Below are 47,656 nucleotides of genomic sequence, written 5' to 3' on the forward strand. Positions count from 1 at the left end.
GTGTGAACGTCAATGTGCAGACCCAGGGCAACCTGACCAACCGCCAGACCCTCGCCGCGCGGGACAACATCAGCCTGACCGCCGGCGGCCAGTTGACCAACAGCGGCATCATCGAAGCCGGGGTCAACGCGGACAACAGCCGCAACGCGGCAGGCAACGTCGCCATCAGGGCGCACAACATCGACAACACTGGCAAAAGCGTGATTGCCAGTCGCAACCTGACGGTCAACGCAACACAGACCGTGAGCAACCAGGGCGGCACGTTGAGTTCGCAGAACACGCGGGTCACGGCCACCACGCTTGATAACCAGAACAAGGGCCAGGTCCTCGGCAGTGCCACCGTGCAACTGAACGCCTCCCGGGTTCTCAACACTCAAGGCGTGATTACCAGTGCGAACGGCAATCTGACGGCGAATATCGGCGATCTGAACAACCACGATGGCGAGGTTTCCAGCGCGGGCAACACCAGCATCACCGCCAACACACTGGACAACAGCGCCGGCCTGGTGACGGGTGACGTCGCGCTGAACATCGGTTTGATCGGTGCGTTGAATAACCAGAATGGTGTGCTGGGCTCCGGCAAGAGTGTCAGCATCACCGCCGCCAGCCTGGATAACAGCCACGAAGGCAGTCTGGTCAGCGACGGCAGTCTGACGGCGCGCATCAGCGGCCTGTTCGATAACCGGAATGGTGACCTGAGTGCCAAAGGCGCGGTGGATCTGCAAAGCGCCAGCCTGGACAACCGCAACGGCAGCGTGGTGGGCAAGGATCGACTGACCCTGCGCAGTGATTCGCTGGATAACCGTAACGGCAAAGTTCGCGCAACCCGTGATCTGCAACTGACGGTCGGGACGCTCGACAATCGCCTGGGGCTGCTCGACGGCCGGGCGACGGTCACCTTCAAAGGAGCGCAACTCGACAACCGTGGTGGTTTGCTCAGCGCGGCAGGCCCGGTGAGCCTTGAGGCCACGAGTGTCGACAACAGCGCCGGGCGCATTTCCAGCGAGAGTGATCTGACGGCCAGCGTCGCGCAGTTCACCAACCAGCACGGTGAGCTGGTCGCCGAGGGTGCGCTGACGCTCACAGGCCAGGGCCTCGATAACCGTGGCGCCGGTCTGGTAGGTGCAACAAAAGCGCTGAAACTGACCGTGGATGATATCGACAACCGTGGCGGTGAAATCTCCACCACAGCCGATGTCAGCCTTTCAGGCCAAAGCCTGAACAACAGCGATGGCGGCAAGATTCTGGCCGGGACCGAACTGGGCCTGACTGTGGCACGCATCATCAACCAGACCAAAGGGCTGTTGTTCAGCACAGGCGCCACGACGCTGGCCGGTCAAAGCCTGGACAACAGCGGTGGCAGCCTGGTCACCCAGCAAGGTCTGGATATTCGACTCGATAATGCCCTGAGCAACATCGAAGGCTTGATCAGCAGTGAGGGTACGCTGACGCTTCACTCGGCCAGTCTGGACAGTACCCGCGGCAAGCTGTCGAGTGCTGGCGCACTGACGCTGACCACGACAGGCATCCTGAAAAACCTGGGCGGTTCGATCACCACCGACAGTGGGCTGACACTCACCAGCCTGAGTCTGGACAACAGTCAGCACGGCCTGATCAGCAGCAAGAACGCGACCACCGTAACCACTGGGGCATTTGACAATACCTCGGGTGGACGGCTGATCAGCGGCGATACGCTGGACATCCAGGCCACCCAGGTGAGCAACGGGACAGGCAGCCGGATCGCCAGCGAAAAAGCGTTGACGGCCACCGTCACCGGGTTCGATCAACAGGGCGGTCAACTATTCAGCAAGACCTCCCTGACCCTGGACTTGAATCAGGGCCAATTGAACAACCGCAACGGCCTGATCAATGCGCCATTGCTGGTGTTGAAAAACCTCAAGGATGTCGACAATCAGGGCGGTGAAATCTCCAGCGCCCAGGCGTTCACACTGGCCGCCCGAAACCTTGATAACAGCCAGAACGGCAAGTTGATCAGCAATCAGGGACTGACCCTGCGCATCGAACAGCTGCTGGCCAGCGTCCAAGGCCTGATCTCCGGACAGACCATCGATATCCATAGCGCTCGCCTGGACAACAGCGGTGGCCTGATCACCAGTCGTGGCGGCCTGCGGGTCGCGGTAGACGGTCAACTGGCCAACCAGGGCGGCACGCTGATCGCCGACGATGAGTTGAACCTCAGCGCCGACAGCGTGGACAACCGCGATGGTCACATCGCCGGTAAAGCCGATGTCATCGCCAATGTCGCAACACTCGATAACCAGCGCGGTGAGCTGGTAGCAACCGGTGGCTTGAAACTCACCGGTACCAGCCTCGATAACCGCAACGGCGGCCTCGTCGGTGCGAATGGTGCGCTGCAACTGCAGGTCGATTCCGTCGACAACCGTGGCGGCGAGATGTCCAGCCAGGCAGACGTGACGCTGTCCGGCAGCCGTCTGGACAATAGCGACGGCGGCAACGTGGTGGCGCAAGGCGCATTGAGCCTGACCGTAGATGAAGTGCTCAACCGTGCAAAAGGCCTGCTGTCGGGCAAGACCGGCCTGACGCTGACCGGACGCAGCCTTGACAGCAACGCAGGTTCGCTCGTGAGTCGGAGCAATCTCAGACTCGACCTTACGGGCGACGTGGACAACAGTCAGGGCCTGATCAGTGCTGAAGGTTCTCTGGGTGTCACTGCGGCGAGTCTGACCAACAACCTTGGCAGTCTGTCCGCCGCCGGTCCGTTGACGTTGACCACCACGGGAGTGGTGCTGAACCGGGGAGGCCAGATCGTCACCGACGGCGACCTGAGCCTCACCAGTGCTAGCCTCGACAACAGCAATGGCGGCAGCATCAGCGCCAAGGGACCGGTGCGGGTGCAGACCGGTGCACTCGATAACAGCCACAACGGCAAATTGAACAGTGGCAACACGCTGGACCTGAAAGCGACCCGACTGACCAATCAGGACGGCGGGCGCATTGCCAGCACCGCTGCCCTGACGGCGAGCGTCACCGGTCTGGATCAACAGGGTGGCCAACTGTTCAGTAATGCGTCGCTGGAGCTGGACCTCAATCACGGCCAACTGAACAACCAGAACGGCCTGATCGGCGCACCGTTGCTGGTGCTCAAGAATCTGCAGGACGTCAACAACGACGGGGGTGAAATTTCCAGCGCCCAGGCTTTCAGCGTGACGGCGCGCAGCCTCGATAACAGCAACGGCAAATTGCTCAGCAATCAGGCCGTGACTCTGCGCATCGACCAGGCCCTTGCCAACGTCAAAGGTCTGATTGCCGCTGCGGCGCTGGATGTCAAAGCGGCCAGCCTGGACAACAGCGGCGGCACACTGACCAGTCGCGCTGATCTGGATCTGAACCTCGATGGATTGCTCACCAATCAGAACCTGGGGCTGATCAATGCCACGACGGGGCTGACCATCAACAGCCGTGGCCTGAACAACCAGAACGGTTCGCTGTCGGGCAGTGCCATCGCGATCGATCTGGGCGCGGCCACTGCCGATCTGAATAACGATGGCGGTCTGATCACCACGCAGGGCCCGCTGAGCATCCAGCATCTGCGTGACCTGACTAACCGTGGCGGCAAGATTGCCAGCAGCCAGAGCGTCGACCTGAAGACCCGCACGCTGGACAACAGTGGCGGCAAGCTGATCAGCAACAATCTGCTGAGCCTCGACACGGCGGCACTGGTCAACCAGAACGGTCTGGTTTCCGGGCTGCAAGGCCTGACGGTCAATGCCGACAGTCTCGACAACCGTAACAACGGCACGCTTTCCAGCAGTGAAGGCGACCTCGGCGTCGTCTTGAGCGGGGATTTGCTCAACAGTGACGCGGGGGCGCTGGTCACCCAGAAGAACCTCAGCATCAGTGCTGCGAATCTGGATAACAGCAACAGTGGCGTGCTCTCCAGCGCTGGCGCGCAGACGCTGACCGTCAGCGGCCTGCTGAACAACGCCACGGGTGGCTTGATCGCCAGCGGGACGACCCTGGCGATGCAAGCCATGACCCTGGGCAATGCCGGCGGTAGCGTCAACGCCAAACAGGCTCTGAGCTTCACTGGCACGACGCTGGACAACAGCGGCGGCAGCCTCGTTGGCAACGCTGCCGTGAACCTGGATCTGCTCGGCGCACTGATCAACACCAATGGCAAACTCGCCAGTGGCGGCGCGTTACTGCTGCAACGCTCCACACAGATCAACAACCAGGGCGGCCAATTGGTCAGTCAGGGTCTGATGACCTTGTTGAGCGGTGGCCTGGACAACCGCAATCGCGGCACTGTCGCGGCGAATGACCTGTTGACGATCACCACGCCAGGTGCGATCCAGAACAGTGCCGACGGTTTGATCTATAGCCAGAATGGCGACCTGAAAATCGAGGCCGCCAGCCTTGCCAACGCCAAAGGCACCGTGCAGGCCCAGGGCGCACTGACTCTGGTCAGTCACGGTGACATCGATAACCAGAGTGGCCGGATCATCGCCACCCACGATGACCTTTCCATCGACGCGGGCAATCTCGACAGCCGTGGCGGTGTTCTCGCCAGTCTGCAAGGTGCGTTCGCTGCGCGTCTGACCGGGGTGCTGAAAAGTGGCTACGACCTGAACAACAATCGTCAGGGCGGTGTCATCCAGGCCCAGCGCCTGAACCTGAACGCGCTGATGGGGATCGATAACTACGGTGGGCGCATTTCGGCGCAAAGCGGTGACGCGATCATCGTTACCGGCAACTTCGACAACCGCAACGGCGGCCTCTACGCCAAAGGCAAAATCAACGTAACCGGCAACAACTTCGACAACAGCGGTGACAACGACGGCCAGATTGCCGGCCAGCAGATCGACCTCAATCTGAGCGGCGCGTTGAACAACCGCCTGGGCATCATCGAAAGCGACAGTACCCTGGCGATCAAGGCTGCCAGCCTCGACAACCAGACCGGTCAACTGCGTGCCTTGGGTGGCAACGGCAAAACCAGTTTCCAGATCGGCGGCCTGTTCGATAACCGCAACGGCACCCTGGAAACCGCCAACACTGACCTGACCCTCGGCGCCGGCAGCTTCCTCAATGCTGGCGGTAGCCTGTTGCATGTCGGCACCGGCACTTTTGATATCGCCACCAACAACGTCATCAACGCCGGCGGCAACATCGTCACCCGCGGCGGCCTGACCATCAGCACCGATACCTGGACCAACAGCAGCGTGATCCAGGCCGGGCGCCTGAACGTCAACGTCAACAGTTTCACCCAGACCGCGAGCGGCCAGTTGCTGGCCTCCAACAGCTTCACCGGCAGCGGCGTGAACTGGTTCAACGAAGGTTTGATTGCCACCGATGGCAATCTGAATGTCGGTATCAGTGGCGCCTATTGGGGCGGCGGGCGGGTGAGCAGCCAGGGCAACCTGGTGATGAACGCCGCGCAAGTGAGCCTGACCACCGCCGGTTCGAGCTTCGCCAGCGGCGGCGACACCACGCTCAATGTCGGTGGCCAGCTGGACAACGCCGGTCGTCTGACATCCGGCGGCAACATGATCGTCAACGCCAATGGCGTGCGGAACTACGGCACCACCGCCGCCGGCGGCGACCTGACCCTTACGACCGGTAACCTGGTAAACGCCAGCGGGCTGATTTTCAGCGGCAAAAATATGTCGCTGCGGGTTACCGACTTCAACAACAGCAACGCCAGCGTCTATAGCCTGGGTAACCTGACGATCGACCGCGACGGTCAGGGCGGGCTGGCCAACACAATCATGAATCGCTCGTCGACGCTGCAAAGCGACGGCAGCATGACCCTGGCCGCCAGCTCGATTCAGAACGTGCGGGACGTGCTGACCGTCAACGACGCCGGCATCTACACCGCCCGGATCGGCGAAGTCACCTGTATCGAAGGGGTGAACGCCGGTGACTGCAGCGGCAAGCAGAACCACGCCTGGGAGATCGTGCAGCGGGAAAAACTCGAAGTGACGGCTGCCAGCGCCGCCTCCAGTATCACGGCCGGAGGCGACCTGACCCTCAATGGCGGTGACCTGCTCAACCAGAGCAGCTCCATCGCCACCGCCGGTAACCTGAGTGCCACGCTGGGTAACCTGACCAACAGCGGCGTTGAAACCGGTGAAACCGAAACCACCCGCATCTACATGTCCGAGCGCACCCGCAACGCGGGCAGCTGGTACAGCGCGGCCAGCAACTTTACCAACCAATACTGGTATGAAAGCGCAGGCTACAACCCCAGTAACCTGAGCGGGCTTCAGGGCGCCATGGCCAGCTTCATCGGCATGACCGAGACTGAACTCCCGGGCCTTGGCAGCAGCCGGAAAATCGCCTCCAGCGATCAGTCCTACGCCGCCGTGATCCAGGCGGCGGGTGCGGTCAATGTCATCGCTCAGAACAACATCGATAACAGTGTCGTGCGCCCGGGCTACACCTATGTCGGCAGCGGTCCGCGCACTGGCACCGGTGCCGCCGGCAGTCCGTTCTCCACGCGTGTCACCGTCAATCAGCAACTGCCGCCGAACCTTGCTCAGCAGCAGGTCAATCCGGTGGCCTTGCCTGGCTTTGCACTGCCAACCGGGCAGAACGGTCTGTTCCGATTGAGCGGTCAGGAAAACACCGCGCCGACGGCGACAGGCCCGCAGAGCTGGACCATGAGCGGTGCCAGCGTCAACCCGAGCCAACGTGATCAGACATTGCCGGGCACCCAGCCACGCAACATTCTGCTGACCAATAATGCATCGGCCTCGGCCAGCAGCGTTGACCTGACCCCGGTGGATCGTCAGGCCCAGCATCAGGCAATCGGCGCCAGTGCCATCGACGTCAGTGCCCCGGCAGCAGACGCCGGCGGCTCGTCGCTGCCCGGTCGTTCCTCCGTGTTCACGGTCAACCGTGTGCAGGGCGTGCCGGCCAGCAGCGGCCAGTCCAGACCGCAGAAATACCTGATTGAAACCAACCCGGTCTTGACCGACCTCAAGCAGTTCATGAGTTCGGACTACCTGCTGTCCAACCTCGGATACGACCCCGATCAAAGCGCCAAGCGCCTCGGTGACGGCTTCTACGAGCAGACCTTGATCCAGCAGGCGGTGGTTGCCCGTACCGGCCAGCGTTTCATTGATGGCCAGACGTCCAACGACGGCCTGTTCAAATACCTGATGGACAACGCCCTCACCAGCAAGAACGAGCTGAACCTCTCCGTGGGTGTAAGCCTGACCTCCGAACAGGTCGCGGCGCTGACCCACGACATCGTCTGGATGGAAAACGCCGAAGTAAACGGCGAGCAGGTGCTGGTGCCTGTGCTGTACCTGGCCAACGCCAACAATCGTCTAGCCGCCAATGGCGCGTTGATCCAGGGTAAAGACGTGACCCTGATCGCCGGCGAGGACTTGAAAAACGCCGGTACCTTGAAAGCCACCAACAACCTGTCGGCCACCGCCGGCAATGACCTGGTCAACAGCGGCCTGATCGAGGCGGGCAATCGTCTCGATCTGTTGGCAGGCAACAACCTGACCAACAAATCCGGCGGCGTTATCGCCGGTAAAGAGGTCTCGTTGACCACTTCCCGTGGCGACGTGATCAACGAACGCACCGTCACCACCCACGAAAGCGATAGTGGCTATCGTAGCGAGCGCACCGATTTCGTGGACAGTGCGGCGCGGATCGAAGCGGCGAACAACCTGACCATCAAGGCCGCGCAGGACTTCAACAACACCGGTGGTGTGCTGAAAAGCGGTTTGGACACCACGATCAATGCCGGGCGCGACGTCAACCTGGTTTCGGCTGAGCAAGAATCCAGCGGGCAACGTGGTTTGCACACGAATCAGTCGATTACTCAATACGGCTCGGTCGTCAATGCAGGGCAGGACCTCACAGTCAACGTCGGCCGCGACATCACCGCCATCGCCAGCCAGATCGACGCCAAGCGCGATGTGAGCATGAGCGCCATCGGTGACCTGACCCTGGCCTCGGCGGCGGATGAAGAGCACTCGTACAGCAAGACGAAGAAGGTGACGAGTCAGGAGGATCATGTCAGTCAGGTGTCTACGACGCTGGCTGCCGGCAACACCGTTTCGCTCAGTGCCGGTAAGGATTTGAGTCTGATTGCCAGCCGCGTCAGCGCCGGGAACGAAGCGTATCTCACGGCGGGTGCCAACCTGGCACTGCAATCGGCTGAGGACAGTGACTACAGTTTCTACAGCAAGACCAAGAAAACATCTTCGGGCAAGAAAAGCCGACTCGATGAAGTCTCCAGCACGACCAATATCGCCAGTTCTGTCACTTCCGGAGGCGACATTTCGCTACTGGCCAATAACGATCTGTTGGTCAAGGGCAGCGACGTTGCATCCGACAAAGGTGGCGTGAAACTGGTGGCTGGCAACGATGTGCAGATCGTTGCGGTGACTGATTCGAAAAGTGCCCGTCATGAAAGCAGTTCCAGCAAAAGCAGCTGGGGCGGCTTGAAGTCGAGCAAGGTCAAAGATCAGGTTTCCGAGACGCAAACCACCGCGGTCGGCAGCATGATTTCCGGTAACACCGTGAATGTGGTGGCCAGCCGCGACGCGACCATTACCGGGTCATCCCTGGTCAGCACTCAGGACCTTGCCGTGCAGGCGGGCCGTGATCTGACGATCAACGCGGCGGAAAACACCTTCACGCGCAACGAACTTCACAAGGAAAAAAATCGCGATTTGACCGGCGTGTTGACCGCCAACAACCTTGGCATCGACGACATCACCGGCAACCAGCATCTGTCGATCAGCAGTGGCAATCATACGGGGCAATCGTCCCAGACCACGTTGACCGGCAGCACCATCGGCTCCAGCGCTGGAAACGTCAGCCTCTCCAGCGGGCGTGAGCTGAACGTGATCGCGAGCGATCTGGTCAGCACCAGGAACATGAGCCTCATCGGCTCAAAAGTCACCATCGCCGCCGGAATGGAAAGCGCGAGCCAGAGCAGTACCGACAAGTCCAGCAGCCTCGGGGTTGGTCGAGTCATTGGCGGCATGATCGTTGACACGATCAACACCATTCACAACTCGGTCGAAGCGGCCAAAGACGCCGACGACCCACGCCTCAAGGCCGTCAAGATGGCTCAAGCAGCCATGGCACTCAATGATATGGGTGGCATGGCCGGAGGCGCGGAGGGCGCCGGTTCCGACTACGGTAAAAAACAGGGTTCTGCCAGCAATGGCTCCCTGATCAAGATTGGTACAGAGCTGGCGAACACGCATAGCAAAAGCACCAGCGAATACAACAGCCAGACGGCCAAGCAGAGCACGATCAATGCAGGCCAGAACCTGGTGATCATCGCCGATGGCGGTGCACCGGGAGTGGCGGGTGACATTCACGTCATTGGCAGCAGCCTGAAAGCTGCCGACACTGCGCTGGTCGCCAAAAACAACATCACCCTGGAAAGCGCGCAGAACACTGCCGACTGGGCAAACCACAGCAGTAACAACAAAACCGCGATCGGCGCCAGCTTCAATCTCGGCGAGCAGAACGGGTTCACCCTTGATCTTGGAGCCTCTGTTGCCAAGAGCATGGGGACCGGTAGCTCGGTCACCCAGGTCAATACCACCCTGGATACCGGCTCACTCTCCCTGCAGAGCGGCAATGACACGACCCTCGCGGGTGCGCAGGTTCGTGCCGACAATATCAAGGCCTTGATTGACGGCAATCTCAACATCTCCTCACGTCAAGACACGGAGACCCAGAAGAACAAGCAAGGGAGTGCCGGTTTCGGCGCCAGTATCTGTGTACCGCCGTTCTGCTATGGCGCAACCGTAACAGGCTCGGCAAGCCTGTCCGCTGGCAACATGAACAGCGACTACAAGGCTGTGAAAGATCAGAGTGGGCTGTTTGCCGGCGAGGGTGGTTACAACATCACGGTTGGCAAGAACACCACCCTGCAAGGTGCAGTCATTGCCAGTGACGCGACAGCAGACAAAAACCTGCTGAGTACCGATCGCCTGTTGGTCAGCGATATCAAGAACACCAGTGAGATCAGCGCTCAGTCTGCGGGTATTTCACTGTCTTATGGCAGCAAATCCGGCTCGGCGGTGGGTGGCAGCATTCCGCTGTCGCTTGAAGACTCGGACCACAGCAGTACTCGCAGCGCTGTCAGCGAAGGCACCATCATCATTCGTAACACCGTAGCGGGCGCGAATGATCTGGTGGGGCTCAATCGCGATACGGCAAACGCCAATCAGACGCTGGACAAACCCGATCAAAAGGCGATCCAGGAACGGATCGATCTGATCCAGAGTACGGTTTCGCTTTCGAAAAACATCATCGGCAAAGTGGCCGACGCGAAGCAGCAGGCTGCTGGCGAAAAATATCAGTCGGCAACGACCGAAGAAGAGCGCCAGGCTGCGATCCAGGAATACACCAGTTGGGCACCCGGTGGTGACAAACGCATCATGGCGGATGTTGCCACTGGCTTGATTGCTGTGGGACTGGGCGGGGTAGGCGGTGCGACTGCAGTCGGTGTCGTCGCGAACACCACGGCCAATGATGCCTTCAAGAAAATCGGCGATTACGCCGACAAGCAGGCCCACGATGCCACCGATAGCGTGACTCGAGCGGCCTGGTCCGAAGGTGGCGCCGCACGCGTCATGCTGCACGCCCTGGTGGGTGCAGTGATGGGGCTGTCGAGCAGCAGTGTTGCCAGCGGCGCCTTGGGCGCCGGTGTCTCTGCGGCGTTGATGCCAATGATCGGCAAGGCCTTGCACGACAGCGGTCTGACGGATGCACAACAGAGCGCCCTGGGTACTTTGATTGCATCCGGACTGGGTGCGGCAGCAGGATCTGCCGGTGGCGCATCGGGCACGGTTACCGCTGTGAACAGTGCGTCTGGCGTAGAAATGTTCAACCGCCAGTTGCACAAGCAGCAGGAAGTTCCTCTGCTGAAGAAAAAAGCGGACGAGCTGGAAAAGACGCTCGGGAAACCACGCTCGAGCTCCAGCTGGGAAGATCTGCTGATGCTGGCCGCCGGTGCCGAAGTCGATGAAGCGCATCTGGCGAGTCTGAAAAGTGTGATGCAGAAGGCTGTCGGCAGTGATCCTGAATCCGAGAACTTCGCTCGGGACATGGGGGTCGCGTATGACATGATCGCCCAGCTGTCGGCTCAAAAAATCCCGCTGACCTGGCCGGATGGACGACCGATCATTGCCAATGGCGCACCGGTATACGCGTTCAACGCCACAAAGGAACAATTCAACGACTCGACATTGTTCAATGCCGCCGGGACTTATGGCCCTGGAGCAGTCTACGAACATTGGAGGCAGTTCGGTCCTGAGCAGACTGCTCAGTATGGCAATGAGCTTTCAAACATTTCGACTTACGCGTCGGGCGTGACGGACGCTGCTGAACGGTTGTCTGCAATTGCAGGCAAAGGGATATTGTCGGTCAGTGCGATTGACGATGCCATTCTCTCGCTGACCGGATTGCGAAGCGGCAAGTTTGTTGTCGATGCGGTTCTGGAGTTGGTCACGAAGAGGCAAGCGGCCAAAGATCTTGCCGCGACCGCCGGCACAAAGGGAGTGGCCACTGCGGGAGAGGCCGCTGGCGGGGGGCCGAAACATCCATTGCTTGATGATTCGATCAAGAGAGATGGTGATCGTCTGGTCGTAAACCAAGGGCCTTTCCCTACCTGCGGACATAACTCTTGCGGTATGGTATTGGATACTTTGGGCAGGGAAGTGGACATAGCATCACTTATCAAGAGAATTCCACCGAGCGAGGAGGGAATAGGGTCTGCTGAAGTGGCGAGGTTGATGACTTCTGAAGGTGTCCCCGCAGGTGTTCTTACCAACAGGAACGTGGGTGAATTGGCTAAATTTACCGGCAATGGAACACCGGTGATCGTTCGAATCGTTGACAAGACGGGAGGAACCAGCTTCTCCCATTTCGTGGTAGTGGATGGAGTGACAACTCGAAATGGTATCTCGGTTGTCGCGATTCGCGATCCACATGGCTCCCAATACTTTAGTCCTGAAACTACCTTTCAGAAAAATTTTACGGGTGAGGTCGTAGCACCCAGGAGTTTGTTTCAATGAATTTGATTATTGATTTCCCGGAGAACATGATCACGGATGAGCTACTTAAGCATGAGCGTATTCCCTGCATTTGTATGGTCTCCAATAAGTTTGAAATTTCATTTTCGGTCACCGTCCCGGCGTCAACAGGGCTTGTATCGGGATGGGATCGTACGGAGCTGGATCTAAGGGCTGTTGCCGGGGCAGGTGGGCAATACACGCATTATGCCCAGAGTCTGATTACGTTGGAAAAAGTCGACGATGGTGTTTACAAGATAATTGATCTTGAGATGTTTAATAGACTCTTCGGTTGGTGCGCTGTATTGCAGGGTGGTGAATATGCACCTCCTGGGGACTTTTGGGATCAGATATAAGCGAGTAGATACTGGGTTGAGTGAAAAAGGGGGGGCGGATTTATTTGATTTAATAAGCCTCTCCCTCGAATTGAATGACAGCCTGATAGTCCGAAATGGTGTGGTTGATTTGGTAGTCGAGATCCGAATGCTTGAACTGAATCCCGGAACGAATGCACATATGCATTGCCGGTGAAAAAATGGCGTTTTTATTGAGATATATCAACGGTGGTACTCCGGTGATCGTTCGGATAGTTGATAATACGAGAAGTGCTGGTCTTTCTAATTTTCTGAATTAAGACGGGGTGATAACTAAAAGTGATATCTCGTGGTAGCGATTCGCGATCCGAACGGATCCCTGCCCTGCCATTACCTTTGAAAGAAAATTTTCAGGTGAGGTTGTAGTTCCCAGGAGGGTGTTTAAGTGAATTTGAACATTGATTTTCCTGACAATCTGATTACAGATGAATTGCTGGTGCGTAAACGCATTCCGTGTTTTTGTAAAGTCTCAACGGATTTTGAAATTTCATTTTCGGTCACTGTCCCTGAGTCATCAGGGCTGGTATTCGGCTGGGATCGCGAAGAGCTGGAACGTAGAGCTGTTGCTGGGGGGGGAGGTCGATATACTCACTTCTCCAATGGTTTGATTACACTGGAGGGAGTTGGCAAGGGTGTTTATAAAATCATTGACCTTGAGATGTTTGATACCTCTTTCGGTTGGTGCGCCGTATTGCTGAATGGAGAGTACGCACCTCCTGGAGATTTTTGGGATATAGAATGAGGAGGCGCAGGAGGGCTGCTGATTTCGGCGTATAACCTTGAGAGAAAAGGGGGTGGATTTATTTGATTTAATAAAGCTGCCCCTTTTTTTAAATACAGAGATAGGCTGTGTATTCGGAACGTATATTGGTTTTTGGCGTCAAGCTAAAGGGACGGTTGGACACGCTATTTCTTGAGGGAGCACTGGATTACGTCAAGCACCATGAAGAGAATCTGGCATTGGAGATTCTTTGTGATCATATCTGCGAGTATGACGTGTTTCTCAGTGGAGAAGAGTTTGATGAGGTGAGGTTGTTGATAGTTGATATGGGGCTTGATATGAATACGGCGCCCTTTAAGTATCTGGAAGGAATGGTCCGAAGGTGAAGATGCGGAAAATAGAGGAAGTGTCTGGTTTCAATGTGGTGAAAGTTACAACGTGTTAGCGGGGGGCGATTGTCGACGGAGGAGTTAAAAGGGCAGGTGTCATTTAATCAATCTGTCTTCTTTTGAACGGCGCTATTTTGCTGAGCTTGCGCATCCATGGTTGTAGAGCATTGAGGGGCTGAATATGTCAGCAGTGAAAAGTTATAAAGAAATACAGCTATGGATGTTTGATTATTATCCGATTTACTGCCGGCTTAAAATCAGAAGTAGCAAGAAAAGAGGCTTATCCTGGGTTGAGGGCGAGACGGAAGTTGGATATGCCCTGAATGAAATGGAAGGCAGCTTCTCTCATCCAGTGGAAGAGATGATGTTGCAAATTGCAGGGCTTGTGCTCTCGGCCGGAAGAAGCCCTGCAATCGCTTTTGAAATTGCGTGCATAAAAATAAAGGAAATAATTGCTCGGCACGGGCTGGAGTCTCTCTTGGCACAATTGTCTGAAGAAGATTCCAGAGTGGTTCGGTCGGATCTGGAACTTTTGGATATTATTTGATGCTCTGTGCGTGGTGGGTTTATCCCTCCAGGCTATCAAGGTAGTCGTAACCGATGGCGAAGCACGAGTACATGTGCTTTTCGTTACCGGGGCTGGTGAGGATATTTAAACCTTGGCAGACATTGGCCACCTGAGTCGTTGATCCCGGCGTGGCTCCTCAAGCGCTGCTCAAACCTTCCAGACTGATCGTCGCGCAATCGCGACCATGGCTCCCTGAACTGATCCGGAGTCCATGCCATGGAATCGTTGTTGCCCTTTCTGCTGTTTTCCTTCGTCGCCTCGATCACCCCGGGGCCGACCAATATTCTGGTGATGAGCCACAGTTCGCGGCGGGGGATGGTCGCTACGCTGCCGATCATCTTCGGTGCCTGTGTGTCGGCGGCACTGGTGGTGTTGGTGGTCGGGCTCGGCGTGGGTGAAACGCTACTGCGTTATCCCCGGGTGCAGCAGGCAATGTCTTGGGCCGGAGTGCTGTGGTTGAGCTGGCTGGCGTGGCAGATCTTTCGCAGCACGCCGCCGTCCCTTGACCCGGCAACGGCGGGTGAAGAAGGGCTCGGCGTTTATGGCGCCGCCGGCCTGCAACTGATCAATCCCAAAGTGTGGATGATGGCGGTGGCGGTGGTGAGCGTGTTTGGCGGGAGCAGCGATGAACAGATGCGGATGCTGTTGCTGGCCTTTGTGTTTCTGCTGGTCTGCCTGCCGTGCATGACGGCGTGGGCGGCGCTGGGTGTGGGCAGTGCGCGGTTCTTTGGTTCGCCACGGGCATTCAGGCGCATGAATGCCGGATTGGCGTTTTTGTTGTTGCTGTCGGCGTGGTTGACGGTGTTGGTGTGATCGTCGCGCTTGGTCATTTAAATTTGAAATACACGACGTTGCCCTCCAGAATCGCGCCCCGATCCGGCCACTGGCGCCGGACGCTCAATGTAAAAGAGGTTGCGGTTGAACGAACAGACATTGTCCATGCGCCTGGAGCGTGTCGCTGCGCACGTACCCGCCGGTGCGCGCCTGGCCGATATCGGCTCGGATCACGGCTATCTGCCGGTGGCGTTGATGCGCCGTGGTGCCATCGAGGCGGCGGTGGCGGGGGAGATGGCGTTGACACCGTTTCGCTCGGCCCAGCGCACTGTGCGTGAGAACGACCTGGGTGAGCAGATCACCGTGCGTCTGGCCAATGGCCTGATGGCCATCGAGCCACAAGACGCGATCACCGCGATCAGCCTCTGTGGCATGGGCGGCGAGACCATCCGCGACATTCTCGAAGCCGGCAAGGCACGTTTGAGCGGCCGCGAACGCCTGATCCTGCAACCCAACGGCGGCGAGCAACCGCTGCGCCAATGGCTGATGGACAACGACTACCGGATCCTCTGCGAAGAAGTCCTGCGGGAAAACCGCTTCGACTACGAAATCATCGTCGCCGAGCGTGGCGATCCGGTGACGTACACCGCCGAGGAGTTGTACTTCGGTCCCCTGCAATTGCAGGCCCGCAGCCCGGCGTTTGTCAGCAAGTGGCAGCACCGGTTGCGGCACAAGCAACAGACCCTGAACCACTTCGGGCGGGCGCGACACGGGGTTTGCGAGCACAAGGTGCAAGAACTCACACAGCAGGTGCGGTGGATTACCGCCGTGCTGGCCTGAAACGGCGTCTTCATTCGAGCGAGTCCGGGAAGGCGCTATCCCGGACTCGCCCGCTGACCGGCTTAGCTGCCAAAAGACTCCATCAACACCTGAACCAACTCGCCACCCTCTGACGTCGCCCAGCTTCCCGCCAGTTCGGCAATCAATTGGTTGGTGCTGGTCAGTGTGACCCCGGCCTTGTCCATGCGACGCAATGCGATGTCATCGGCCATTCTGGTCGGTGAGGCACCGGCATCGGCGACTACCTGGACTTCATAGCCATCACGCACCAGCGAGAGCGCCGGGTAAACGGTGCAGACGTCGTTGGTCACGCCGGCGATGATGAGCTTCCGGCGCCCGGTGGCTTTCACGGCGGCGGCGAAGTGTTCGTCGTCCATCGCATTGACGATGCCGAGGCGTTTGATGCGACTTGCGAAGGCTGCCGGGAGGATTTGCTCAAGCTCACTCAGGAGCGGGCCTTGTGCGTGTTCTTCCATGCTCGACGTCAACACGACGGGCATTTTCAGAATGCGCGCGGCCTTGGCGAGCATCAGGGCGTTGCGCTTGAGTTCTTCAAAGGGCATCGATCTGGCCCAGCCCATGGTGCCGACTTGGTGGTCGATCAGCAGAAAGGCTGCATTGTCAGCGTTGAAACCTTCGGAAAAGGGTACGTTCATTGCGGTGCTCCTCAATAGTGTCGGGCGCATCTTCAGTCAATTCAAAAACGGGATAAATCCGGTTAAATTGAAATGACTGATCCACAGATGGAGCAATGAGCGTTGGAATACCTGAATGACATGGCGTTGTTTGTTGAAGTCGTGAAGAAGCGTGGTTTTCGTGGGGCCGCGGAATCGCTGGACATGCCCAATTCAACGCTTTCCCGACGGATCAGCGGCCTGGAGAAATCCATTGGCCTGCGCCTGTTGCATCGCACCACACGCCGCATCGAACTGACGGAAGCGGGACAGCTTTACTACGAACGCTGCAAGCGGATTGTGGAAGAGGCGCGGCTGGCTCACGAACAGCTGGGCGAGATGCTCGCCCGACCGAGCGGGCTGCTGCGGGCCTCGCTGCCGGTGGATTTTGCCAACATTTATCTGGCACCGCTCATTGCAGAATTCTCCCGTGAATACCCCGGCATCCACTTCGATTTCGACCTCACACCGCATCAGGCCGACCTGATCAGCGATCCTGTAGACGTGGTCATTCGCATGGGGGAGCCGCCTGACTCAAACCTGATCGCCCGCAAGCTTGCGAGTCTGAAACGCGGTTTCTACGCGTCGCCCGGGTATCTGGATGTCGCGGGTGAACCGGAGCATCCCGCTGAACTGGTGAATCACGAATGCCTGAGAATGCGCGGTCCTGATGCCGGCCGCTGGACGCTGACCAGCGAGAAAAGAAGCGAGCAAGTGGCTGTCGGTGGGCGATTCGAGGTTAATAGCGTGGGCATGCTCCGGCGTCTGGCCTCTCTGGACCTGGGCATCGCGCTGTTACCGGATGGCATCGCAGCGCAGGACGTCGCGAGCGGTTCGTTGCGGCGCGTCTTGCCGCAATGGCAAGCCCCTCCAGTCCCGGTCTATGCGCTGACCGAGACCCGGCTGCTGCCGGCCAAGACCCAACGTTTCATCGAGTTTCTGCGCGAGAGGCTCGATTGTGCGTAACGGATGCGGCGCAACCCGCCGGGTCGAAGCTGATATCATCCACCCATTTTCAAGCCAGGCAAGACACCATGAATCGCCAAAAGAAACTGCAACAACTCTTCAAGGAAAAATCCAGAAAGGCCAACGCCAAACTGGCGCCGAAAAGCAACAAGCCCAAGTACATCAGCAAGGCTGACCGCTTGAAGATGGAAGCTGAAGCCAGCCAGGAGCCGAGCCTTTCCACTGAAGAGTGATGCAGGTTCCATAAATGTAGCCGGCCCCCAAAAGGGGGCTTTTTGTGTGTGCGCTATTCCAACTCGATGGTCTTGACGACGGCTTCGCCCTCGGTGCCGCCCGGCCAGCAAAGATCGACGGTGATCGAATCACTGTTTTTCACATGGAAAATGGCGAAGTTCTTGTCTTCCGAATGGCTGAACAGGTGCTCGAACTGAACGTTGTCATTACCACTGAGCGTACCGAATTTGGCTATTCCGGCAGAAACAGCCTGCCCGGCGGGCATTCGCGAAATGGCACTCGAGGTAATCTGGTAAACGTTGGCCTGGCGATAGATTTTGTGTTGCAACCTGAAGGCGGCAGCACAATGAACATCGCCGCTCAAGAACACCAACGTTCGGCCTTCGGCATTGAAGGCTGCGAATATTTTTTCCAGCAGCAGATTTCTTTCAACATGGTTGGAGGGATGATCCCATTCATCCATGAAGTCGTCCTTGAGGCTGTTAAGCAAGGACCCTGCCGTTAGTACGATGGATCGCCAGTGAACGACTGGAACGGAACTGACCACAAACACGATTTTTGATTTTTTGACGGGCGGCGTATCCAGCCAGCCTAGAAAGCGTGCAACCTGATCATCTCCAAGCAGTCTGTTCTGGGCTCTTTCAACATCATGATGCCCGCGCAGGTCGAGCACGTAGAATGGGGTTGTCCCCTTTATGAAGTTATAGTCCCAGATGCATTTTTCGGGTGTTTTCAATAACGACCTGACAATGTTGGTGGGAGGGTTGTGACTGTGGCCATATTCAAAATAGGCTGTTCTTGCTGCATTCCACATCGAGTCTATAAGTTGCTGGTCAATGTCGGGGTCGTCTTTCTTGAAGTACCTTGAAAGAATTTCCAGACGCTCCTTGTTGGTTCGCGATCCCCAGCCATCCATGATTTCATGGTCATCCCAAATCATGTATTGAGGCGTTTTCGAAAAGATCTCCTGCATTTGAGGGAAATTCCAGTACACACGGTAATACCAGCGGTAGAGGCTCAGAAGGTAAGCATCGAGACCCGCGGTGAGCAGTTTTCCATCTTTTGTGAACGCTGCGATCAGATCGTCCTTGTTGTTCTGCAGCCATTCCCAGATGTCCGGAAAGTATTTGTTTTCCTGGCAGTCCACATAGACCTGATCGCCACCGCCAATGACGAATCTGACTTTTGCGTTGTTGGCCCTGCTGAGAAACAAGGGCCACGCACCATTGCTGTTATTGGCGTTGAACGGGTCATGGCAGCTATAGAATCCGAAGCTGAAATCGGGCATGGATTGCGCCATGGTGGTAAAGGAGTAGATCTTTTGATAGCCGATTTCTGTTCTGCGCCACATACTTTTGGACGCTGGCTTCTGACTGATCAAGTAACAGTAGTAGGTGGTGTTCGGCTTCAGATTGGCAATGTCGAAGGTATTGGTCAGGTCCGAGTCTTCACTGAACTTGTACGACAGTATGTTTTTGGGGTCGCATCCCTGACCTTTTAGAAACAGCTCAATGGTTTTGCCATCAAGCGTGAACAGGTCCCCGACCAACGCCTTTTCGGACCAGACCAGCGTCCATACTCCCGCCATATAGACGCGAATCCAGATTCGGGCGCTGTCAGTGCTCACGTGCCCGACGATGCTGGCTGTGCCAAGTTTGTTCACGTCGTATTCGTTGTTCCGCGGATCGACCAAGGCCATGACTTTCTCCATTTTCACTTGGGTTGTCAGGGGAACTGGAGTTCTGATCGAACACGGCCAACAGCAAACTTCTGACGAATCCCCATGAGGTGAACGATGTGACTATAGATGGTATCGGGCCATTGGGCTGACGGGCGTCAACTGCCCGGCTGCGGCGGCTTCGCCAACTCAATCCCCGCCGCCCCCAGCCGCTTGAGTATCTCGAACAACAGATCACTCTTGGTCTTGCCGACAATTCTCGGGCTGTCGACATAACCGGTCACGGTCAGGGTGATGCCATCGGGTGAAAGCTTGCTGAAACGCACGAACGGCGCCGGTTTGCCGAGGATGGTTTCGTGCTCTTTGTAGGTGTCGAGCAGCAGACCTTTGACCTGTTCGGGGTCGATGTCCAGCGGGAACATCAGCTCCAGCGTCGCCACGCCCTGGGCGCTGCCGCCGAGGGTGACGTTGCGCAGGTTCTGCGAGATCAGTTGCGAGTTGGGCACGATCACGATGGAGCGGTCGCTGAGCTGGATTTCCGTGGCGCGCACGTTGATCCGGCGGATGTCGCCCTCAACGCCGCTGATGCTGATCAGGTCGCCCACCTTCACCGGGCGTTCGGTGAGCAGGATCAGCCCCGAGACAAAGTTCTTCACGATCTCCTGCAGACCGAAACCGATGCCTACCGACAGCGCGCTGACGATCCACGCCAGGTTGGTCCACTGCACGCCCAGCGACGACAGCGTCAGCAGAATCACCACCGCGTAGCCGATGTTGGAAAACAGCGTACTGAGGGAGGCGCACATGCCGGGATCCATGTCGGTCTTGGGCAGGAACTCGTTGTCGAGCCAGCGGCGCAGGGCACGGATCAGGTAAATACCGATCAGCAGGGCGAGTATGGCGTTGAGCAAATGCCCGGGAACGATGTTCAGTTTGCGCAGGCCGGCACCGCCGAGAATGGTGCCGATGCTGTTGGCCAATTGACCCAGCGTGGTGCCGATGCCGCCCACGAACAGCGTGATCACCGCCAGCAACAGCAACGCCGCCCGGCCCACGCCGGCCAGCAGGGTCGAGGCCTGTTCGAGGCGCCGGTCGCCGACGCCCAGCAGTTGCTTCAAGGCCTTGCCGCTGGAGTGGCGGGGCGAGAAGACGTATTCGCAGCTGTCCTTGAGCAATTGCATCAGCAGGTAGAAACCGGACAGCACGATAAACGCCCACACCAGTTCATAGGTGATGAACCGCGCCAGCGATACGTAGCCTGTCAGCAGGGCCCCCAGGGAAATGACCATCGCCAGCGTGGTCACGGTGTAAATCACCCCGGCCAGGGTGTTGCCCGTCACCTGCGCATCTCCGGCGGCCGCCAGCGCCTTGCGCACCTTGCCGACGCGCATCAGCAGCACGGTGACGATGGCCAATACCACCAGCGCGATGACGCCGCGGCCGGTGATCACGATCTGGCTGCTCATGCCGGACGAATTGCCGACCTGCACCGCCGTTACCAGTACCAGCAGCGTCGCCGCGAGAACCCTGGCGAAAGGTTTGAGCGTCAGGGCCACCGGTTCGGCAATCGCCGGCAGCCGCCACGACGGGTGCTCGGTGGACAGCAAGGCGCGGCTCAGGCTGGTGATCATCACGCAGGCGTACACGACTTTCTGGAATTCGTCGGAGAACGTCGCCAGCATCGGCGGCAGCGGCACATGCCGGGTGCAGGCGTAATACAGCAGCTCCAGGGCAATTGCGGTGGTCGCCAGTGTCGCCAGCGCCGAGGCGAAGGCCAGTGAACTGCGGCGCAACCGGCCTTCGGGCATGCGATGAATGCACACCCACGCCAGCCAGCGGTCGGCGAGCCGTCGGCCCAAGGTCCAGACCATGAACGACAACACTACCAGCACGCTGGTGTAGAACCGTTGCCCCGGTTGCCAGGCCTCGGTGCCGGTTTCCTTGATCTGGTCGACGAACATCTGCAGGCGTTGGCGATCGGCAGGGTCGGGATCAATCATCGGCGACCAGAAATCAGGGCTGAGCACGCTGTCGGTGCGCAGGGTGAGTTCGCTTTCCAGCAACGTGCGGCGAATGCCGGCGATCTGGGTGATCAGATCGGTGGCGTTCTGCTTGAGCGTGGCCAGATTCTTCAGCGCGGTATCGACCTTGTTCTTCTGCTCGATCAGCGCCGCCCGCTGTGCGGCGATGTCGGCCTGTTCGGCGGCCACCGTTTCCGTCGGTGCTGCGCCCAGTACGCCCAGTTGTACGGTCAGTTGTGCCTGCTGCGGCAACAGCGAAGCCGACAGTCGATCAATGTCGAGAATGAAGGTCTGCACCCGATCCTGGGGGCCTTCGAGCTGGTTGTAATTGTTGGCGGACGAGATCTGCTGCTTGAGGCCGTCGAGGCGTTGTTGCAGGGCTTGCAGGTCATTCTGGGTGACACCGGGTAGCGGGGCGCCGCTGTCGGGCGAGGGCGACAAATCTGCGGCCGACACCGTAGCCAGCCCTGGGACAAGCAGGATCAGGGCGACGAACATCAATGACTTCAAGGCGTTGCGCATGGGACTGGCGATTCCGGTTGAACACACAATCAATGAGGTTAGGTGATCGTTCGAGCGCTGCATGATTTTCCGCTGCTAATCCTGGCTTAATACGCGTCCGCTGATATCGGCACCATCCGATTGTGAATCCCGTTTCTCGCAACTAGACTTCCGGCCATGAAACGCTACCTGCGGTTTTGTCTCGTCTTCCTGATCAGCCTGGCGCTTCCCCTCAGCGGGATGGCGGGTGTGCAGGCGCCGACAGAACCCTGCCCGATGCAAGCCATGGGCATGGCGATGATGGATGGCATGGGCATGGATTGCTGCAAGGACATGAAAAGTCCTGCCGATCACGGTACACCCTGCAAGCCAGGCCAGGAGTGCAAGACCGGCGGCCTGCTGCAAGTCGTGATCCTCAAGCCCCCCGTCACCGTGTTCAGCCCCGTTGCGCATTCTTTCTTCAGTGATTCCCTGCCCGTAGCGACCCCGTCCGGGGTCTGGCGACCGCCCCGCGTCTGATTCCTGTCTCCCTTGAAAACTCATTCCGCCGAGGCGGAGTGGATTGGCTGTGCGCGTGTTTTACGCCGCGCACAGCGGACGATCACAGGAATCGTAAACATGAAACTCAAGTGCACAGGTTGGCCCTTCGCGGCCGGCCTTGCGGCAAGCGTGCTCGCGTGGCCGGGTTTCGCCGCCGCGCTGACACTCGATGAAGCGCTGCGGCTGGCGGAAACCAACGCGCCGTCGCTGAACGCTCAAGATGCAAAAATCCAGGCCGCCAGCAGCGCTGCCATCCCGGCAGGGGAGTTGCCCGATCCGAAACTGGTGCTGGGCGTGCAGAACTATCCCGTGGGTGGCCCGGACCGCTACAGCCTCGACAAGGACTTCATGACCATGCAAATGGTCGGCTGGCGCCAGGACATGCCCAACGGCGACAAGCGCAAGGCGCGCATCGAGGTTGCCGAGGCGGGCGTCGAGCGCGCGGCGGCGGAACGTCGCGTCGAACGTCTGAAAGTCCGACAGGCCACGGCGCTGGCGTGGATCGGCAGCTATTCGGTGGAGCGCAAACAGGCGCTGCTTCAGGACTTCTACAAGGAAAACCGCCTGCTGACCGATACCCTGCGGGCGCAGATCGCCGGTGGCCGGGCGCAACCTGCGGACGCGGTGACACCGAAGCAGGAAGCCGCCCGACTGGCCGAGCAAGAAGACAACCTGACGCTGGAACGCACCCAGGCCCGGGCGGCGCTGAAACGCTGGATCGGCACCGCTGCCAACGACAAGCCCGAAGGCAGCCTGCCGCAATGGTCGGTCGAGCCCGCCACCTTCAATCATCAACTGCAACACCATCCGGAACTGGCCGCGTTTGCGCCCATGGCCCGCGAAGCGCAGGCGAAGGTGCAGGAAGCCGTGTCCGAGAAAAAGTCCGACTGGAGCTGGGAAGTGGATTACCAGCACCGTAACCGCGAATTCGGCGACATGGTCAGCGTGCAGTTTTCCTGGGACCTGCCGCTGTTTCCCGAATCGCGGCAAAACCCGAAGATCGCCGCCCGTCAGGCTGAACTCAGTCAGATCGAAGCAGAGCGCGAAGCCCTGTCCCTCGAGCACACCGAACAACTGGAAAACGAGCTGGCCGACTATGCGCGCCTCGACCGGGCGGTGCTGCGCAACCAGCAAAGCCTGGTGCCGCTGGCCAAAGAGAAGGTCGAGCTGAGTCTGGCCAGTTATCGCGCCGGCAAGGGCGATCTGAACGCCGTGGTCGGCGCCCGCCGCGAACTCATCGAGGCGCGCCTCAAACAGATCGACGTGGAAGAACAGCGCGCACTGACCGCTGCGCGTCTGCATTTCGCTTATGGGGAGAGCAGCCTGTGAACCTACCAAAACGCAACAGCTTCTGGCTGGCCGGCCTCGCCCTTGCGGTGGGTGTTGCTGCGGGCTACGGCGTGGCTTATCAGCGCATGCCTGGCGTAACCGGCGCAACTGCGGAGCAGGGTGGCGAACCCAAGGCCCTGTACTGGTACGACCCGATGTACCCGCAGCAGAAGTTCGACAAACCGGGCAAGTCGCCCTTCATGGATATGCAACTGGTGCCGCGATACGCCAGCGAAGGCGCAGGCAATGCGACGGTGAGCATCGATCCGGGCCTGACCCAGAATCTGGGGCTGCGCACGGCAACGGTTGCGCGCGGGCGGTTTTCCTCCAGCCTCGATGTGACCGGTGTGCTGGCGTTCAACGAGCGCGATGTGGCGGTGATCCAGACCCGCACCAGCGGTTTTGTCGAACGGGTCTACGCCCGGGCGCCGGGGGATGTGCTGGTGGCGGGGGCGCCGTTGGCGGACATTCTCGTACCGGACTGGGCTGCAGCGCAGACCGAGTTTCTGGCCCTCAAGCGCAGCGGCGACCGGGAGCTGATTTTGGCGGCGCGCCAACGACTGCAACTGACCGGCATGCCATCGAGCCTGATTACCCAGGTGGAACGCAGTGGCAAGGTTCAGCCGAACCTCACCGTCACCAGCCCGGTGGGCGGCGTGGTGCAGGAGCTCAACGTGCGCACCGGCATGACCGTGGCGAGCGGTGAAACGCTGGCGCGGATCAACGGGCTTAGCAGTGTCTGGCTGGCTGTTGCGGTGCCGGAAGCACAGGCCGGTTCCATCAGCGAAGGGCAAGCCATCGAAGCACGATTGCCGGCGTTTCCCGGCACCGTGTTCAACGGCAAGGTCAGCGCGATTCTGCCGGACACCAACCCGGACAGCCGCACCCTGCGCGTGCGGGTCGAACTGGCCAACGGCGAGGGTCGCTTGCGTCCGGGGATGACCGCTCAAGTACGGCTGAACCGCTCGACCGGGCAGGACAGCCTGTGGGTGCCGAGCGAAGCGGTGATCCGCACCGGCAAGCGGGCCTTGGTCATGCTGGCCGAGGACGCGGGGCATTATCGCCCGGTGGAGGTGCGACTTGGTGAGGAAAGCGACGGCAAAACGGTGATCCTCCAAGGCCTGGAAGAAGGGCAGAAGGTCGTGACCTCTGGCCAGTTCCTGCTCGACTCCGAAGCCAGCCTGAAGGGCATCGTCGCCGCGCCGCTGGCGACGGAGGGTCAAGCCTCGGGGAGTCAGCCATGATTGCCGCGCTGATTCGCTGGTCCGTGGCCAACCGTTTTCTGGTGCTGTTGGCGACGCTGTTCATCACCGGTTGGGGTGTGTGGTCGGTGCAAAGCACGCCGATCGATGCACTGCCGGATTTGTCCGATGTGCAGGTGATCATCCGCACGCCGTACCCCGGACAGGCGCCGCAGATCGTCGAGAACCAGGTGACCTACCCGCTGACCACCACCATGCTCTCGGTGCCGGGGGCGAAAACCGTGCGCGGCTATTCGTTTTTCGGTGACAGCTTTGTGTACGTGCTGTTCGAGGACGGCACCGATCAATACTGGGCGCGCTCGCGGGTGCTGGAGTACCTGAGCCAGATCCAGAGTCGCCTGCCGGCCAGTGCCAGACCGGCGCTGGGTCCGGATGCCACCGGGGTCGGCTGGATCTATCAGTACGCGCTGGTGGATCGCAGCGGCCAGCACGATCTGGCGCAGTTGCGCGCGTTGCAGGACTGGTTCCTCAAGTTCGAGCTCAAGACCCTGCCCAACGTCGCCGAAGTCGCCACCCTCGGCGGCATGGTCAAGCAGTATCAGGTGCAGCCCGATCCGGTAAAACTGGCCAGCCTCGGCATCACCCTGGCGCAGGTGCGTGAAGCCATCGGCAAGGCCAATCAGGAAACCGGCGGTGCGGTGCTGGAAATGGCCGAGACCGAGTTCATCGTGCGCGCGTCCGGCTACCTGAAAACCCTCGATGACTTCCGGGCGATCCCGCTCAAACTCGGCGCCGGCGGGGTGCCGGTGACCCTGGGTGATGTCGCGACGATCCAGACCGGACCGGACATGCGCCGAGGCATCACAGAACTGGACGGTCAGGGCGAAACCGTCGGTGGTGTGGTGGTCTTGCGCAGCGGCAAGAACGCCCGGGAGACCATCGCGGCGGTCAAGGCCAAGCTCGATGACATGAAAAGCAGCCTGCCGCCCGGCGTGGAGATCGTCACCACCTACGACCGCAGCAAACTCATCGACCGCGCCGTGGACAATCTCAGCCACAAACTGCTCGAAGAGTTCATCGTTGTGGCGCTGGTGTGCGGGATCTTTCTCTGGCACCTGCGTTCGTCGCTGGTGGCGATCATCTCGTTGCCGGTGGGTGTGCTGATTGCGTTCATCGTCATGCGTCATCAGGGGCTGAACGCCAACATCATGTCGCTGGGCGGGATTGCCATCGCCATCGGCGCGATGGTCGATGCCGCCGTGGTGATGATCGAAAACGCGCACAAGAAGATCGAGGCGTGGCACGCCACCAATCCGGGGCAGGAGCTCAAGGGCGAACGCCATTGGCAGGTGATGACCGACGCGGCGGCGGAGGTCGGGCCGGCGCTGTTTTTCTGCCTGTTGATCATCACGCTGTCGTTCATCCCGGTGTTTACCTTGCAGGCTCAGGAAGGACGGTTGTTCGGCCCGCTGGCGTTCACCAAGACCTACGCCATGGCGGCGGCAGCGGGGTTGTCGGTGACGCTGGTGCCGGTGCTGATGGGCTACTGGATTCGCGGACGGATTCCGGATGAACGCCACAATCCGCTCAACCGTTGGCTGATCCGGATCTACCAGCCAGCCTTGGATGCGGTGTTGCGCCGACCGAAGTTCACGCTGGTGATGGCGCTGCTGGTGTTCATCAGTGCGGCGTGGCCGGTCTCGCGGCTCGGTGGCGAGTTTCTCCCGCCGCTGGACGAGGGCGATCTGCTGTACATGCCGTCGGCCTTGCCGGGTTTGTCAGCGCAAAAAACCGCGCAATTGCTGCAGCAGACCGACCGCCTGATCAAGACCGTGCCAGAGGTCGAGCATGTGTTCGGCAAGGCCGGTCGCGCCGAAACCGCCACCGACCCGGCACCGCTGGAGATGTTCGAAACCACGATCCAGTTCAAGCCCCACGAGCAATGGCGCCCGGGCATGACCCCGGAAAAACTGGTGGAAGAACTGGACCGCGTAGTTCGCGTGCCGGGACTGACCAACATCTGGATTCCGCCGATCCGCAACCGCATCGACATGCTCGCCACGGGGATCAAGAGCCCCATCGGCGTGAAGGTCGCCGGCAACGATCTGGCCCGCATCGATGCGGTGGCCCAGGCCGTCGAGCGTGTGGCCAAAGACGTGCCCGGCGTCAGTTCGGCGCTGGCCGAGCGCCTGACTGGCGGTCGTTACATCGACGTGGACATCGACCGCAACGCCGCCGGCCGCTACGGGCTGAACATCAGCGATGTACAGTCCATCGTCGCGGGAGCCATCGGTGGCGAGAATGTCGGGGAAACCATTGAGGGACTGGCACGTTTCCCGATCAACATCCGTTACCCGAGAGAGTGGCGCGATTCGCCCGGCGCCCTGGAGCAACTGCCGATCTACACGCCTTCGGGCAGTCTGGTCACCCTCGGCATGCTGGCGAAAATCCGGGTCACGGACGGCCCGCCGATGCTCAAGAGCGAAAACGCCCGACCGTCCGGCTGGGTGTACATCGATGTGCGCGGGCGGGACATCGCTTCGGTGGTGGGTGACTTGCGTCGAGCGGTCAGCGAGCAGGTGAGATTGCAGCCCGGCATGAGCCTGAGTTACTCGGGGCAGTTCGAGTTTCTCGAACGGGCAAACGCTCGCCTGAAACTGGTGGTGCCGGCCACGTTGCTGATCATCTTCGTGCTGCTCTACCTGACCTTCGCCCGCTTCGACGAGGCGCTGCTGATCATGGCCACGTTGCCGTTCGCCCTGAGTGGCGGTGCGTGGTTTCTCTATCTGCTGGGCTACAACCTTTCGGTCGCCACTGGTGTCGGTTTCATTGCACTGGCCGGGGTCTCCGCCGAGTTCGGCGTAATCATGCTGCTCTATCTGAAAAACGCCTGGGCCGAGCGCGAAGACGGCGGCGACCACACCGAGCGCGGATTGGTCGCGGCGATTCGCGAAGGCGCCGTGCAGCGCGTGCGCCCCAAAGCCATGACCGTGGCCGTGATCATCGCCGGCCTGTTGCCGATCCTGCTGGGTAGCGACACCGGTAGCGAAGTCATGAGCCGCATCGCTGCGCCCATGGTCGGCGGCATGGTCACGGCACCCCTGTTGTCCCTGTTCGTCATCCCGGCGGCGTATCGATTGATGCGCCGCCGTCACTTGTCCGTTGAAACCCTCCCACCTGAAGGAAAAACCTCATGAAACTGATCCCGATCACCTTTGCCGGCACGCTGATTGCGTTCGCTTTTACTGTGCAGGCAGAAGACATGCCCGGCATGAAGATGGACGACATGCAGGGCATGCAACTGCAGTCCGCCACACAACAGGCACCTGCCGCGAATGCCGAGGGCACGATCAAGGCCATCGATGCCACGAAGCACATCGTGACCATTGCACATGGCGCCGTTGCGGCGTTGCAGTGGCCGCCGATGACCATGGGCTTTGCGGCGACTCAGGAGCAGTTGTCCGGGTTGGCGGTGGGCGACCGGGTGAAGTTTTCGTTCCGGATGGAGGGCAGCAAGGCGACCATCGTGTCGATCAACAAGTAAGCGTGTGACGTAAAAAAACCGGCGTGAACCATCGCGCCGGTTTTTATTCGGGTTTTCAGATCGAGCGCTGATTGACCCGCTGCATCAGTTCTTCCGCCGACTCCTTGCGCTCCGAGTAGCGGTCCACCAGGTCCGGGCGGTCGCGCAACAGCAGCGTGAACTTCACCAGTTCCTCCATCACGTCGACCACCCGGTCGTACAGCGCTGAAGGCTTCATGCGGTTGCCTTCGTCAAACTCCAGATACGCCTTGGGCACCGACGATTGATTGGGGATGGTGAACATGCGCATCCAGCGGCCCAGCACCCGCAGTTGATTGACGACGTTGAACGATTGCGAACCGCCGCAGACCTGCATCACCGCCAATGTCTTGCCCTGGGTCGGGCGTACTGCGCCAAGCGCCAGCGGCACCCAGTCGATCTGCGCCTTGAACACCGCCGACATCGCGCCGTGACGTTCGGGCGAGCACCAGACCTGGCCTTCGGACCATTGCATCAGCGCAAGCAACTCCTGGACTTTCGGATGATCACCGGGCGCATCGTCCGGCAGCGGCAGGCCCGACGGATTGAAGATCCGCGTTTCGGCGCCGAAGTGCTCCAGCAGCCGGGCGGCTTCCTCCACCAGCAAGCGGCTGAACGAGCGTGGGCGGGTCGAGCCGTAGAGCAACAGGATGCGTGGCTTGTGGAGGCCGTCGTCGCGGGCGGTTTTCTGAATCAGTGATGGGTCGAGATTGGGCAGGTCGGTCATGACGGCTCCGGTCACAGCAGGCTGATGCGGTCGAGCTCGCGCTTGAGGGCAGCGCGGTCGAGTTCGGCGAAGGGCAGGGCGAGGAAGGCCCGGCAGCGGGTTTCGATCCGGGCGAGGGTGGCGTGGAAGGCTGCGCTGATAGCGGTCTCATCGCCATGCACTTCCGACGGATCCTCCAGCCCCCAATGGGCTTTCAGGGCCGGGCCGAAGTACACCGGGCAGGCTTCGCCGGCGGCCTTGTCGCACACGGTGATGACAATATCCGGCGGATTGTTTTCGAAGGCACCGTTGCCCTTGCTGCTCAAGCCGGCGATGGAAATGCCGGCCTCCTGCAACGTGGTCAGGCTGCGCGGCAACACCTGGCCTTTGGGGAAACTGCCGGCGCTGACTGCCTCGAAACCTTGCGGCGCCAGGTGATTGAACATCGCTTCGGACAGAATGCTGCGGCAGCTGTTGGCGGTGCACATGAATAGAACGCGCATGATCGGTCCTCAGCAGCAGGCGGATGTATTGAGCGGGCGATCGCCCATGGCGGCGAGCCGCGCGCTGTTTTCTTCCAGCCACCCGGTGTTGGCGGCGAGAGTGGTCTGTAACATCTCGCGCACCCATTCCGGCAACTGCGGATTCAGTCGGTAATACACCCACTGGCCCTGACGGCGATCCAGCAGCAGGCCGCAGGTGCGCAGTTGTGCCAGATGACGGGAGATTTTCGGCTGGCTGTCGTCGAGGGCGCAGACCAGCTCGCAGACGCACAACTCGCCTTCACGGGTGATCAGCAGCGTGGCCCGGGCGCGGGTTTCGTCGGCGAGGCATTTGAAAACGGTGTCGGGGGTGAGCATGAACGTGCCCTGAATACATATGGGGTTTTGAATATACGGATATCCATATGTGTAGGGCAAGCGCTTGAGTTGATGAAACTGCACGCGTCGATAGAAGGCGTTGGGCGGCTTACCGCTTGCTGAAGGCCAGCCGCGCGGCAAACAGCACGAAAATCACCCCGGTGGTGCGATCCATCCAGCGAATCACCTTCTCGCGGCGCAGAAACCCCGACAGCGGCTGCGTCGCGCCAATCAGCACCAGCGACCAGATCAATCCCAGCACCACATGAATGCTCACTAACCCGAAAGTCCACGGCACCAGCGGCTGCCCTTGCGGAATGAACTGGGGCAGGAACGACACGTAGAAAATCCCCACCTTGGGATTGAGCAAGTTGCCCAACATGCCCTTCAAGAACCAGTTGCCTCCCGGCTTGCCGTTGGTTTCGGCGGGCGCCAGCGAGCGGCGAGGGCGCAGCAGCATGTTCAACCCGAGCCACGCCAGATACGCCGCACCGCAGTACTTCAGCAGGTTGTAGGCCACCTCCGACACAGCAATCAACGCCCCCAGCCCGAACGCCACCGCCGCGCCCCACAACAGACAACCGGCGTTGATGCCCAGCGCAGCACGCAAGGCCTGCTGTTTGCCTTCGACGGTGGCGGTGCGCAGGATCAGCGCGGTGTCGAGGCCGGGTGTCAGGGTCAACAGCGTGGCAGCGAAGGTGAAAGCGAGGAGGTTGTCGGCGATGGACATGGCGGGTGGGTTCCCTGTTCTGGATGGGGGAACGGTAGCGGTTTCAGGCGGGGGGATCCAGCAGGGAGATGAGACGGGGTTCGATGGTGTCGGGCTGTATCTCAAGGATCGCCAGCGTGACCGGTAGTTTGAAACGTCGGGGGCCGGCGCTGCCGGGATTGACGTAGAGCCGATGACCGCGCCATTCGATAAGCGGTTTGTGCGAATGGCCGGTGATGACGAGCCTGATCTGCGAATCGAGATCGGCAGGAACATCGGCGATATCATGGACGAGCAGGGCTTGCCAGCCATTCAGATCGAAGATCAGGAGATCGGAGATGTCGCTGGCCCACTGAATGTTCAAATCGTTGTTGCCGCGTACGACATGCACGGGAGCGATTTCAGCCAGTCGGGTGAGAATGTCCGGGTTGCCGATATCGCCGGCGTGGATGATCCGGTCGCAGCCTTCCAGCGCAGTCAATGCTTGCGGACGCAGGAGGTTGTGGGTGTCGGAGATGATGCCGGTTTTCACAAATCAATCGCCCACGTCTGACTCACCAGCTCCTTCCCGAAGCTGTGAATCGGTTCTTCTTCAACCAGTTCAAACCCCGCCCGCTGATACAATTTGCGCGCATCTACCAGATTGCTGGTCGTCCACAGAATCATCTTTTTATAGCCGACATCCCGGGCAAAGCGCAGGCACTCTTCGACCAGCCGATTGCCGATCCCCAACCCCCGAGCGCTGGCGTCCACAAACAGCATGCGCAGTTTTGCCGTGGTTTCGTCGTGCCGGATGACAAACACCGAACCCACCACTTTGCCGTCTTTTTCCGCGATCCAGCAGCGCTCGCTGGCAGGGTCGAATTCGCGCAGGTACTTGGCGACGATCTCGGCGACCAGCGCTTCGAACTCCCAGTTCCAGCCGTATTCGCGGGTGTAGATCACGGTTTGTTGCTGTACCACCAGCCCCATGTCGCCGGGTTGCGGGGCCCGCAGCAGATAGGTCGTCGGTTTGCCTCCCTCCAGCAAGCTCTGGATCTGCCTCATGGACTCGATCAATTGCAGCTGCTGCGGCTCGGCCATGCGTTCGAGCAGGGTGATGACTTCCTGCCGCGAGGCCTGTTCCAGCGGGGCGAGGATTTCGCGGCCGAGGTCGGTGATGTGCAATTGGCTCGCGCGGGCGTCGGTGGCAGAGGGGACTTTCTGGATCAGGCCTTTTTTGTCGAAGCCGCTGATGATCCGGCTCATGTAGCCCGCGTCCAGGCCCAGCATCTGGCGCAGGTCGGCGCTGGTCAGATCGCCGCCGGAGGCCAGTTCGTAGAGGATGCGCAGCTCGGTGAGGGAGTAGTCGCTTTGCAGCAGGTGTTCCTGCAGAACGCCGATCTGGTGGGTGTAGAAGCGGTTGAATTGCCGGACGATGTCGGCGCGTTCGATCAGTGGGGTCGCGGACATGGCATGTGCTCGAATGGTTGCCTTGAGCAACTATATAGTTGCTCAAGGCAATCAAGTCAAATGAATTGCTCAGCCTCTTTCAGGGCAAACCCTGCCGGGTCGAACCTTTCGCTGGTGTCCATTCGAATGTTTCTGAGACCCACCGTTTTCAGGTGTGATGCATAGAGCGTTTCCGAAAAGTAAGTGATCAGCAACGTGCGACGGCGTGCGCCGGTCGGGTTCAAGCTGCCTGCGTGGATCAGGTCGGCATCGAATATCAGAATGTCGCCGGCACTGCCGGAAAGCTGAACCGAGCGGGTTTCGTCAGTGAAATCGAATGGCGGCTCGCCGAGTTCAGGGCGATGGCTGCCGGGGACGATGCGGGTTGCGCCGTTGTCGGGGCCGTAATCGTCGAGGTAGACCAGCGCGACAGCGGTGTCGCCGGGACGTTGCGCCGACAAGTCGCGGTGCAATTGTTGATGACCGCCACCGGCAAGCGGCTCGCGGCCCTCCACCTGGGAGAGGAAGAAGCGCTCGCCAATCAATTCGCCCGCCACCGCCAGCAATGGTGGCAACCGGCACACGGCCTGAACGGTCGGGTCAGTGTCCAGCAGCGAATGGCGCCAATCGACTCCCCGAGGTACGGGCCATTCGCTTGAGGGCCTTACTCCGGAGTCGAACGTGTTCCGAAGTCCGGCCAGCCATGCAGCCGGGATTGCCCGGCGCAGCAGGGCATAGCCGTCTTGGTGAAGTTGCCTAGCGCAGGGCGTAGACCCATGCATCCGTTGCCGTCCCGTCATCCAGAGTCACCTTGGTCAAAACCCGCTGATACTCGGCCCCTTCAAACTCATCGAGCGCCGTCCAGTGCTGAGGGAAATTTTCGGAAGAGAACACAAAGCCTTCAATGACGTCGCCATCGTCGGCAATCACCAGACCGGGAAAGCCCATCGCCGCACCCCAGCCGGCGTGCGACAAGCGCCCCTTCAGCGAGGCCGCCTGCCAGGTGCCGCCGATGTTGAGCATCACATGTTCATTCGGTCGGCCGGGGCCCAGGGTTCCATAAACGAAGAGACGTTCCACGATTGCTCCTGACGATCAAAAAGGAGGGATCCTGACGTATCACGAATGCGCAGGCAACACCGCCATCAGTTGGGAAGTGACCGGTTCAGAAACCCGTCGATCAATGCCACAACCTGTTGCTGGATCACCTCACGCGAACGGCCGCCACCATCCCCGCAAATGATGCCGTCACCTGGTGAGTCTTCTTCCAGCAACGCCACTGCGCCTGGCTTGCACGCTGCCATGAAGCTGAAATGGCTGGCGTCGCTGATCTCGACATACTGCGACGATGCCGAAGGCAGCCGCTTGGCAAGATTGGCCGACTCCAGTTGGGCGGGCAGGTCTTCAGACGGCACACCAGCGCCAATCACCAGTGTCGGGACCGGTAACGCGGCGAGGCTTGCATCGGTCATCCCGCGTGACAGGCCGAGGTCCAGTGACACGATCGCGCTGACGCGTTTGTCGCTCAAGTCCGCGCTCATCCGGCTCTTCGATTCTGGCGTGTCGGCGACGTTGATCGTCTTGTAGACGGAGCAACTGGCGAGTTTTTGATGGGCTGCGCAGTCCTTCGCAAAACGCTCGGGATCGAAACGTGAACCGGCGATTTCGAGGGCGGTCCAGCCGCCGAGTGAATGGCCGGCTACCGCAATTCGACGCATCGAAACGGCGCCCAGTTGCTCGGGCTGAGCGGTCACTGCATCGATAACGCGGCTGATGTCGGCAGGTCGTTGCCACAACTGTGCAGCGGCCTGCGGGCTGCGGTCATGAGTTGTGGTGCCGGGATGGTTGACCGCCGCCACGATGTAACCTTGTCGGGCCAATGCGGTGGCCAGCCATGCCTGGTTGCTCCAGTTCCCTCGGTAACCATGCGAGAGTACCAATAACGGATGCTCACCGGCAGCTGGTGGTGCATCGCGCACGGCGGACGTCCCGACGAACACAATATCGTCGGCAATCAACTGCGGGGTGGCGGTAGTCTTGGCGGGATACCAGACGACCATCTCCAGCGGACGGTCGTTTTGCGCGTCCGGCAGTGTGGCGGTCCGAAAACCGATGGGGGTTTCGTCAGCGTTTGCGTTGGTCGAAAGGCAGACCAGTAGCAGGATGCCGAAAGCTATTTTCATTGTTTTTATCTTCCTTGATCAAAGTGAGCAAACGGGACGCTCGTCCAGACGTTCTACCAGTCTCTCGGGATAACCGTCTCGTCATTTATTGCCGTTTCGAGTAACTCTCTCGGTGAAGTTCAATGTAAGGCCCTGAGCCGCTCTGCCAACTCCAGCGCCACTCGGCCACTGCCCACCGTCGGCAACAGATGCGTAAACGGAATATCGATCATCCGGTTCTCACGCACAGCACGCAGGGTCGACAGCACCGGGTCCTGCATCAGCAACTGACGTTTGCGACTGGCTGGCGACCATTGCGCGTCGGCCAGCAGGATCACGTCCGGATCACTGGCGAGCAGGGTTTCGCGGCTGACGGTCACACGGTATTGGTTGATATCGGCGAACAGGTTTCGCGCGCCGGCGGCGGTCAGCAGAGTGGTGACGAAACCGCGCCGGCCTTCACTGTCGAGACCGTTGACCTCGCTGTCGAGGTAGAACACTGACAGCGGCCTGCCCGGGCGGGTTAAAGCCTTGGCCTTTTCCAGATCGGCATCCATCGCATCGCTCAGTTCACGAGCGCGCTGCTGTCGGTGCAGCAAGGCACCGAGGGTCGAGAGGTCGTTGCGGATGTGTTCAAAGTAGTCCAGGGAGTGTCCGTTGCAGGCTGACTCCAGCAAATACGAAGCCACGCCGTTGCGCCCCAGTCCGCTGCGTGACGTCACGCCATTGCCGAACGCTGTCGCAAATCCACCCACCATCAGATCCGGTTTCAGCGCGTACAACACTTCGCTCGACGGATAGCGGTGCGAGATCACTGGCACGCCGAAGTACTCGGTCTGAGGCGCGCCGGTATCATCCAGATAGGCCACGCCCGCCAGCGCCGAGCCTGCGCCCAACGCCAAGACCAGATCGGCTGCATGCTGATTGAGCGCAACAATCCGCGACGGTGGCGACGCCGGCAGGTGCCAGGTCTCGCCACAATTGCGGTAGTCATCTGCCAAAGCCGGAGAACCGCAAAGCAGGGCACCGGCCAGAAAGATCAGCCTTCTCACGAGCGCTCCTTGATCAGCAGATCCTCGACCACTTCGCCACCCACCAGATGCACTTCGACCAGTCGCTGCGCATCGGCGTGACTGCGTACGCCGTACCAGCAGGTTTCCGGATACACCGTCATGACCGGCCCGAGATTGCACGGAAACTGACAGTGCGTACGCGTCAGCAAAACCCCGCCCGGCGTCTCGATGCGGTCATGGGCGAGCAAGTGCCGGCGCAGGGTTTTCCATAGCTGCAAGGCGCCGCGCTGGGTGCATCGCGGGCCGGTGCAGAGGAACACATGGCGCGCATGCTCGGGCACGTGCGACCAGTCCGGGTGCGAATCGACGCCGTCGGTGGTGATGATGTCAGCCATCAGAAACGGTACGTGTAGCGCACTTCGGAGGTGAACGGCCGTCCGAGGTTGTCGACATTGTTCGAGCGGCTGGTGACGTAATCGCGGTCGAACAGGTTTTCCACCAGCAGGCTCAGGCGATGCTGATGGGCGCCATCGAGATAGCGATAAGCGTCAGCGTCCACCACCGAATAATGGCCGTACTCGACCTGTTTCGAGCTGATCACATCGCGGATATAGCGGATCGCACCGCCAGCGCCCCACATCCGGTCAACCGACTCGTAACCAATGCGCGAACGGGCGAAGAAGCTCGGTACATCGTTGATCGTCACCCCCGCGCGCGACTCAGTGAGGTTGCGGGTCATGTCCGCCTGCAGGCTCCATTGCTCGTTGAGCGCCAGTTTCGCGTCCGCCTCGAAACCACGCATCTGGATCTGCCCCTGGCCATTGACCCACTGAATGTCATCGAGGGTAATCAGGTCGTCGATCTTGCGTTTGAACAGGGTGACGCTGGCGCTGAACTCACGGTCGATCAGCAAGCCTTTGTAATCGAGACCGAGTTCGGCGTTGCGGCTTTTCTCCGGTTTCAGGTTACGGTTGCCCAGTTCATCACCCGGTTCGTTGACGAACAATTGCTCGGCGTTCGGCAGTTTGTAGGCCGTGCCGTACTGCCCACGAACAGACCAGTTTTCATTGAGGTCGTACAGCGAAGTGAGCATGCCGACCGTGGCACTGTCGCCGCCGCTCATGGCTTCGTGGCGGATGCCGATGCTCGGGTGCCAGTCGGGCAGGGCGTCCATCTTCGGACGCAACTGGGTGTAGAAAGCGTGGGCTTCGGCTTTGTCGTTGTCGATGATCAGCACATCGTCCTGGCCCTTGAACCACTGGTTGTCCGTACCGAACACCAGCACATGGCCGCCGGGCAACTCGGCCTTGCCTTCGGCCTGCACGTCCCAGTCGGTGAAGCCCCAGTAGTCGTTGTGGTTGATGGTTTTTACACCGCCATCGGACGTGTTGTTGATGCGCGTGTAGCGGGTGTCCCAGTCGTTGATGTGGCCTTTGACGAAGTAGCTCAGGCGTTCATTGACGTTCTGTTCGAAGGTCGCCGTGGCGATCTGCTGGACGCGGTCGTTGGTGGTCTTGTGGTTGTCCACCGGGCGGGCGAAGTCGAGGTTGGCGTCGGCGTATTGGTAGAACAGTTCCAGGCGCGCGTCATCGGCAAAGGACTGAATCGCCTTGGCGCCGAAGGTCGTGACTTCGTAGGCGCGGTCCTTTTCGCTGCTGTTCCTGATGTCGCGATTGCGAAACGGCTGATAGCCGTCCGAAACGTTATGGCTGACGTAAGCCAGCAGGCCCAGGTCGCCGAAACCGTTGGTGAAGATGTTTTCGACCCGCGCATCCTCGGTGGTGCCACCGAACGTATCCACGCCCATGTTCACTTCGCCGGAGGCTTTGCGGCTCTGCGGGCTGCGGGTGACGATGTTGATCACGCCGGACACGGCTTGCGTGCCGAACAGCAGGCTCTGCCCGCCCTTGAGCACTTCGATGCGTTCGATGGCGTTGGCCGGCAGGGTGTCCAGGTACAGGCCGCCGTACAGGCGATTGTTCAGGCGCACGCCGTCGAGCAGGATCAGCGTGTCATCGTTGCGCCCGCCCAGCAGGGAATAGGTGCCGTAGTCGAACGGGCCGTTTTTCGGCGCGACGTACAGGCCGGGAATGAACATCTGCATCACGCGGCTGACATCGGCACCGGGGCCGGCGCGTTCGATCTGCTCGCGGGTGACGATCTCGACCTTGCTGCCGAACTGCGCCATGTCGGCGACGGTGGTGGACTCCACGGACGGCGCGGAAACGATTTGCTGAGTGAGTTCAAGCGGTGCGTCATCGGCCAGCAACAGGGGGCTGAACAGGCAGCCGAACAACAGGGATGGAGCCTTGGTGTTGAAAGGTTTGATCATCGTCTTCTCGAAAGGATCTTCGCAGAAGAGCATGCAGGAGAAGGCATCGCACACACGCCGACACCGGCCCATGCCCGCCCACCGCAGGAGTTTGCCAAACAGCAATTCAGGCCGGTCTCCGGGCTCGCGCGTCTGGACGCTTTCACCTTCCCATGGCCGTCTGGCCACAGTGGTGTGTCGAAAGCATCACGCGCCTACCGTTGCGGGGGCAGCACCGGACTGGTTCGAAACGAACGCACCGGTTTCCCGTTTCACCCCATGCGCGGCGGCATGGGACACCTGAAACAGGGCGGCATCTGAACACTCGGGTGAGCGCTCGTCAACTTGCCGGATCAAGCCTCGCGCGTATTCTGCTGAACGAAACGCTCGATCAACCACCGCGCCGCCGGCCCCGGTGGCACATCGGTGCGGTAGATCGCGTCGAAGGTGTATTGCCCGCTGGTGTATTCCGGCAGATCCAGTTGCACCAGTCGGCCGGTATCCAGATCTTCCTGGATCATCGGCCGGGGCATGTTGCCCCAGCCGATACCCTCGCGCAGCAGCATGTGCTTGGCGCCCAGGTCCGCCAGGCGCCAGGTGCGGTTGCTGAGTACGGCGAAATCCTTGTCCTTGGTCAGCACCGAGCGATCCGACAGCACCAGTTGCGTGTGCTCACGTCCGGCACCGGGAGCATTGCCTTCAGCGGTCGCCAAAGGATGATTCGGCGCCGCCACCGGAATCAGCTCGACGCTGCCGATGCCGATTCTTTCGATGCCGTTGATGCCGTCATTCATCGGCCCGCTGACACCGACCACCGCGCCCTGATTGATCACCAACTCGGTCACAGCACCGAGCGCTTCAATGTGCAGATGCAGGGCAACAGTGGGGAATTCCTCGCGAAAGGATTTCAGCGCGTCGACCACGCGCTCGGCGGGCAACATCACGTCGAGCACCACATGCACTTCAGCCTCCAGCCCCTGCAGCAGGCCTTTGACCTTGGCGCGCAAGCCATGCACCCCGTTGGCGATGGTCCGGGCCTCGGCCAGCACGGTGCGGCCGGCATCGGTGAGTTGCGGCTTGCGGGTGGTTTCGCGATCGAACAGGGTGACGCCCAGTTGCATCTCAAGGTTGGCGATCGAGTAGCTGATGACCGAGGTCGCCCGGTGGAGCTTGCGCGCGGCGGCGGCAAAGCTGCCGACTTCGACGACGGTGAGAAAGACCCGCAGTTGATCGAGTGTCGGTGTGCCGGGGTCGGAGATCATGTCGGTGTCCTTGAGTCGCCATGGAGGCCTTTACTGGGTGAACAGCTTACCTATTTTATCGAACGTAACGATCTAAATTAGTCGGCTATTCAGATGAGCTGCCGAGGCGCAACATTTCTTCATCCGGACGGTTCAAGTCGAACCGGACCCCCATTGAAGGAATACTCCCATGGCTACTTCTGCAAACATCGCTCAAGCAACTGCTGTACAGAACGCTTCCGACACCAAACAAGCCTCGGCTGCCTTGATCGGCCGCGTCTTGCTCAGCGTGATTTTCATCCTCTCCGGTTTCTCCAAACTGGCCGCGCCGGCCATGATGATCGGCTACATCGGCTCGGTAGGGCTGCCGCTGCCGCAAGTGGCGCTGGCGCTGGCAATCATCGTCGAAATCGGTGGTGGCCTGGCGCTGATCGCCGGCTACCGCACTCGCACTGTCGCCGCTGTGCTGGCCGCGTTCAGCGTGTTCACCGCACTGGCCTTCCACAATGCGCTGGCTGACCAGAACCAGTTCATCCACTTCTTCAAGAACATCGCCATGGCCGGCGGCCTGCTGCAAGTCGTGGCCTTCGGTGCCGGTCGCTTCAGCCTCGACGCCCGTCGCCGCTGAAAGCCGGGCGCCGCGAGGGACAGGTTCCCTCGCGGCGCTTTGCCGTTTGTTGGCCGTTCCCCGCATCAGAATCGAGTAATCATCATGACCGTTCAGCAACACCTCTCCGGCTACACCCGCGAACCTGTCACTCACCGCACTCTGCGTTACCGCACCAGCGGCAGCGGACACGGCTCGATCGTGCGGCTGATGAGCCCTTCGGATCTGGGCCAGTTGATCAAACCCTTCGTGTTCCTCGACCTGTTCGAAGGCGAGGCCTCGTTCATTCACAACATGCCGATGCACCCGCACTCGGGGATCGCTACCGTGACGGTGATTACCGAAGGCAACCTGCGTTTCGAGGACGTCGGATCGGGCAAGGGCATGATCGATTACGGCGGTGTCGAGTGGATGCGCGCGGGCGGCGGGGTCTGGCACGGCAAGGAAATGTCGGTCGGCACTTCGCAGTGGATACAGGGTTTTCAACTGTGGGTGGCTTTGCCGCCGGAGCTGGAGAACGCCAGTGTCGACAGCCAGTATCTGGAGTCCGCTGCGATGCCCGAAACGGGGCCGGCGCGGGTGATTCTCGGCGTCCATCAAGGCGTGCAAAGCCCGGTGCGGGCACCCGCCGGTATCAATTATCTGTTGGTCACGCTGAATGCCGGCGAAACCTGGACTTACACGCCACCCGAAGGCCACGAGTCGTTATGGCTGAGCGTCAGCCGTGGATTGCTGGCAACACCTGATCTGGTCAGCGCCGGCGAAATGGCCGTTTTCGAGCCGGGCAACGGTGCCGTTACCCTGAAGGCCCTGCGCGATGGCACGGTGTTTGTGGTCGGCTCGGCGCAGCCTCATCCCTACGATCTGGCATTGGGCAACTACTCCGTGCACACCAACCCGCAGGCCTTGCGAGAGGGCGAAGCGAAGATCGCGGAAATCGGCGGGCGGTTGCGCGAGTATCTCAAGCAGGCGGATGGGGTGGTGCCGGTGTTCAAGTAATCCAGATCTGGTCAGAGAGTTTGAACAGGCAATAGCTCTGGATTCGAAGCCACTATGAGGCGCTCAAAAAAACGCCCAAGGGTTTGGCTCGTCCTGGATGATTAGGACGGCTTACTGCCTTGGGCGGGATTGATCACTGCAATGAGCAGTGACAAGGAAAGTTAAAGCCTGAGGACCTGCCTTACAAGCCAGTGCCTTCTGGCGCATCTGTAGGTTTTTGCTCAAGTTCTTGTAGCCTGACGGTGTGATGTGTTGTTTCATGCGATCAAAATCAAATTGATTGTTTGTGCTGAGAAATTGGTGATCAAAAAGGACGGAAATGGGGCTTGAAGACATCCTGACCGAAGGCCTGTCCGTGGTGTTCTGCGGGATCAATCCCGGCCTGTTGGCGGCGGAGCAGGGGCATCACTTTGCCGGGCGCAGCAATCGGTTCTGGCGTACGTTGCATCTGGCCGGGTTCACGCCTGTTGAAGTGGCCCCGGAAAACGATCGCTCGATCCTGCATTACCACTGCGGGCTGACTGCCGTGGTGGAAAGGCCGACGGCACGGGCGGATCAGCTGTCGGCGCAGGAGTTCAAAGCAGCGGCGGTCGACTTCGAGCGCAAGATCACACGCTACGCGCCGCGTTATGTGGCGTTTCTCGGCAAGGCGGCCTATGCCGGGTTGTCCGGTAATAAGGCGCTTGAATGGGGCGCGCAGGACAAGACGTTCGGCGGGGCGAAGGTGTGGATCCTGCCCAACCCCAGCGGCCGCAATCTCGCGTTCAATCAGGATCAGCTGGTGACGGCGTATCGACAGCTTTATCTGGTATCCAGCGAAACCAGGTAAGCCCGAAACATCTCTGCCATCGCATCGGCACGGGCCGTGATCTCCTCGTTGGTGCGCGGGCTCAGTGAAAAATCCTTCCCGACCGAGCTGAGCGTAGCCAGGATCAGATCACAGGCCTGAACGCAGGTCGACTCGCTGGCCTCGGGCAACAATTCAACCATGAACGCCTCAAAGGTGCGTTTGCCCGTCGCCCGCACTTCATGGGCCTCCGGCGCATCGCGATACAGCGGCGCCGCGTCGCTCAAGGCACCGCGCATCTGCGCTTCCTCGCACTCCGAACGGATAAATGCATGCACCAGCGTGCGCAGACGATCCAGTGGCGGCGCCTCTCGATTGTCGAGGATCCGCTGCAGCATCTGCGTAGTCTGCAGCCATTCATCGCTCTGCAACCGGAACAGAATCGCTGCCTTGTTCGGGAAGTACTGATACAGCGATCCGACACTCACCCCGGCCTTCTCCGCAACCCGTGCCGTGGTGAAACGGGCCGCACCTTCCTTGGCCAAAACCTGAATAGCCGCTTCGAGAATCGCCGAAACCAGTTCGGTAGAACGCGCCTGCTGCGGCTGTTTGCGTGAGGAAATACGGGCAGTCTGGCGATCGGTCATGGGCGGCTCGGGCGTGAAGAGGGAATGCGAATAGCGAACGGGGCCATTCGCTCGCATCATTGAATGCGACGAATCATTCGCATTTTAGCCCTCAACCCACGGAAAACCACCATGACGACTTTGACCGCCGAGCCTCTGGCCACCCTGATCGAACGCCTCTACACCCAGGCCAGCGCTGCCACCAGCCCGGTACTGAACTCCGTGTCCGACGCCGAGCGCGACCGCCTGATGCACAGTAAAACCGAATACCGCGAACTCTATGGAATGCTCAAAGACCTGTGGCTACCTGTCTCCCGGGATACCGGCAAACTCCTGTACATGCTCGCCCGCAGCATCAAGGCCAAAGCCATTGTCGAGTTCGGCACCTCGTTCGGCCTGTCGACCTTGCACCTGGCGGCGGCCCTTCGGGACAACGGCGGTGGAGTGCTGATCGGCAGCGAATTCGAACCATCGAAAGTCGAGCTGGCGCGGCACCACTTCGTAGAGGGCGGGGTCAGTGACCTGATCGAAATTCGCGAGGGCGACGCGCTGGTGACCCTGGCGAGCGGCCTGCCGGACACCGTCGATCTGCTTCTGCTCGATGGCGCCAAGGCGTTGTATGGCGATGTGTTGAGCCAGGTGGAAAAACAACTGCGCCCGGGTGCGCTGGTGATCGCTGACAACACTGACTACTGCCCGGAATACCTGGCCCACGTGCGCTCGCCAAAGAACGGCTACCTCAGCGTGCCGTTTGCCGATGACATCGAAGTGTCGATGCGCCTGGGCTGACACCAGTCGCTGCGAGGGTGCGCGTGGATTCAGCAGCGCACCCTCAAGGCGTTTTTTCGGTTCGATCTTCCGTGCGCGCGACCGGATTGGGCTATCGTTTGAGTAGTCCTCACAGGGTCGCGATCAAGGAGTTGATCATGAATCGTCAGGAAGACCTCAACATCATCTGGAAGCGCATATTCTGGCTGTTCATCGCCTTGCTGGCGCTGGCGATTGCCGTCACTTACAGCCTGCCTGACTACAAAGTGCCGTTTATCGTCTGTATTGCCGGGAATATCGGCGGCTATGTAGGGTTTCACAGACGGTTGTCAGCACTCACCGACCCGGAAATCGAAAACCTCTCCCGTTCATGGTTTGCGTTGATACTGCCTTCGTTCATCGGCGGGATACTGGCAGGGCTTTTGTATCTGTTGTTCCTTTCCGGTGTTATCCGAGGCGATTTGTTTCCGGTGATCACTCCAGACAGAGATCCGCAGTGTCTGAAGCAGATCTTCAACGATATTTTTTGCCAGCATGCGGAAGGGTATGCGGCCTACGCCAAGTTGCTGTTCTGGTCATTCGTGGCGGGCTTCAATCAGGACTATGTGGTTGACCTGATTGAAAACATAAAGGGCAGCGACAAAAACGCCGAGTGAGTTAATGACAGAGTCGCTCCTGGTGCTGTTTTTTTAAAAGACACCGATCATGTACTGACTGTCGTTAATCTGCGTTGGCTCTCTGGGTTCTCCACGACAGTTACAAATATTGAATGTGCGTTTCCCGCACTTTGGCTTGTAAGAAAAAACCTCGTGTCCGATTGGGCGTATGCCTCGAACAGCCCTGGATCAATGCCTTGCCGAAGCCGTACCCATTACGGATTTTTTCGTGTCGACTGATTGCACGTTGACACCATAAAGCCATCTCCTATCGTTCTCCGCAGACCGCATCCAGGGACCGGATGAGCCGGACAGCCTTTGCGGGCGCGGTCGTTCATGCCATTCCAACAAGGAGCAGCAAAATGTCCAGTGCGACCAATACTTACGACGTGCTCGTCAATATCGACGCCGATTACCTGATTGCCCATCCCAACGACGTCGGCGGAGCGATTTCGATGCTGGTGACGCGCGATGCCGTCGATCCACATGCCAGCGGCAACACCGGCGAAGGCGGCAACGAACTGTGGATCGATGTCAAAACCGGCGACAACATCCGTTGGCGTGCCACCACGCTGTCGCGCAACTTCGACCGCATCGCACAGATCAAGAACGTCCAGCCCGGCGACCCTCATCAGGGCGGCGATTACAAGGGCACCATCTCGACACCGGTCACTTTCAACGTTCCGGGTGTGGTGATCTACCTGAACAAGGGGGCTCCCGGCGGCATTTCCAAAACCGACGTGACGTATTCCCTGTGGCAAGCCACTGCTTTGAATCCAGGCAAACTGTGGTACACCATCAACTTCGCCTTGTACGACCGCGACCTTAACCAGATTGGTACCGACCACACCTGGGACCCCTACATCACCGTAAATAACCAGTAACTGAAAAGTACACAGCCCGGCCAGAGGCTCTTCGTCGATGACGAGAGTCTCTGGCCGGGCTTTTTGTTGTCTTTCATCCATCTCGTTCAGGGAATGTTGGGGCGCGTAATGCTTGAATAGTGCCCTTCGTGGGCTAGGCTCAAATACAACTTTCCGGTTAACGGGCGATACGTTCCAGTGCTACCGGAGTTGAAGGATTTCAGCCAAAAAGAACAACTTCACTAAAGGGTTACCGATGGATCGATTTGATGCCCCGCTTGTTGTAGATCGCACTTGGCGGGCAGGCATGTTGAAAGGATTGATTGCAAGAAATCCATGCCTGAGCATTTTCTTCATGACACTGGCCGTGTTCATGGTGTTGCAGTACAAACCTGCTGTCCTCAACTACACCACACGCTTTGTCGACTTCGCCGAATACATGTTGCTGCACGGCGTCACGCTGTTTCCCATTGCCGACGACTTCAAACCCTATCCCGACTACACGGTCCTCAATACCTTGTTGGTCTATCTGGTTTCCTTGCCGTTCGGCCGGGTGTCGATACTTTCCATGGGATTTCCGTCCTGCGTGGCGGCGTCCCTGATGCTGGTGTTCATTTATCGGCTGGGGGCGCTGCACAGCAAGAGGTGGGGCGCGTACGGCGTGCTTTTCAGCCTGTTGACCTGGGCCTTTCTCGACGGCGTGAACTCGCTGGCGCTGGATATCTATCCGGCGTTGTTTACGGTGATGTGCTTCTATGTGGCCTATTCAGCCGAAATGAAAAAAGACCCGCGTCGCCTGGCGTTTCTGTACGTTGGGCTGGCACTGGGCTTTGCGTTTCGTGGGCCGATCGGTTTGATAGGGCCCGCTTGCGTCATCGGGGCTTATTACTTGCTGAGCCGCCAATGGCGCATGTTGCTGCTGTTTTCATTCCTGTCGGGCCTGATCCTGGCCGCCGGGGTTGTGCTGCTGGCATGGGCGGCGTACCTGCAAGGGGGGCAAACGTTCCTCGAAGACGTGCTTAACATGCAGGGCATCGGCCGCTTCGGCTCCGACCACGCGCCGCGCTATTACTTCTACTTCTCCGCAGGCCTGTTTACCTATGGCTTTACGGTGTTTTACGCCATCAACGTGATCCTGAAGAAGTACAAACTGTTCTTCCGCCCGACCCGCGACAAAGACATCGACCTGCTGCTCTATCTGACCGGGTGGCTATTGGTGCTGCTGGTGCTGTTCACGATCCCAAGCTCTAAAAAAGCGCGCTACATACTGGCAATCACCCCGGCCATTTCACTGCTGGCCGCGTACCTCTTCGTCAGCCAGGAAGCCGCTTTCGTACGCGCCAAAAACGGCTTGCTGAAGTTCTGCCTGAAGTTGCCCATGCTGGGGTTGGGAATGCTGGTGTCGGTGCTGGTCTACAACAACTTCGCCGAAGTCCCTTTACAGCCCAACTACCTGGGCGCTGGGTTGGGACTGATTGCGCTGTTGAGCTTCTATCATGCCAAGCGCGAGTACTTTGCTGAACATCCTTATCGCGAGTTCATGACGCTGTCGTTCGGGGTCGGTGCGTTTCTGATACTGGACATGTTTTTCTTCAATCCGATCACCTATCACCTGGAACTGATGATCGAACCTACACCGAAGTTTTTGCCGTATTGGTTTTGGTGAAGCGGATGTAGAAGCAGCCATCGACTGCTTCTACAGCCACCGACCGCTTACGCCACTTCGACGTGATCCAGCGCCTGATTCACCGCCAACCCGGCGACCATCACCACCTGCGCAATCCCCAACGCCGTCTTGCGATGCGAGGGTTCGAGCGTGGACGCAAAGTTATTCAACATCTCGGTGGCCGAACCCAGGGATTCGCTGGCGTTGGCCAACAGGGATTCAGTGTTGTACTTGGGATTGGCCCGGAACATCGGCTCGGGATCGATGCAGCACGACATCACCCGGGAAGACGGGGAGAGGTAGTGATCCAGAGCACGCTCGGCGGCGTCGTGGAATTTCTTCGAATCGGGAAATTCGTAAGGGGAGGTTGGGTCGGTTTCGGGTGGGTTGGGTGTTGGTTTGATCATGGTGTAACTCCTACGTCATCAATGGGAGCCGTCACGTTCGCTACCAAACGAAGGGTGGCGGCCATGCTCAGGTTGGTAGACCGGGACATAGGAAACCGGCGCGCCCGAAGACGCCCTGTGCATGACCACCATAACGCGGAGTCTTTCAGACACTGCACATCATGATGCTTATGCAACCTACGATATCCGGGGCTACCAAACCCCATCACTGTTTTTCAGTGACCGGGAAACGATAAGACCCGCGTCGTAGACGCACAAGCCGGCGGATTCTGGCGTAGTCGTAGGCAATGACGCAAGGCGTTGTAGCCTTGGGGAAGTTACGGCAGGTTGCTTTAAACGCGGCTTGTTTAACCGCTCAAAGCCTGGAAGAAATCTCCGTCCAGATGTAGCCGTAGTTGTATTGCAGCCAGCGAACCAACGCCTTATCGAATTGCCTGCGAAACCAGTTGCTCTCTCTCGCAGCCAGCCTGTGCTCGATCATGATTCTGAGTGAGCCGGGATCAAAGCCAGTCCATACCGAGGGCACAGCGGCCAGAAGGTTGGTGAAACACACCGGCGCGACCTCTGAATAAAGGATTTCGTACAGTACGTCGGGATCGATGCCTCTGACCTCTGCCACTACATAGTCGTATTCGACGGGTAAATCGTTGAAAGGCCAGGAGAGTGCAGCTCTGACGTCGGTCAGCTGTGGCTCAGTCAAAAGATGTCCCAAAACCAAAACTCCTTAAGTCTGCCACTCAGTGGATGAGGACAGGGGACGGGGCTATTTCTTGAAAGATAGTAGTGGGCTTTATTGGCGGAAAGGGAATAGGGGGATTTTCAGGATTTCGGAAAATGCGGGAATTTTGCGAGCCATTCGCGGTGGGCGAGGGCGCTTGGCACGGAACCAAGCGCTCAGGGTAGGGCGGTGCACTACGGCTCCACCCTGACGTTTCAGCCTTTATTTGCTGCGTTCAACTTGCGCAGTTCTTCGTAGGTCGCCGACTGGACGAACCAGAAGCCGGAAATGATGCACCAGCACAGGGTGCCGGCCACGAAGATACCCAGCGCCGGGAGGAACCCGCTGGTGAAAATCGCGACGACAGCGACCAACCAGATGAATGCCAGGGAGAGATAGAGGACGGTGTTGTTGACGCTGATGACGAAGTCTTTCACGGGGCATATTCCTTGCGGGATGTAGAAAAAATCCCCCTCTCCGGGGGGGCGGACGCATGCTATCACAGTGCCTTCATGGTTCAAGAAGGAAGTACTTAATGTCTGAAAATAAATCTGAGAATCATCTGGCCGGCCTCCCCACCTCATAGAGGTGGCGCAAAATTCAAGGTGCGAACTTAGTCTTTTGCGTAGGAGGCCGTGATGAAATTCTGTGGCATAGACCTGCATTCGAACAACAGTGTTGTGGTGGTTACCGACGAAACGGATCGAGTATT

The 47,656-nt window shown here is 59.4% G+C and carries 41 protein-coding genes and 1 riboswitch; of the genes, 21 read left to right on the top strand and 20 right to left on the bottom strand.

The annotated features are described in order from the left end of the window. Positions 1 to 14 precede the first annotated feature (14 nt). The 7 genes from DXT77_RS21415 (at position 15) to DXT77_RS21445 (ending at position 15,707) form a co-directional block, all read left to right on the top strand. A complete protein-coding gene (locus tag DXT77_RS21415) occupies positions 15 to 12,044 on the top strand; it encodes a hemagglutinin repeat-containing protein (protein WP_256662999.1) in 12,030 nt (4,009 codons plus the stop codon). Then, positions 12,041 to 12,397, top strand: coding sequence for a hypothetical protein (locus DXT77_RS21420; protein ID WP_119429050.1), 357 nt, complete (start codon positions 12,041 to 12,043; stop codon positions 12,395 to 12,397). The genes DXT77_RS21415 and DXT77_RS21420 overlap by 4 nt, the downstream gene beginning before the upstream one ends. A 403-nt stretch (positions 12,398 to 12,800) precedes the next feature. After that, positions 12,801 to 13,157 carry a hypothetical protein gene (locus DXT77_RS21425; RefSeq protein WP_119429051.1) on the top strand — a complete coding sequence of 119 codons (357 nt, stop codon included), beginning with the start codon at positions 12,801 to 12,803 and terminating at the stop codon, positions 13,155 to 13,157. A gap of 107 nt (positions 13,158 to 13,264) precedes the next feature. Next, on the top strand, positions 13,265 to 13,522 hold the full coding sequence (locus DXT77_RS21430; RefSeq protein ID WP_119429052.1) for a MafI family immunity protein: 258 nt from the start codon (positions 13,265 to 13,267) through the stop codon (positions 13,520 to 13,522). 184 nt (positions 13,523 to 13,706) lie between these two features. Then, positions 13,707 to 14,072 (top strand): hypothetical protein, encoded by a 366-nt coding sequence (locus tag DXT77_RS21435; protein ID WP_119429053.1) that lies wholly within the window; start codon positions 13,707 to 13,709, stop codon positions 14,070 to 14,072. Between the two features lie 237 nt (positions 14,073 to 14,309). Next, on the top strand, positions 14,310 to 14,906 hold the full coding sequence (locus DXT77_RS21440) for a LysE family translocator (protein ID WP_119429054.1): 597 nt from the start codon (positions 14,310 to 14,312) through the stop codon (positions 14,904 to 14,906). Between the two features lie 105 nt (positions 14,907 to 15,011). Beyond that, entirely contained in the window at positions 15,012 to 15,707 is a 696-nt protein-coding gene (locus DXT77_RS21445) for a tRNA (adenine(22)-N(1))-methyltransferase TrmK (RefSeq protein WP_119429055.1), read from the top strand. Positions 15,708 to 15,769: 62 nt separating this feature from the next. On the opposite strand, the gene DXT77_RS21450 is transcribed toward DXT77_RS21445, so the two are convergent. Beyond that, complete coding sequence (locus tag DXT77_RS21450) at positions 15,770 to 16,363, bottom strand: isochorismatase family protein (RefSeq protein WP_119429056.1); 594 nt, start codon at positions 16,361 to 16,363, stop codon at positions 15,770 to 15,772. Positions 16,364 to 16,465: 102 nt separating this feature from the next. Here DXT77_RS21450 and DXT77_RS21455 point away from each other — a divergent pair, with 102 nt between their 5' ends. Both DXT77_RS21455 and DXT77_RS21460 read left to right on the top strand, forming a co-directional pair. Continuing rightward, a complete protein-coding gene (locus DXT77_RS21455; protein WP_119429057.1) occupies positions 16,466 to 17,347 on the top strand; it encodes a LysR family transcriptional regulator in 882 nt (293 codons plus the stop codon). Between the two features lie 68 nt (positions 17,348 to 17,415). Beyond that, positions 17,416 to 17,580: a DUF2986 domain-containing protein gene (locus DXT77_RS21460; protein ID WP_085731841.1), complete on the top strand. Its 165-nt coding sequence runs from the start codon at positions 17,416 to 17,418 to the stop codon at positions 17,578 to 17,580. A 53-nt stretch (positions 17,581 to 17,633) separates the two neighbouring features. On the opposite strand, the gene DXT77_RS21465 is transcribed toward DXT77_RS21460, so the two are convergent. Then, the gene (locus DXT77_RS21465; RefSeq protein WP_119429058.1) at positions 17,634 to 19,280 is read right to left on the bottom strand and encodes an alkaline phosphatase D family protein; all 1,647 of its coding nucleotides are present in this window, start codon (positions 19,278 to 19,280) and stop codon (positions 17,634 to 17,636) included. Positions 19,281 to 19,417: 137 nt separating this feature from the next. Next, positions 19,418 to 21,802 carry a DUF3772 domain-containing protein gene (locus DXT77_RS21470; RefSeq protein ID WP_119429059.1) on the bottom strand — a complete coding sequence of 795 codons (2,385 nt, stop codon included), beginning with the start codon at positions 21,800 to 21,802 and terminating at the stop codon, positions 19,418 to 19,420. Between the two features lie 156 nt (positions 21,803 to 21,958). Between DXT77_RS21470 and DXT77_RS21475 the strand changes: the two genes are divergently transcribed. From DXT77_RS21475 to DXT77_RS21495, 5 genes are all read left to right on the top strand, one after another. Next, on the top strand, positions 21,959 to 22,300 hold the full coding sequence (locus DXT77_RS21475; protein WP_119429060.1) for a hypothetical protein: 342 nt from the start codon (positions 21,959 to 21,961) through the stop codon (positions 22,298 to 22,300). Positions 22,301 to 22,399: 99 nt separating this feature from the next. Then, the gene (locus DXT77_RS21480) at positions 22,400 to 23,650 is read left to right on the top strand and encodes a TolC family protein (protein ID WP_119429061.1); all 1,251 of its coding nucleotides are present in this window, start codon (positions 22,400 to 22,402) and stop codon (positions 23,648 to 23,650) included. After that, positions 23,647 to 24,894 (top strand): efflux RND transporter periplasmic adaptor subunit, encoded by a 1,248-nt coding sequence (locus tag DXT77_RS21485; protein ID WP_256663000.1) that lies wholly within the window; start codon positions 23,647 to 23,649, stop codon positions 24,892 to 24,894. Before DXT77_RS21480 ends, DXT77_RS21485 begins: the two co-directional genes overlap by 4 nt. Next, the gene (locus DXT77_RS21490) at positions 24,891 to 28,049 is read left to right on the top strand and encodes an efflux RND transporter permease subunit (protein WP_119429062.1); all 3,159 of its coding nucleotides are present in this window, start codon (positions 24,891 to 24,893) and stop codon (positions 28,047 to 28,049) included. Before DXT77_RS21485 ends, DXT77_RS21490 begins: the two co-directional genes overlap by 4 nt. Continuing rightward, complete coding sequence (locus DXT77_RS21495) at positions 28,046 to 28,396, top strand: copper-binding protein (RefSeq protein ID WP_119429063.1); 351 nt, start codon at positions 28,046 to 28,048, stop codon at positions 28,394 to 28,396. Before DXT77_RS21490 ends, DXT77_RS21495 begins: the two co-directional genes overlap by 4 nt. Positions 28,397 to 28,451: 55 nt before the next feature. Here DXT77_RS21495 and arsH read toward each other — a convergent pair whose 3' ends face one another. From arsH to DXT77_RS21560, 13 genes are all read right to left on the bottom strand, one after another. After that, positions 28,452 to 29,141, bottom strand: a complete 690-nt coding sequence (gene arsH / locus DXT77_RS21500) for an arsenical resistance protein ArsH (RefSeq protein ID WP_119429064.1) — start codon at positions 29,139 to 29,141, stop codon at positions 28,452 to 28,454. Between the two features lie 11 nt (positions 29,142 to 29,152). Further along, positions 29,153 to 29,623 (bottom strand): arsenate reductase ArsC, encoded by a 471-nt coding sequence (locus DXT77_RS21505; protein ID WP_119429065.1) that lies wholly within the window; start codon positions 29,621 to 29,623, stop codon positions 29,153 to 29,155. Positions 29,624 to 29,632: 9 nt separating this feature from the next. Then, positions 29,633 to 29,980, bottom strand: coding sequence for a metalloregulator ArsR/SmtB family transcription factor (locus tag DXT77_RS21510; protein WP_119429066.1), 348 nt, complete (start codon positions 29,978 to 29,980; stop codon positions 29,633 to 29,635). Between the two features lie 109 nt (positions 29,981 to 30,089). Continuing rightward, entirely contained in the window at positions 30,090 to 30,710 is a 621-nt protein-coding gene (locus DXT77_RS21515; RefSeq protein ID WP_119429067.1) for a LysE family translocator, read from the bottom strand. A 43-nt stretch (positions 30,711 to 30,753) separates the two neighbouring features. Further along, a complete protein-coding gene (locus DXT77_RS21520) occupies positions 30,754 to 31,221 on the bottom strand; it encodes a metallophosphoesterase family protein (RefSeq protein WP_119429068.1) in 468 nt (155 codons plus the stop codon). Continuing rightward, on the bottom strand, positions 31,218 to 32,141 hold the full coding sequence (locus DXT77_RS21525) for a helix-turn-helix domain-containing GNAT family N-acetyltransferase (RefSeq protein ID WP_119429069.1): 924 nt from the start codon (positions 32,139 to 32,141) through the stop codon (positions 31,218 to 31,220). The genes DXT77_RS21520 and DXT77_RS21525 overlap by 4 nt, the downstream gene beginning before the upstream one ends. A gap of 56 nt (positions 32,142 to 32,197) precedes the next feature. Next, positions 32,198 to 32,920 (bottom strand): phytanoyl-CoA dioxygenase family protein, encoded by a 723-nt coding sequence (locus DXT77_RS21530; RefSeq protein WP_372238683.1) that lies wholly within the window; start codon positions 32,918 to 32,920, stop codon positions 32,198 to 32,200. Next, entirely contained in the window at positions 32,877 to 33,200 is a 324-nt protein-coding gene (locus DXT77_RS21535; RefSeq protein WP_119429071.1) for a gamma-glutamylcyclotransferase, read from the bottom strand. Before DXT77_RS21535 ends, DXT77_RS21530 begins: the two co-directional genes overlap by 44 nt. A gap of 65 nt (positions 33,201 to 33,265) precedes the next feature. Then, positions 33,266 to 34,303 (bottom strand): alpha/beta fold hydrolase, encoded by a 1,038-nt coding sequence (locus DXT77_RS21540; RefSeq protein WP_119429072.1) that lies wholly within the window; start codon positions 34,301 to 34,303, stop codon positions 33,266 to 33,268. A gap of 119 nt (positions 34,304 to 34,422) precedes the next feature. Next, positions 34,423 to 35,334, bottom strand: a complete 912-nt coding sequence (locus DXT77_RS21545; protein WP_119429073.1) for an ABC transporter substrate-binding protein — start codon at positions 35,332 to 35,334, stop codon at positions 34,423 to 34,425. After that, entirely contained in the window at positions 35,331 to 35,690 is a 360-nt protein-coding gene (locus DXT77_RS21550) for a ferredoxin (RefSeq protein WP_114882595.1), read from the bottom strand. Before DXT77_RS21550 ends, DXT77_RS21545 begins: the two co-directional genes overlap by 4 nt. Beyond that, positions 35,690 to 37,627: a TonB-dependent siderophore receptor gene (locus tag DXT77_RS21555; RefSeq protein ID WP_119429084.1), complete on the bottom strand. Its 1,938-nt coding sequence runs from the start codon at positions 37,625 to 37,627 to the stop codon at positions 35,690 to 35,692. The genes DXT77_RS21550 and DXT77_RS21555 overlap by 1 nt, the downstream gene beginning before the upstream one ends. Positions 37,628 to 37,718: 91 nt before the next feature. Continuing rightward, positions 37,719 to 37,925: riboswitch (cobalamin riboswitch) on the bottom strand. 34 nt (positions 37,926 to 37,959) lie between these two features. Further along, complete coding sequence (locus DXT77_RS21560) at positions 37,960 to 38,868, bottom strand: LysR family transcriptional regulator (protein ID WP_119429074.1); 909 nt, start codon at positions 38,866 to 38,868, stop codon at positions 37,960 to 37,962. 169 nt (positions 38,869 to 39,037) lie between these two features. On the opposite strand from DXT77_RS21560, the gene DXT77_RS21565 reads away from it, so the two are divergent. The 3 genes from DXT77_RS21565 (at position 39,038) to mug (ending at position 41,282) form a co-directional block, all read left to right on the top strand. Further along, entirely contained in the window at positions 39,038 to 39,475 is a 438-nt protein-coding gene (locus DXT77_RS21565) for a DoxX family protein (RefSeq protein ID WP_119429075.1), read from the top strand. 84 nt (positions 39,476 to 39,559) lie between these two features. Next, entirely contained in the window at positions 39,560 to 40,453 is an 894-nt protein-coding gene (locus tag DXT77_RS21570) for a pirin family protein (protein ID WP_119429076.1), read from the top strand. Positions 40,454 to 40,772: 319 nt separating this feature from the next. After that, complete coding sequence (gene mug, locus DXT77_RS21575) at positions 40,773 to 41,282, top strand: G/U mismatch-specific DNA glycosylase (protein WP_119429077.1); 510 nt, start codon at positions 40,773 to 40,775, stop codon at positions 41,280 to 41,282. Here the strand turns inward: mug and DXT77_RS21580 are convergent. Next, positions 41,255 to 41,887: a TetR family transcriptional regulator gene (locus tag DXT77_RS21580; RefSeq protein WP_119429078.1), complete on the bottom strand. Its 633-nt coding sequence runs from the start codon at positions 41,885 to 41,887 to the stop codon at positions 41,255 to 41,257. The two genes, mug and DXT77_RS21580, sit on opposite strands and share 28 nt — an antisense overlap. Positions 41,888 to 41,998: 111 nt before the next feature. Here DXT77_RS21580 and DXT77_RS21585 point away from each other — a divergent pair, with 111 nt between their 5' ends. The 4 genes from DXT77_RS21585 to DXT77_RS21600 all read left to right on the top strand — a co-directional run bounded on the left by DXT77_RS21585 (position 41,999) and on the right by DXT77_RS21600 (position 45,819). Then, positions 41,999 to 42,655, top strand: coding sequence for an O-methyltransferase (locus DXT77_RS21585; protein ID WP_085731814.1), 657 nt, complete (start codon positions 41,999 to 42,001; stop codon positions 42,653 to 42,655). A gap of 137 nt (positions 42,656 to 42,792) precedes the next feature. Continuing rightward, positions 42,793 to 43,290 (top strand): hypothetical protein, encoded by a 498-nt coding sequence (locus DXT77_RS21590; RefSeq protein WP_085731813.1) that lies wholly within the window; start codon positions 42,793 to 42,795, stop codon positions 43,288 to 43,290. Between the two features lie 362 nt (positions 43,291 to 43,652). Then, on the top strand, positions 43,653 to 44,174 hold the full coding sequence (locus tag DXT77_RS21595; protein ID WP_119429079.1) for an AidA/PixA family protein: 522 nt from the start codon (positions 43,653 to 43,655) through the stop codon (positions 44,172 to 44,174). A gap of 334 nt (positions 44,175 to 44,508) precedes the next feature. Beyond that, on the top strand, positions 44,509 to 45,819 hold the full coding sequence (locus DXT77_RS21600; RefSeq protein ID WP_119429080.1) for a glycosyltransferase family 39 protein: 1,311 nt from the start codon (positions 44,509 to 44,511) through the stop codon (positions 45,817 to 45,819). Positions 45,820 to 45,866: 47 nt separating this feature from the next. Here the strand turns inward: DXT77_RS21600 and DXT77_RS21605 are convergent, their stop codons facing one another. From DXT77_RS21605 to DXT77_RS21615, 3 genes are all read right to left on the bottom strand, one after another. After that, positions 45,867 to 46,226, bottom strand: coding sequence for a DUF6124 family protein (locus tag DXT77_RS21605; RefSeq protein ID WP_114882967.1), 360 nt, complete (start codon positions 46,224 to 46,226; stop codon positions 45,867 to 45,869). Between the two features lie 355 nt (positions 46,227 to 46,581). Then, positions 46,582 to 46,938, bottom strand: a complete 357-nt coding sequence (locus DXT77_RS21610) for a hypothetical protein (RefSeq protein WP_119429081.1) — start codon at positions 46,936 to 46,938, stop codon at positions 46,582 to 46,584. A gap of 221 nt (positions 46,939 to 47,159) precedes the next feature. Beyond that, complete coding sequence (locus tag DXT77_RS21615) at positions 47,160 to 47,381, bottom strand: hypothetical protein (RefSeq protein ID WP_119429082.1); 222 nt, start codon at positions 47,379 to 47,381, stop codon at positions 47,160 to 47,162. Between the last annotated feature and the right edge of the window lie 275 nt (positions 47,382 to 47,656).

Source organism: Pseudomonas sp. 91RF (assembly GCF_003576265.1).
Classification (GTDB): Bacteria; Pseudomonadota; Gammaproteobacteria; order Pseudomonadales; family Pseudomonadaceae; genus Aquipseudomonas; species Aquipseudomonas kribbensis.

Excerpts from the sequence above, each read along its gene's own strand:
- DXT77_RS21595 (WP_119429079.1), top strand. The coding sequence starts at position 43,653 with ATGTCCAGTGCGACCAATACTTACGACGTGCTCGTCAATATCGACGCC.
- mug (WP_119429077.1), top strand. The coding sequence starts at position 40,773 with ATGGGGCTTGAAGACATCCTGACCGAAGGCCTGTCCGTGGTGTTCTGC.
- DXT77_RS21555 (WP_119429084.1), bottom strand. The coding sequence starts at position 37,627 with ATGATCAAACCTTTCAACACCAAGGCTCCATCCCTGTTGTTCGGCTGC.
- DXT77_RS21490 (WP_119429062.1), top strand. The coding sequence starts at position 24,891 with ATGATTGCCGCGCTGATTCGCTGGTCCGTGGCCAACCGTTTTCTGGTG.
- DXT77_RS21505 (WP_119429065.1), bottom strand. The coding sequence starts at position 29,623 with ATGCGCGTTCTATTCATGTGCACCGCCAACAGCTGCCGCAGCATTCTG.
- DXT77_RS21440 (WP_119429054.1), top strand. The coding sequence starts at position 14,310 with ATGGAATCGTTGTTGCCCTTTCTGCTGTTTTCCTTCGTCGCCTCGATC.
- DXT77_RS21525 (WP_119429069.1), bottom strand. The coding sequence starts at position 32,141 with ATGTCCGCGACCCCACTGATCGAACGCGCCGACATCGTCCGGCAATTC.
- DXT77_RS21585 (WP_085731814.1), top strand. The coding sequence starts at position 41,999 with ATGACGACTTTGACCGCCGAGCCTCTGGCCACCCTGATCGAACGCCTC.
- DXT77_RS21580 (WP_119429078.1), bottom strand. The coding sequence starts at position 41,887 with ATGACCGATCGCCAGACTGCCCGTATTTCCTCACGCAAACAGCCGCAG.
- DXT77_RS21475 (WP_119429060.1), top strand. The coding sequence starts at position 21,959 with ATGAAACGCTACCTGCGGTTTTGTCTCGTCTTCCTGATCAGCCTGGCG.
- DXT77_RS21495 (WP_119429063.1), top strand. The coding sequence starts at position 28,046 with ATGAAACTGATCCCGATCACCTTTGCCGGCACGCTGATTGCGTTCGCT.
- DXT77_RS21435 (WP_119429053.1), top strand. The coding sequence starts at position 13,707 with ATGTCAGCAGTGAAAAGTTATAAAGAAATACAGCTATGGATGTTTGAT.
- DXT77_RS21515 (WP_119429067.1), bottom strand. The coding sequence starts at position 30,710 with ATGTCCATCGCCGACAACCTCCTCGCTTTCACCTTCGCTGCCACGCTG.
- DXT77_RS21560 (WP_119429074.1), bottom strand. The coding sequence starts at position 38,868 with ATGATCTCCGACCCCGGCACACCGACACTCGATCAACTGCGGGTCTTT.
- DXT77_RS21510 (WP_119429066.1), bottom strand. The coding sequence starts at position 29,980 with ATGCTCACCCCCGACACCGTTTTCAAATGCCTCGCCGACGAAACCCGC.
- DXT77_RS21565 (WP_119429075.1), top strand. The coding sequence starts at position 39,038 with ATGGCTACTTCTGCAAACATCGCTCAAGCAACTGCTGTACAGAACGCT.
- DXT77_RS21540 (WP_119429072.1), bottom strand. The coding sequence starts at position 34,303 with ATGAAAATAGCTTTCGGCATCCTGCTACTGGTCTGCCTTTCGACCAAC.
- DXT77_RS21590 (WP_085731813.1), top strand. The coding sequence starts at position 42,793 with ATGAATCGTCAGGAAGACCTCAACATCATCTGGAAGCGCATATTCTGG.
- DXT77_RS21600 (WP_119429080.1), top strand. The coding sequence starts at position 44,509 with ATGACACTGGCCGTGTTCATGGTGTTGCAGTACAAACCTGCTGTCCTC.
- DXT77_RS21605 (WP_114882967.1), bottom strand. The coding sequence starts at position 46,226 with ATGATCAAACCAACACCCAACCCACCCGAAACCGACCCAACCTCCCCT.
- DXT77_RS21570 (WP_119429076.1), top strand. The coding sequence starts at position 39,560 with ATGACCGTTCAGCAACACCTCTCCGGCTACACCCGCGAACCTGTCACT.
- DXT77_RS21530 (WP_372238683.1), bottom strand. The coding sequence starts at position 32,920 with ATGACGGGACGGCAACGGATGCATGGGTCTACGCCCTGCGCTAGGCAA.
- DXT77_RS21470 (WP_119429059.1), bottom strand. The coding sequence starts at position 21,802 with ATGCGCAACGCCTTGAAGTCATTGATGTTCGTCGCCCTGATCCTGCTT.
- DXT77_RS21420 (WP_119429050.1), top strand. The coding sequence starts at position 12,041 with ATGAATTTGATTATTGATTTCCCGGAGAACATGATCACGGATGAGCTA.
- DXT77_RS21465 (WP_119429058.1), bottom strand. The coding sequence starts at position 19,280 with ATGGCCTTGGTCGATCCGCGGAACAACGAATACGACGTGAACAAACTT.
- arsH (WP_119429064.1), bottom strand. The coding sequence starts at position 29,141 with ATGACCGACCTGCCCAATCTCGACCCATCACTGATTCAGAAAACCGCC.
- DXT77_RS21460 (WP_085731841.1), top strand. The coding sequence starts at position 17,416 with ATGAATCGCCAAAAGAAACTGCAACAACTCTTCAAGGAAAAATCCAGA.
- DXT77_RS21550 (WP_114882595.1), bottom strand. The coding sequence starts at position 35,690 with ATGGCTGACATCATCACCACCGACGGCGTCGATTCGCACCCGGACTGG.
- DXT77_RS21480 (WP_119429061.1), top strand. The coding sequence starts at position 22,400 with ATGAAACTCAAGTGCACAGGTTGGCCCTTCGCGGCCGGCCTTGCGGCA.
- DXT77_RS21450 (WP_119429056.1), bottom strand. The coding sequence starts at position 16,363 with ATGAACGTACCCTTTTCCGAAGGTTTCAACGCTGACAATGCAGCCTTT.